The sequence below is a fragment of the Allobosea robiniae genome, from assembly GCF_900102525.1.
GTDB lineage: Bacteria > Pseudomonadota > Alphaproteobacteria > Rhizobiales > Beijerinckiaceae > Allobosea > Allobosea robiniae.
The window spans coordinates 1-55,674 of the sequence record NZ_FNBZ01000002.1; the positions used below are offsets into that span (position 1 = coordinate 1).

Here is a 55,674-nt window from a genome sequence, read left to right on the forward strand (position 1 = left end):
GGCTGCGCTATCCAGACCGGCTGAGCCGACCGCGTTGGCGCCGAGGCCAACCGCACACTAACATTCAACCTGGACCTCTCGGCGGGGGCGGATCAGCCAGCTTCTTTTGCTTCCCGTCGAACCGATAAGCCATGCGCCAGAGCTTCGCCCCGTTCGGCATGATCCACAGTTGAAGGCCGCCGCCGTCCGAAAGCTTGGTCACTTTCGGCTGGGCCTTCGCGTTCTTAATCGCTGTGTCGGTCAGCGGCATGTTGGCCTCGCGTCTGATGGCCTTGGGCTGTGGCCATCAGGAAGGCCAACAAATGGCGCGACTGTCAACGAACGCCCATGAACATCACTGACAAGGTAAGACGCAAAAACCGGCCTGTTAGGGCCGGTTTCGGTCGTCTGTGAATGTCGGTGAAGAGAAGTTTGGTAGCGGGAGAGGGACTTGAACCCCCGACACGCGGATTATGATTCCGCTGCTCTAACCAGCTGAGCTACCCCGCCACAGGGTCGGAACCGGCAGAGCCGGCTCGTCGTCGAGGCGCGATATAGGCGTCGTGAGCGGGGTGCGTCAAGCCTTGGATTGCGCGTTATCGGCAGAAGCCAGCTTGCGCAGCCGGACGACCTTGAAATAGCCGCGCCCGACATGGGCCGCCTCGTAGCGGCCCGTCGCCTGCGCCCAGTCGGTCAGCCGGCTGACCTTGAAGTCGGAGCTCCAGCCGATCGCCTTCGACAAGGGCGCGACCGCGCTCCAGAACGGCGCGAGCAGGCCGCCATCGTCGACGAGACGGCTCGATATGATGATCTCGCCGCCGGGCTTGAGGACGCGATCCATCTCGGCCAGCGCCTGCTCCGGATCGGGGACGAGCGTGATCACGAATTGCGCGGTGACCGCATCGAAGCATTCCTTCCCGAAACCGAGCCGGCAGGCATCCATCACCATCAGCCCGTGGACATGGTCAAGCTTCTGGCTCTCGACCTTGCGGTGGGCGACCTTGAGCATGTCGAGCGACAGGTCGGCGCCGAAGACGCGCGAGTCCGGCGTGAAATAGGGCAGGGTGAGGCCGGTGCCGACGCCGATCTCGAGGATGTCCGGGCCGCAGGCACAGGCCGCTTCGACCGCCTCGCGCTGCGGGCGCGCCAGCATGCGCTGATAGATCCGGTCGTAGAACTTGGCCCAGGTCGCATAGACGCGCTTCTGGCCGTCGAGGTCGTAGGTCACCGGCATGGTCTGGAGTCCGAACGGAAGAGCGGGGCCTGAGCGATCAGGACAGGGCGAGCGCGGCCGGTGAGGGCGCGGCCGGCAAGGCGAGTGGGCGGCGCAGGATGGTGCCGCCGCCCAGCACGCGGGAGCCGGGTCCGGCATCGGCGTAGATCACGCAGGCCTGACCGGGCGAAACGCCCTCCTCGTCGCTGGCGAGTTCGATGCGCAGGCCGTCCTCGTCGCGGAAGAGGCGGGCTTCGCGCGGGGCGCGGGTCGAGCGGACGCGCACGGCGACGTCGAGCCCTTCCTGCGGCAGGGCGTCGAGCGGCATCTCGCCAAGCCAGTTGAGATCGCGCAGGCGGATTTCGCCGACGCTCAGCGCCTCGCGCGGGCCGACGATGACACGGGCGTCATCGGCATCGAGACGCAGGACATAGAGCGGCTCGCTCGCGCTGATGCCGAGCCCCTTGCGCTGGCCGACGGTGTAGTGGAGCACGCCGTCATGATGGCCGAGGATGCGGCCGTCGAGATGAACGATGTCGCCGGGGCGGGCGGCGCCGGGCTTCAGCCGCTCGATGACGTCGGCATAGCGGCCGTTCGGCACGAAGCAGATATCCTGGCTGTCGGGCTTGTCGGCGATGGCGAGGCCGAGCTCGGCGGCGAGCGCACGGGTCTGCGCCTTGTCGATATGGCCGAGCGGGAAGCGCAACAGGTCGAGCTGCTCCTGCGTCGTGGCGTAGAGGAAATAGCTCTGGTCGCGGCTCGCATCCGCCGCGCGGAACAGGCCGCGATGGCCGTCGCCGAGGTCGCGGCTGAGCACGTAATGGCCGGTCGCCAGCGCATCTGCGCCGAGCTCCTTGGCGAGATCGAGCAAGTCGCGGAACTTCACGGTGCGATTGCACTCGACGCAGGGGATCGGCGTTTCGCCGGCGAGGTAGCTTTCGGCGAAGCGCTCGATCACCGCATCGCGGAAGCGGCTTTCGTAGTCGAGTACGTAATGCGGGATGCCGATGGTCTCGGCGACGCGGCGGGCGTCGTGGATGTCCTGGCCGGCGCAGCAGGCGCCGGCGCGATGCACCGCGGCGCCGTGATCGTAAAGCTGGAGCGTGACGCCGACGACGTCATAGCCCTCGCGCTTGAGCAGGGCCGCGACTACTGAGGAATCGACGCCGCCGGACATCGCCGCGACGACGCGTGTCGCCGCGGGCGGCTTGGCGATGTCGAGGGAATTGCGGAAAGCGGTCATTCTCGGCTGGGTCGTCGCTGGCTCGGGGGCTGGCGCGGGCATTCGGCGCATCTGCGGGCTCTATACCGGCTTTGGCCGGGCGCCGCCAGCAGGATCGGCAAATCCTGCCGGCCTGGGCCGGAAAACCGGGCTCATCTTGCCCGCTTGCTGCGGGGCATCGGCGCTAAGGCCTTGATTCAGAAAGGGCCGTTTCTGGCTTGCAACTTGCTGGGCTGGGTCGGGCGCGTTGTTGCCCGCGTCACGGGACCGTTCATGCCGATCCAGTCTGTGTTCACTCATCAGGCCTCTGCCGAAGCGCCGGCCACCCGGTCGCGCGCCGGTCAGGCGGAGCCGCAGGAGACTGGCGAGGTCTTCGTTCTGCCGGAGGCGGAGGCGACTGTCGCGGGGACGGTGAAGGCCGCGGCGGCCGCGAAGGTCGCTGCCACGGCGGAACCGGCTGCGACCAACGAGACCGGCGGCGCCGACCAGATCGTCGACCCCGCGAAGGTGAGCGCGCGACTCGATGGGCTCCAGCCGACTGCCGTGCCGGCGGCGCCTGCTCCGGCGGGCAAGCCTGCACCGCAAGCGGCGAAGGCCGATGCGAGCGGGATCGCGTTCCTGATCGCGATGGCGGCCGCCCAGGCGGGCGCCCGGACCGAAGCTGCCGGCGAGGAACCGGCGGCGGAGCCCGGGGAGGTTGCGGGCGAGGTCCGCGAGGGCGCGACCAAGAAAGACGGCAAGGCGGCCGTCGAGGACAAGGGCGAGATCGCGGCGGCGGCTGCCGCTCCGGTGGCCGAAAGTCCTGCCGCGGCGACGCCGGCGGTGGTCGTGATCGCACCTGCTCTGCTTCAGCAGGGGCCATCGATCGCCATCGATGCGGCTGCGGATGATGCTGCGGAAGCGGTGTCGAGCGAGGGCGCGACGAAGACGGGCGCAGCGAAGCCGGCGCTTGCCGCAGCAACCGCGGGACTGCCGCTGATTGCGGCCGCGGCGCCGGAACAGCCGCAGGCGGGGATCGCCGCGGCTGCCGAGGGCAAGGCTGCGGCAGGTGGCGTGCAGGCTCTCGGAACGGTCGGGCAGGGTGCGCAGGAATTTGCGGACGTCCTCGCCAAAGCCGACCAGCCGGCTGCCGCCAAGGGCGCGCAAGCTCCCGCCCAGGACAAGGCGCTCGACGCTCTTCAGCAGCAGCCGGCCGCCCCGTTCGATCTCTCGACCCTGCTGCAGCAGGCGCCCGGAAAATCCGGGCATGACCGGCTGCTTCAGCCCTTCGATCCGAGTGCTGCGCCGGGCGCGGCTCCCGGCACTCCGGGGCAGAGCGCGGCGAACGGCCAGCCGACGCCGATCCATGTCGTGCCGATCGAGATCGGCCTGCGCGCGATGTCGGGCTCGCGGCAATTCGATATCCGGCTCGATCCCGATGAGCTCGGCCGCGTCGACGTCAACCTGTCGATTTCCGACGCGGGCGAGGTCAGCGCCAGGCTGGTCGTCGACCGCGTCGAGACGCTTCACCTCCTGCAGCGCGATGCGCGCACGCTGGAACGCGCCTTCGAGCAGGCCGGGTTGAAACCGTCCGATGGCGGCGTCGACATCTCCCTGCGTGACCCGTCCGACCAATCGGCCTTCCGCCAGAACCGCCAGCAGGACGAGGCGCCGCAGCGCCCGCGCCAGCCGAACGGCAGCGAACTCGCCGAGGACGTCCCCCTTTCCATCGACCCCGCCCCGCAGCGCCGTCTCATCCGGCTCGGCGGCGTCGATCTCAGCATCTGAACGAGGACCAGCGCCATGGCGGTTTCCGGAACCAGCGGCACATCGGGCAGCAGCACCAGCGGCGTGACCGGCTCCACGAGCGGGATCGCCAATAATTTCGACCAGTTCCTGACGCTGCTGACGACGCAGCTCAAGAACCAGTCGCCGCTGGACCCGCTCGACACCAACCAGTTCACGGCCCAGCTCGTGCAATTCGCCGGCGTCGAGCAGCAGCTCCGGACCAACGAGACGCTCGGCTCCCTGCTCAGCCTCAGCGCTGCCGGGACGGCGACGAACGCGGTCGGCTTCATCGGCGCCACGGTCACCGCCGATGGCACGACGACCCGGCTGATCAACGGCAAGGCCGACTGGAAGGTGAACATGGCCTCGGCCGGCACCGCCACGATCACCATCAAGGATTCGAAGGGCAGCGTCGTCCAGACCCTGACCAAGACGCTGACCGCCGGCGACCAGACCTATAGCTGGGACGGCTCGACCTCAGTCGGAACCGCGGCGCCGGACGGCGAGTACAGCATTACGATCGATGCCAAGAACGTCGCCGGTGAGAGCGTCACGGCGAAGACGCAGATCAGCGGCGTGGTCGACGGCGTCGACTTCACCTCGTCGATCCCGATGCTCAAGATCGGCTCGATCAGCATCCCGATCGACAAGGTCAAGAGCGTGGTCCGCAGCGAGTGACCGGCTGCGAATCAGTCGTGGACATCCGGAGTGATCGTTTTAGCCAATTCTTAAAGCCGCCCGCCTATGATGCCCTCAGTAGCTCTGTTGAGTTGTGTGAGAGTACCATGACCGAGCCATTGCGACCGCGGGTGAAATACGTGATCGGACCGGACGGAAGTCCGCTGACGATCGCGGACTTGCCCCCGATGAATACCCGGCGCTGGGTCATCCGGCGAAAGGCAGAGGTGGTGGCAGCCGTGCGCGGCGGGCTGCTCAGCCTCGAAGAGGCGTGCCAGCGCTATACGCTGACCGTCGACGAGTTCCTGAGCTGGCAGATGTCGATCGACCAGCATGGCCTCGCCGGCCTGCGGACGACCCGGATTCAGCACTACCGCCAGTAAGAAACAGATATTCACGTTTCTTTTCAAAGGCGTCGGCCCGAACAGGGCCGGCGCCTTTGGCGTTTGCGCGAACCTCCGCCTGGAAAGTTTAACGATCCGCATCCAAAAATTAACCGGCCGCTAACCATGCACTGGGAAAAACTTGCCTAGTGGGTCGGAGCAGGTGCGCCGTCCCTGCGATTCTGTGGGACGGATGACGGCGTGAGCGGCCTGATCGAGCAGTTTGCCAAATTCGGCGCGGCGCGCCTGGCGGCCATGCTGGCCGTCACGCTGGTGCTCGTCGGCTTCTTCGGCTTCGTCATGCTCAAGATGTCCCAGCCGGCGATGAGCGTGCTGTTCGCGGACCTCGGGAGCCAGGACGTCAGCGCCATCCTCAAGGATCTCGACGCCCGCGGCATCAACTACGAATTGCGCGGCGACGGCCAGACCGTGCTGGTGCCGAAGGCCGACGTGCCGCGCCTGCGCCTCGACCTCGCCAGCAAGGGCATCCCGGCCGGCGGCGGCGTCGGCTACGAGATCTTCGACAAGGGCGATGCCTTCTCCTCGACCAGCTTCGTCCAGAACATCAACCACCTCCGGGCGCTGGAAGGCGAATTGTCGCGCACGATCCGTTCGATCGGGCGGGTGCAGGCCGCGCGCGTCCATCTCGTCATTCCCGAGCGGCGGCTGTTCGAGCGCGATCGCGAGGCACCACGCGCCTCGATCGCGCTCAAGCTTGCGGGCGATCTCGATGCAGCGCAGGTCCGGGCCGTGCGCCATCTCGTCGCCTCGGCCGTCGATGGGTTGAAGCCGGAGCGGGTGTCGATCGTCGACGAGCGCGGCAGGCTTCTGGCGGACGGTGCCCAGAGCGACCAGGGCCTGATCGGGCTCGGCATCGAGGAGCGCCAGACCGCGATCGAGAAGCGCCTCAAGGCGCAGGTCGAGGATATCGTCGCCAGCGTCGTCGGCTACGGCCGGGCGCGGGTGCAGGTCTCGGCCGCGCTCGACACCAACCGCGTCGAGAGCCGCTCCGAGAGCTTCGATCCGGAAAGCCGGGTCCTGCGTTCCAGCCAGAACCGGACCGAGGCCTCGACGACGAACGAGGGCGGCAACGGCACGGTGACCGTCGGCAACGAATTGCCGGGTGCGCAACAGGCGCAAGGCGCGCAGCAGAACCAGCGCGAGAATTCCTCCAAGAACGAGGAAGTCGCCAATTACGAGATCTCGCGCACGACCCGCACCGAGGTGCTGGAGGGCGGGCGGGTCAAGAAGCTCTCGGTCGCCGTCCTTGTCGACGGCAACTACAGCCGCAGCCCGGCCGGCGAATTGTCCTACCAGCCCCGCAACAACGAAGAGCTGGAGCGGATCGGCGAGCTGGTGCGCACCGCCGTCGGCTTCGACCAGGGACGCGGCGACAAGGTCGAGGTCGTCAACCTGCGCTTCGCCGAGGCGCCGCCGCCCCCGGCCGAACTCGCCGAGCAGTCGCTGATGCAGCAGCTCACCTCCTTCACCAGGGAGGACCTCGTCCGTTTCGCCGAGCTCGGCGTGATCTCGCTGCTGACCCTGATCGTGCTGATGACCGTGGTGCGCCCGCTGCTGAAGCAGGTGCTGGCCTCCGACAACGGCAATGTCCGCGCGATTCCCTCCTTCATGCGTAATGGCACGGTCCTCGCGGGCCCGCCCGGCGCGACGGGAGATCCGGCCGGCAGCGGGCGGGCGGTGGCCATGGCCGGTTCCGATGCCGAGGCGCTGGCCGTGGAAATGGACCCTGCGCCCTCCGAGCGGATGCTGGCGATCGCCCAGGTCAAGGGGCAGCTCAAGGCGCAGTCCGTGGAAAAGATCGGGGCTCTGGTCTCGCAGAACCCGTCCGATTCGGTGGCGGTGCTGCGGAGCTGGATCCACGAGAAGTCGGCAGCGTGACGGAGCGCTGAACCATGGCCGAGACCCGATCCATCGCAACGCGCAATACCGGTTTCCAGGACGCCATCGAGGGCGGCGGCTTCGGCGTGACCACCGTCGCCGAGATGAGCGGCCCGCAGCGCGCCGCCGTCATCCTGCTGGTGCTGGGCGAGGAGCACGGCCGCGCGATCTGGCAGGAGTTCGACGACGACGAAATCCGGATCATCACCCGCGCCATGGCCGAGCTCGGCACCGTCGATGCGGACGAGGTCGAACGGTTGATGCTCGACTTCGTCGGCAAGCTCTCCAGCGCCGGTGCCGTCACGGGCTCCTTCGACCGGACGATCTCGCTGCTCGAGAAAATCCTGCCGACCGATCAGGTGGCGCTGATCATGGAGGAAATCCGCGGGCCGGCCGGCCGCAACATGTGGCAGAAGCTCGGCAATATCGACGCGGTGGTGCTGGCGAACTTCCTCAAGAACGAATATCCGCAGACCATCGCGGTGATCCTCTCGAAAATCCGGCCCGAGCATGCCGCGAACGTGCTGCGCAACCTGCCGAACGATCTCTCGATCGAAGTCGTGGGGCGGATGCTGCGGCTGGAATCGATCCAGAAGGAAGCGCTCGACCATATCGAGAATACGCTGCGCACCGAATTCGTCTCGACGCTGACTCAGACGCGCCGTCGTGACCCGCACGAGATGATGGCGGAAATCTTCAACGGCTTCGACCGGCAGACCGAGATGCGCTTTCTCTCGGCGCTCGATGCCTCGAACCAGGAATCGGCGGAGCGCATCCGGGCCCTGATGTTCACCTTCGAGGACCTCGCCAAGCTCGACCCGGCCGGCCTGCAGACGCTGATGCGCCAGGTCGACAAGGACACGCTGGCACGTGCGCTCAAGGGCGCCAGCCAGTCGATGAGGGACTTCTTCTTCGGTGCGATGTCGCAACGCGCGTCGAAGAACATGCAGGACGACATGGAGGGCCTGGGTCCGCTGCGCCTCAAGGAGGTCGACGAGGCCCAGACCAAGCTCGTCCAGATGACCAAGGACCTGGCCGACAAGGGCGAGATCGTGCTGTCCAAGGGCAACGCCGACGACGAACTGGTTTATTGAGATGGCTGCTGCGACCAAGTTCATGTTCGGGACGGATTTCCGCGAAGGAGGCCGCAAGGCCGCCGGGGAGGCCGATCTCGCCGCCGCCCGCGCGGAAGGTTTCCATGCCGGGCAGGAGCACGCGCATCGCGAGGCGCAGAGCCAGCTCACCGGCCTGACGGGGCAGCTCGCACGTTCGGCCGAGCGGCTTTTCGCGCAGGAAGCGGCCCGTACCGCTGCGATCGAGGAACATGCGGCGCAGGTCGCGATCGTGACGGCGAAGGCGCTGGCCGGCGCCGCGCTTGCGGAAAAGCCGCTGGCGGCGCTGTCGGGGGCGATCCGGGAGTGCTTGAGCCATGCCCGCACCGCGCCTCATCTGGTCCTGCGCGTCCATGAGAGCGTGGTCGAGGCTGCCGAGGAGCTGGTCCGCAAGCTCGCGATGGAACACGGCTTCTCCGGCAAGCTGATGGTGCTCGGGCAATCCGACATCGCGCCGGGCGACGGGCGCATCGAATGGGCGGAGGGCGGTTTCGTCCTCGACAGCCAGCAACTCACGGCCCTGGTCGAACAGGCGGTCGCCCGCGTGTTCGGCCATGGTCATGCGGAACCATGAAGGTCTGAGCCATGAGCCAGCAGAACGATCTCAACCTGCCGCCGCTGAACCAGGCCGACCTGTCCTTCGACCAGGGCGATATGTCCGTCGCGCGCTCGGGGCCGGTGCCGGTGAAGACGGCCGAGGACCTGGAACAGGTCTTCGACGTGCCGGTCACGGTGTCCGCGGTGCTGGGCTCCTCGAAGGTTGCGGTCGGCGACCTGCTCCAGATCGTGCCGGGCGCGGTGCTGGAACTCGACCGGCGCGTGGGCGAGGCGATCGACATCTTCGTCAACGAGCGGCTGGTCGCGCGCGGGGAGGTCGTCGTCGTCGAGGACCGCCTGGGCGTGACCATGACGGAAATCATCAAGGCGGACCGGTGAGAGCCGATCGCGCCATACTGACAAAGAACAGAAGGACCTGAGCCATGCGCCTCATCATCGCCGGCGGTCTCAAGGGACAGATCATCGCGGCCGCCAAGATCGCCATGTCGCATGGCGCGGCCGTGACCCATACCGAAAGCCTCGACCAGACGCTCGCCGTGCTGCGCGCCAAGGGCGCCGATCTGCTGATGATCGACGTCGTGCAGCCGATCGCGGCCTATGTCGCGGCGCTGGAGGCCGAGCGCATCCGCACGCCGATCGTCGCCTGCGGCACCTCGACCGATACGCGCGCCGCCGTCGCGGCGATCCAGGCCGGCGCCCGGGAATATGTGCCGTTGCCGCCCGATCCGGAGCTGATCGCGGCGGTGCTGGAGGCGGTCGCCGCCGACCAGTCCCGCCTGATCTGGCGCGACCCGGCGATGGAACGTGTCGTGCAGCTCGCCTCGCAGATCGCCCGCTCGGAAGCGCCGGTGCTGGTCACCGGCGAGAGCGGCACGGGCAAGGAGGTGATCGCCCGCCACCTGCACCAGAAATCGGGGCGCAAGGACCGGCCCTTCGTGGCGGTGAACTGCGCGGCGATCCCTGACAACCTGCTCGAATCCGAACTGTTCGGCCATGAGAAGGGCGCCTTCACCGGCGCCATCGCGCGGCGCATCGGCAAATTCGAAGAGGCCAATGGCGGCACGCTGCTGCTCGACGAAATCTCGGAGATGGATGTCCGCCTGCAGGCCAAGCTCCTGCGGGCGCTGCAGGAGCGCATGATTGACCGGGTCGGCGGCACGCAGCCGGTCAAGGTCGATATCCGGATCATCGCGACCTCGAACCGCAACCTCGCGGACGCGGTGCGCGACGGCGCTTTCCGCGAGGATCTGCTCTATCGGCTCAATGTCGTGCACCTGCGCCTGCCGGCGCTGCGCGAGCGGCCTGGCGATATCCTTGTCCTGGCGGAGCATTTCGCCAGGAAATACGCTGATCTGAACGGCCTGCCGCCCCGGCCGATCGCAGCCGATGCGCGTAAGCTCCTGCTGGCCGGCGCCTGGCGCGGCAATGTGCGCGAGCTGGAGAACACGATGCACCGGGCGGTGCTGCTGGCGAGCGGGCCGGAGATCGCAGCCGCCGCCGTGCTCAGTCCGGAAGGGGAGGCGTTGGCGCCGGCTCCGTCGCGTGATCCCGCGGCGCGCGCGGCCCAGACCGCCGAGGCGATGACGCGTTCGCTGGTCGGGCACACCGTCGCCGATGTCGAGCGCGAGTTGATCCTCGACACGCTCGACCACTGCCTGGGCAACCGGACGCATGCGGCCAAGATCCTGGGAATCTCGATCCGCACGCTGCGCAACAAGCTCAGCGAATATACCTCGGCCGGAATCACCGTCGCCGAGCCGGGTCAGACGCGCATCAGCGCGGCCTGACCCGGAAAAGGCTTACCAGTAGCGCCTGCGGTAATAGCGCGGGCGGGCGTAATAACGCGGACGGTAGTAGCGCGGGCGGTAGTAGCGCGGCCGCACGTAATAACGGGGGCGTGCGTAGTAGCGCGGCCGGCGATAGTAGTAGTACTGGCTGAACTCGGCGTCGGTCTTGTCGAGCGCCTCCTTCATCTCGGCGGTAACGGCCTCGTCGCCCTGCTTGGGCTCGGCATCCGGCAGCGGTGCCAGCTTGGGCTGGGCTGCTTCGGCGGCGGCGATGCCGCCCATGCCGGCAGCGGCAAAGCCACCGACCAGTGTCATCAGGAATGAGCGTCTGTCCACGACGGCCTCCAGGCTGTTGTCACCACATCTCCCACGGCATTCTTAGACAGGGAATGCCAGTGTGGGATAATGCATTTAAATGATGCTTTGTTCCATCGGGCCGGCTTTCGCGCGCTATGGTTACGGGCGGGCCATGGTCAATCGACCGCATTGAGCGGCCGCGCCACGCTTTCGAGCGGCTGGCGTTCCGCACGGATCGCGAAACGCGCGGCAATGGCCGCCGCCGCCAGCATCAGCGCCGCCCCCAGCAGATAGCCGCCGAAGACGCTGCCGCGCGACCCGGTATCGATGAGGATGCCGAAGAGCCAGGGGCCGGCGATGCCGCCTGCGCCGGTGCCGACCGCATAGAACATCGCGATGGCGAGCGCCCGCATCTCGACCGGGAAGGTTTCGGAGACCGTGAGATAGGCCGAACTCGCCGCGGCCGAGGCGAAGAAGAAGACCACGCTCCAGCACAGGGTGAGCTGCGAGGCGGTGAGCCAGTCCCTCCAGAAGAGATAGCCGGTCCCGGTCAGCAACAGGCCCGACAGCGCGTAGGTCGCGGCGATCATCACGCGGCGGCCGAGCGTGTCGAAGAGCCGGCCGATCAGGAGCGGACCGAGGAAGTTGCCGGCGGCGAAGGGCAGGATGAACCAGCCGATATTCTGCGAGGGCACGGCGTAAAAATCGGTGAGGATCAGCGCGTAGGTGAAGAAGATCGCGTTGTAGAAGAACGCCTGTGACAGCATGAGCGCCAGCCCGACCAAAGCGCGCTCGCGATGCGCCACGAAAAGCACGTGGAAGACCTCGCCGAGCGGTGTCGCGGCGCGCGGGCGCAACCGGGTCAGGGGCAGGACCTCGCCGGCGGGCGGAACGAAGCCGGCGCGGCGCTCGATATCGGCGACGATCGCGGCAGCACGCTCGGGATGGCCGTGGCTGATCAGCCAGCGCGGGCTTTCCGGAATCCATTGCCTGAGGAACAGGATGACGAGGCCGAGTGCGGCGCCGATGAAGAAGGCCAGGCGCCAGCCGTATTCCGGGTCGATCCAGGCGGGGTCGAGCAGGATGATGGAGCCGAACGCGCCGAGCGCCGCGCCGATCCAGAACGAGCCGTTGATGACGAGATCGGTCCAGCCGCGCACGCGGGCCGGGACGAGCTCCTGGATGGTGGAGTTGATCGCGGTGTACTCGCCGCCGATGCCCATGCCGGTCAGGAAGCGGAAGAGGATGAAACTCGTGACATTCCAAGAGAAGGCGGTGGCGGCCGTCGCGGAGAGATAGACGAGCACGGTGATCGTGAAGAGCTTCTTGCGGCCGAGCCGGTCGGTGAGCCAGCCGAAGAAGACGGCGCCCAGCACCGCACCGGCGATATAGGCGGCACCGGCGAGGCCGATCTCGGTATTGGTGAATTTGAGGACCGGGCTTTCCTTGAGGGCGCCCGAGACCGAGCCGGCAAGCGTGACCTCGAGCCCGTCGAGAATCCAGGTGATGCCGAGCGCGGCGACGACAAGCGTATGGAAGCGCGACCAGGGCAGGCGGTCGAGCCGTGCGGGCACGTCGGTGGCGATCGTGCCTGTCTGAGCGTTGTCCGGCGCTGTCATGCCGGCTGTCCTCCTGATGATCGACGGTCAAAGGAAAGGCCGGCACCTCATGGTGCCGGCCCTGAACCGGTCAGTAGACCCAGTAAACCCGGCCGTTGCGGACCACGCGCCGCCGGCGGCGACGGTGGACCGGCGGCGGGGGCGGCCGACGGGGATGGCGCGGCCGGCGATAGTACTGGGTGAACTCGGCATCGCTCTCGTCGAGGCCGGCCTTCAGGGCCGGGTCGATGTCTCCGGCCTTGGGTTCGACAGGCGCGGGGGCCGCTTCGACCAGGTTCTTGGCCATGGCGGTGCCGCCGATGCCGGCAACCGCGAGGCCGCCGACAAGGCTCGTCAGGAAGGAACGTCGATTCAAGGTGACCTCCAATATCGTCGGGAATGGGCGAAGTCCCGCCCTCCCTGTGCCGAGTGGGGCCGGCGAATGCGGCCACAACGCGGCGTTTTGACAACCAGCCGTTCATCGGATGGTTCCGACAGGGTATTAATCCGTTTCTTAACAATTCGTTCACCATGAACCCGGCAAGAATTGCCGAGCTGCGCCCTGCTTCGGGGCGCGTGAGGCGTGGGGCGGGGCGGTCGATGACCGATGTGACGGCAGGGCAGGGCAGAGGGTTCGCCATCCCCGATCGCGGGGCGCTCGCAAAGCTGTTCAACCGTCCCGACCTGTTCCTCGCCATCGGCGTGATGGGCATCCTGGTGGTGCTCGTCTTCCCGATGCCGGCGGTCCTGCTCGACCTGATGCTGGCGTTGTCGATCATCGTGTCGGTGCTGGTGCTGATGACCGCGCTCTTCATCGAGGAGCCGCTGGAGTTCTCGGCCTTCCCGACCGTGCTGCTGATCGTCACCATGTTCCGGCTGGCGCTGAACCTCGCCTCGACGCGCCTCATCCTCGCCCATGGCCATGAGGGCACGGCGGCGGCGGGACATGTCATCGAGGCCTTCGCCGGCTTCGTCATGAGCGGCAATTTCGTGATCGGCGTGATCGTCTTCACGATCCTGATCATCGTGAACTTCGTGGTCATCACTAAAGGCTCGGGCCGCATCGCCGAAGTGGCTGCCCGCTTCACCCTCGATGCGATGCCGGGCAAGCAGATGGCGATCGACGCCGACCTCTCCGCCGGCCTGATCGACCAGGACAGTGCCAAGGTTCGCCGCAAGGCGCTGGAGGACGAATCCTCCTTCTTCGGCTCGATGGACGGCGCCTCGAAATTCGTCCGTGGCGACGCGATCGCGGCCCTGCTGATCACCTTCATCAACGTGCTCGGCGGTATCATCATCGGCGTCGCGCAGCAGGGGCTGAGCTTCGGCCAGGCGGCGACGAACTACACCATGCTCACCGTCGGCGACGGCCTCGTCAGCCAGGTCCCGGCGCTGATCGTCTCGACCGCAGCCGGCCTGCTCGTTTCGAAGGCGGGCGTGCGCGGTGCCGCCGACAAGGCGCTCGGCAAGCAGCTCTCGGGCTATCCCAAGGCGCTCGGCATGTCGGCGGCGGTGATGCTGCTGATCGCGCTGCTGCCTGGCATTCCCATGATGCCCTTCCTGTTGCTGGCCGGCGGCGCTGGCTTCCTCGCCTACCGCTTCGGGCGGGCGGCGAAGGAGCGCGAGGCGCAAGCAGGCATGACCGATGCGGCGCAGGCCGGCGGCGCGGTCGCGGCGGACGGCACGCCGCGCGAGGAGACGCTGAACGACCTCCTCAAGATGGACGAGCTCAAGATCGAGATCGGCTACGGGCTCCTCCCGCTGGTCAATGCGCCGAGCGGGCAGGACCGGCTGACCGACCAGGTCCGGGCGCTGCGCCGTCAGCTTGCGGCCGAGCTCGGCTTCGTCATGCCGGCGGTGCGCATCGTCGACAATGTCCAGCTCGAGGCGAACCACTACTTCATCAAGATCAAGGAGATCGATGCCGGCCAGGGCATCGTCTATGCCGGCCAGTACATGGCGATGGATCCGATGGGCGGGGCGGTGAACCTGCCGGGCCACAACGTGCTGGAGCCGACCTTCGGCCTGCCGGCGACCTGGATCGACGCCGCTTTGCAGGACGAGGCGCAGTTGCGCGGCTACACCGTGGTCGACGCCGCGACCGTGATCTCGACGCACCTGACCGAGGTGCTGAAGTCGAACATGCCGGAGCTGCTCTCCCATTCCGAGGTGCAGAAGCTCCTGCGCGAACTGCCGAAGGACCATGCCGACCTGGTCAAGGAGATCGTGCCGAGCCAGATCTCGACCACCGGCATCCAGCGCGTGCTGCAGCTCCTGCTCTCCGAGCGCATCTCGATCCGCGACCTGCCGACGATCATCGAAGGTGTCGCGGAGGTCGCGGCCAGCGTGCGCAACCCGCGCGAGATCGCCGAGCATGTCCGCGCGCGGCTCGCCCGCCAGATCTGCGCCCAGTTCTCCAACATGCAGGGCGTGCTGCCGATCATCACGCTGTCGCCGGCCTGGGAAGGCGTCTTCGCCGAGTCGATCATCGGCCAGGGCGAGGACCGCCACCTCGCGATGCAGCCCTCCCGCCTGCAGGAGTTCGTGCATCACGTCCGCGACAAGTTCGAGGATGCGGCGCGCATCGGCGAGATGCCGGCGCTTGTCACCTCGGCGATGGCGCGGCCCTTCGCCCGCCAGATCATCGAGCGCTTCCGCAGGGAGACGCCGGTGCTGTCGCAGGCCGAGATCCACCCGCGCGTGCGGCTCAAGACTGTCGGCAGCGTCTGACGCCTTCCCGCCTCCGGTTTCCACGGGGGCGCGATGCCCGCGGCGCAATGGTCAGCGCCCTGAGCTGCGGCTAATCGGACATCATGTCGCGCAACGCCGCCCTCTTCGCCGTCATGTGCCTCGTCTGGGGCCTGACCTGGCTACCGGTCAAGGTCGGCTCCATGCATGTCCCGCCGGTCTTCCTGGCCGCGGCGCGGTTCTCGATCGCCGGCCTGCTGATGCTGCTCTGGGCCGGTCGCGATGCTCCCAAGGTGCCTGTTGACGCCTGGCCACGGCTGATCGGCACGGCGCTGCTGCTCAACACCGCCAATTACACGCTATTGTTCTGGGGCACGAAGCATGCCCCGACCGGGCTCGCGGCCATCGTCAATTTCGCGACCATCCCGATCTACACGGTGCTGGCGAGCCGGGCGATCGAGGGTGTGCGGATCGACGGACGCAAGCTCGTGGCGATCGCGCTCGGAACCGTGGGCCTCGGCTTCCTGTTCGCGACGCGGGCGCTGGGAGGCCTTTCGGCCACGCAGGGCGATCCGATGGAGATGATCGGGCTCGCGGCGGTGGCGGCCGGTACGCTGTTCTACTGCGTCGGCGCGGTTCTCTCTCGGCCGATCGCCGGGACGATGCCGACGCTGACGCTTGCCGGCTGGCAGACGCTGATCGGCGGCATCGGCCTGACCGCGGTTACGCTCGCGCTGGAGCCGGTCGGCCTGGCCGATATCCGGGCGCTGGCGAGCTGGCCGGTGCTCCCGGCGGTGCTGTTCCTGATCGTCGGCGGCTCGCTGATGGGCTTCACCATCTATATGCGGCTGCTGCGCGACTGGGGCGCCTTTCGCGCCGGGCTCTACGCCTTCGTCAGTCCCGCCATCGCGGTTGCGGTCGGTGTCGTTGCGCTGAGCGAGCCCTTCGGCTGGTCGGAAGCTGTCGGCGCGCTCCTGATGTTCGGCGCGGCGGCAATCGCGCTCAAGCGCTGACAAGGCCTGTCAGCGCATCGGCTTGCCCCGAAAACCGGTTCCCACTTTTCGGGCCGATGCTATGGCGGCGGAGCGATGCGGGTGCTGCGCTTGAGTTGCGCCCGCTCGAAGGCGAGCACGATGGGCAGCGAGATCACCAGCGGCAGGATGAGATAGAACAGCCGCCAGATCAGCAGGGCGGCGAAGACGGCCGGCGCCGGCACGCCGGGCATCACCGCGAGGAAGACCGCCTCCATCACGCCGACGCCGCCCGGAACCTGGCTCAGGAGCCCGGCCGAGAACGAGAGCAGGAAGGCGCCGAGCACGATCAGGAAGCCCGGATTGCCCTGCTCGGGCAGCGCGAAATAGATGATGCCGGCAGCGCCCGCGAGCTCGATCGGGGCCGCGAGGTACTGCCTGGCGACGATCGGCAGGCGCGGATAGATGATCTCGAGCTTGCCGATCTTCAGCGGCTTGAACTGCAGCCAGGAGCCGATCGTGTAGAGCGCGGCGAAGGCGAGCATGCCGACGCCGATCCAGCGTGCGGTGCTGTCGGTGATCGCGAACCATTTCGACATCCGCTCGAGCGGATGCAGGATCTGCGGCTCGTAGAGCAGCACGAGACCCATCAGGAAGATCGTGCCGAAGGCAAAGGTGAAGGAGCAGAGCGCGACGAGGACCGCGACCTCGGCCGCCGTCAGGCCTTTCGCCGTGTAGGCCCGGTAGCGCACCATGCCGCCCGAGAAGACCGAGGCGCCGATATTATGCGAGAGCGCATAGGTCACGAAGGAGCAGAGCGAGATATAGGGCCAGGAGATGTTCTTCTCCTTGCCGAGATGGATCAGCGCGATGCGGTCGTACCAGGCGAGCGCAGCATAGGCGACGAGGGTCGCAAGCGCCGCGTGGAAGAAGGCGTCAGGCGGGATGACCGCGATCTTGTGGCCGATGCGGTGGGCGATGATCTTGACGCTCTGCCAGAGGCCGGCATTCTCCAGCAGCGCCTCGATCCTGGCGTCGGTTCCGGCCTCGAGCTTGAGCTTGCTCCAGAGCAATTCGACGGACCAGACGACCGCGACGAGCCCGATGATCGGCCAGAGATAGTCGAGATAACGCTTCATGGAGGCCGCGGGCTCAGGACAGGTTGGTGACGGGTAGCGGGTGGCCCACGTCGTCACCGCTGCGGCGCGAACCTTCCCCCTCTCTGCCAGCGGGGAAGGGCGAGGGCAAGCGCCCGAAGACGTTCGCCCTCGCCCAAGGTCAAGCGAGCGGAGAGACGGCTACTTGCCGTTCTTCTTCAGCCAGTCCTTCATCATCGCGACTTCCTTCTCCTGGTCGCGGATAACGTTCTCGGCGAGCTTGCGGATCTCGGGGTCCTTGCCATGGGCGAGGACGACCTTGGCCATGTCGATGGCGCCCTGGTGATGCGGGATCATGCCGCGGACGAAATCGGCATCGGCATCGCCGGAATAGGGGATGTCCATGTCCTTGTGCATCTTCATGTTGGCGTCCCGATAGGCCTTGGTCGAGGCGCTGTCGCCAGCCTTCGACGCGGCGGGCGCGCCGTGGCTGCCATGGCCGCCGTGAGGCTGCTGGGCCTGGGCCGTGCCGGCGAGCAGGCCGGCCGCCAGGAGAGCTGCCAGGGCAATGGCGGTGCGGTTCATCTGGTCTGGTCCTCAATTGGGCGTTGATGCGGAACGCACCGCAGTGGTGCTTCGATCCATCGTGATATTCGGCCGAGGAGGCGGGATGGCGCGCGATGCCGTGACGCCGGGCATGCATCGGCGTGCAGTGATCTTTCGACCTCGATCATGTCATGATCGCGGCAGATTCCTCGACGAGCCGTTGAACCCCTTCATGTCCCAGAGCCTGACCATCACCCTGACCGGAACGACCGACCTGCCGCCCGGCAAGATCGCGACGATCGTGACCTCGCTGGAAATGTTCGAACGGCCGCCGCAGCGTCCCGATCCGGCGGGCACCGAAGGTTTCTCGCTCGAACCGATCGCGCGCTCCGAGATCGCGCGCTATCTGAGCGTCTATCGGCTGCTCGGCGAGCGCTGGATGTGGTTCAGCCGCCTGACCAAGCCGCAGGCCGAGATCGAGGCTGTCTTCGCCGATCCCGCCATCACGGTTTACGCGGTTCGCTTCGAGGGGCGCGATGTCGGCCTGCTCGAACTGGATTTCCGGGTGCCGGGAGAGGGCGAGCTCGCCTTCTTCGGGCTCGACGAGCCGGTCGTGGGCAAGGGGGCGGGGCGCTGGCTGATGAACCGGGCGCTGGCGCTGGCCTGGGCCAGGCCGATCTCGCGCTTCTGGGTGCATACCTGCACGCTCGACCACCCCGCCGCGCTCGCCTTCTATCAACGCTCGGGCTTCACGGTGTTCAAGCGTGGGGTCGAGGTCGACGATGATCCGCGCCTGACCGGCAAGCTGCGGCGCGACTCCGTCACGCACCATCCCGTCATCGCATGAAAAAGGGCGGCGTCCGGAGGACACCGCCCTTTCTCTGAATTCTCCGAACCGGTCTCAGGCGCGCGAGCGCAACCCGATCGCGTCCATGGTGGCCTGGTCGCGGGCGGCTTCCGCCGCGCGCTCCGAGGCGCGCTCGCGGTCGTCGAGGATCTCGACCTTCTTCATGTCCTCGAAGGCCTCCTGCAATTCGGCCTTGGCCTCGTCGAGCTGGCCCTTCAGGTTGTCGGCCGACTGGCGCAGGTTGTCGCGGCGGCCGAGCGCGGCCTTGGCATAGGTCGGATAGGCGAAATGGGCGGGATCCGCGATGCCGGCGCGGGATTCCTCGGCCTGGATCTCGCGATCGAGATCTCCAGCCATCCGATGAAAATCGGCGATCATCATCTCGATCTGGCTTACCCGGCGACGCTTCTCGTCGACCTGGAAGCGCTTGAGGCGAAGAAGCGTCTCTCGCGACTTCATGTGGTTTTCAACTCCTGATTACGCCCTAGGCCCCCGCGCGCCCGTCAGGACACGGCAACGGCAGTCAATCCAGTTGTCATCACATCGGCTTTCGAAAGGTGGATTCCACTTTTCGGTCCGATGCTACGGGCGCCGCCGACCCCTCGACATGCGCCCGAACTCCATCCGCGAGACGAGAAGCAACATGGCGCAAGGAGGTTGACCTTTCCTTACCGAAACGGGCTGCCTTTTACGCATGATCCAGGCGCGTCGGGGCTGCTGCCACCGGTTGTCGGGATGGTCTAGTGAACGTGAGCTGCATTGGCCGTCCGGCCTCCTGCCTCCGCGGATATCCTGTCTTGGCTGCCTCTTCTCGTTTCGGCGGGCACGGTCCCCTGCTTCTCGGCCTCGCGCTGACCCGCATCATCGGCTGGGGCTCGACCTTCTATTCGCCCTCGGTGCTGGTCGGCGCACTCGATCGCGAGATCGGGCTCAACGCCGAGATCGTCTTCGGCGGCATCACCATCCTGCTCATCACCGGGGCGCTGGTCGCGCCGGCGATCGGGCGCGTGCTCGACCGCGAGGGTACGCGCCGTTCGATGTGCATCGGCGCGGTGATCTGCGCGCTCGGGCTCGCCGTGCTGTCGCAGGCCCAGGGGCCGGTGAGTTATCTCGCGAGCTGGTTCGTGATCGGGCTCGGCCATGCGATGTCGCTGGCCAATACCGGCAATGTCACCATCGCCCAGCTCATGGGCGAGCGGACGCGGCGCGTGATCGGCCTGATGATGCTGGTCACCGGCCTTGCCTCCAGCGTGTTCTGGCCTTTGACCGCCGTGCTGATGAATGCCTTCGGCTGGCGGATGACGCTCATCGTCTTCGCCGCGATGCAGCTCGTCATCGTCCTGCCGATCTACGCCGCGATCCCGCGCTACCGGCATGTGCCGGGGCCTACGGCTGCGCCGACCGCCGTTCCGGGGGCGAGCCTGGCAGGGGAGCACGGCAGCGTGGCAGCGCATTCGCGCCGGGCGGCGTTCTGGCTGGTGGCGCTCGCCTTCTCCGCGAGCGGGCTCGTCTCCTGGGGGCTGCCGCTGCACCTGATCACCCTGTTCCAGGAGGCGGGGCTGACGCAGGGCGAGGCCGTCTGGGTCGCGACGCTGAGCGGCCCTGCGACGCTTGCCGCGCGGGCCATCGACGCGACGTTGGGTGAGCGGCTGCGGGCGGAGAAGGTCGCGCTGTTCGGCCTGCTGCTGGGGCCGGCGCTGTGCCTCCTGCTGCCTTTCGTGCCGATGACGATCATGACTGCAGCGGCCTTCGTCGTGCTGTTCAGCGCGGCGCTCGGCGTGATCTCAGTTGCGCGTGCGACATTGCCGCTCGCCCTGTTCGGCCGCAACGGCTTCGCCGCGATGCTCGGCAAGCTCACCGTGCCGCAGAACATGGCGTTCTCAGCCGCGCCGCTGCTTTTCGCGGTGATGGTCGAACGGCTCGGCGCGAGCTCGACACTGATGATCTCCGCCGCGATCCAGGCGATCGGCTTCGTCGCTATGTTCGCGCTGGTGCGGATGGTGGCGCGGGGCTGAGACCCGCTCAGATCCCGGCCAGCAGCGCTGCGATGGCGAGCGCGGCGGGCAGGGCCTGGATATAGAGGATCTTGCGGCTGGCGGTCGCCGCCCCGAAGAGCCCGGCGACGAGGACGCAGGCCAGGAAGAACAGCTTGATCGCGAAGCCTTCCGCTCCAAGCCAGAGCCCCCAGGCCAGGCCGGCGACGAGGAAGCCGTTATAGAGCCCTTGATTGGCGGCCAGTACCTTCGAGCGCGCGGCGAAGTCGGGCGTGAGCCCGAAAGCCTTGTGTCCGCGCGGGGTGTCCCACCAGAGCATCTCCAGAATGACGATATAGACATGGATGAGGGCGACGAGGCCGGTCAGAAGCGCTGCGATCATCGGGCGGGCATCCTGCGGCGGGAGGCGAGCATCAGACGCTGCCGCTCATGATGGCGGCGAGGCGGGTATAGCATTCCCCCAGCGGGGTGGCGTCGTCCTTGGCCTGCTTGAGGAAGGCTTCGAGCGCGGGATGCAGGCGTATCGCCTCGTCGACCTCGGCCGAGGCCCCCTGGCGATAGGCGCCGAGCCGGATCAGCTCCTCCATGTCGGCATAGGTCGCAAGCGTGGAGCGCGCCTTCTGCACGACGGGGTAATAGGCCGGGTCGCAGGAGCGCGGCATCGTACGCGAGACCGATTTCAGGATGTTGACCGCCGGGTAGCGCCCGCGCTCGGCGATGGAGCGCTCCATCACGATATGGCCGTCGAGGATGCCGCGCACCGCGTCGGCGACGGGCTCGTCATGATCGCCGCCATCGACCAGCACGGTGAAGAGGCCGGTGATCGCGCCGTCGCCGACACCGGGGCCGGCGCGTTCGAGCAGGCGCGGCAGTTCGGCGAAGACGGTCGGCGTATAGCCCTTGGTCGTCGGCGGCTCGCCGGCCGCCAGGCCGATCTCGCGCATCGCCATGGCAAAGCGCGTCACCGAATCCATCAGGCACATCACCTGCAGGCCGCGGTCGCGGAAATATTCGGCGAGCGTCAATGTCGTCAGCGCCGCCTGCTTGCGCATCAGGGCTGGCTCGTCCGAGGTCGCGACGACGACGATCGAGCGGGCGAGACCCTGCGGGCCGAGGTCCTCCTGGAGGAACTCCTGCACCTCGCGGCCGCGTTCGCCGACGAGGCCGATGATATTGACATCGGCCTGCGCATAGCGGGCGAGCATCGAGAGCAGCACGGACTTGCCGACGCCGGAGCCGGCGAAGATGCCCATGCGCTGGCCGACGCAGCAGGTCAGGAAGGTGTTGAGGGCGCGTACGCCGAGATCGAGCGGATGGCCGACGCGGCGCCGCGCATGGGCGGGCGGGGGATCGTTGCGGAAGGCGAAGAGCGTGTCGCCCTGCGGCAGAGGCGGGCCGCCATCGACCGGGCGGCCGAGCGCATCGACGACACGGCCGAGCCAGGCGGATGTCGGTTTCAGGCCGGGCTGGGCGCGGTCGACATGGACGGGGCAGCCGCGGCGGACGCCGTCGAGCCCGCCGAAGGGCATGACCAGGGCCTTGTCGCCGGAGAAGCCGATGACCTCGCAGGGAACGCGCGTGCCCGGCGCGATCTCGATGCCGACGCGCCCGCCCAGGCTCATCGCGCCGATCGGGCCGGCAACCTCGACGAGCAGGCCGCGCACGCCGATGACGCGGCCATAGACGGTCACGCCTTCGAGATGCTCGATGGCGGACGCCAGGGCGGAGAGGCGATCGTGGCCGTGGGACGGGGAATTCATCGGGATGATTCAACTTCGCCGGCGGCGTGAGGGCAACCGAATTCGCGGCCAGCCGGTCCTGTGGATGATTTGGTAAGGGTTCCTAACAAATTGCGCTCATTTACCAGCTGTTAAGCTCTGTGATTAACACTGTGGATCGAGGCTGCCACGTGTCGCAGAGCCATTATGGCGCTGTTTCCCGCGGCAACCCTCCGCGAAAGGCGCTTTCGCGGCCGAGAAGTTCAGCGATCCGTGTCAAATTCGACTCACCTCGACAAGGATCGTTCACTTTCTCCGAGGAAGCGCTTGCGCTCGGGAATCACGGTTTGTTAACCAGTTTCCTCGTAGCGTGTCGCGTGGCGTTTCATTGGGCAAGTGCGTCGTCGTCCAGGGCCGAACGGGTCCGGGCGGAAACAACGGTCAAACCTGCCCTGCGGGCGAAATTGGGGACGTGGACATGCGGGTTCTGCTGATCGAGGACGATAGCGCGACCGCTCAAAGCATCGAGCTCATGCTCAAATCGGAGAGCTTCAACGTCTATACGACGGATCTCGGTGAAGAGGGCGTCGATCTCGGCAAGCTCTACGATTACGACATCATCCTGCTCGACCTGAACCTCCCCGACATGTCGGGTTACGAGGTGCTGCGCTCGCTTCGCGTCGCCAAGGTCAAGACGCCGATCCTGATCCTCTCCGGCCTCGCCGGCATCGAGGACAAGGTGAAGGGCCTCGGCTTCGGCGCCGACGACTATCTCACCAAGCCGTTCCACAAGGACGAGCTCGTCGCCCGCATCCATGCGATCGTGCGCCGCTCGAAGGGCCACGCCCAGTCGGTCATCACCACCGGCGACCTGGTCGTCAATCTCGACACCAAGACGGTCGAGGTCGATGCCGCCCGCGTGCACCTGACCGGCAAGGAATACCAGATGCTGGAGCTGCTCTCGCTCCGCAAGGGCACGACGCTGACCAAGGAGATGTTCCTCAACCATCTCTATGGCGGCATGGACGAGCCCGAGCTCAAGATCATCGACGTCTTCATCTGCAAGCTCCGCAAGAAGCTCGCCAACGCGTCGGACGGCAAAAACTACATCGAGACCGTCTGGGGCCGCGGCTATGTGCTGCGCGAGCCGTCCGAGGCCGAGGAGCGCATCCCGGCTTGACGCATCCCGGTGGCCGGTCCGTCATCGGGCGGTCATGAAGCGACGTCATACCAGTTCTTGACCTGATCGTCGGATGTACACGACAGGTCGACGGGGACCCCGCCGAGAGGCGGGGTTTTTGTTTGTGGAGCAAGCGTAACGACGTGACTCTCGATCGATTCCTGCCGTCATGCTCGCCCTTGTGGCGAGCATCCGCGTCTTGAACACGGCCTTCAATCAGCGAAGACGTGGATGGTCGGGACAAGCCTGACCATGACGGAGCGGCCCGCATTCAAGAGCGTCTCGACAGGCGAAGTCTCTTGGACGGCAGACGACTCAGCTCAGCCCCGTAGAGCGGTGGCCACGGCGGCAGGGCGCGGACGAAAGTCCGGCGCCGGGGAGGCGGCGAGCGGAGGAGCCATCGCAGCGTGCCGGTAGAGGCCACGGTGCTGCGGGTCGCAGACGAGCTTCGTCGCCAACCCGAGCACGGTCTCGGCGGCGCCGAGCAGGAAGGCTCCGTCCGGCACCAGACGCGGGGCGAGCTGCTCCAGGACCTTCACCTTGGTGGGTACGTCGAAATAGATCAGGACGTTGCGGCAGAAGATCACATCGAACCGGCCGAACGGGTCGTTGCGCTCCAGCAGGTTGTGCTGCCTGAACTCGACCATCGCGCGGATGCGCTGAGAGACCTGCCACTTGTCTCCGACCTGCTGGAAATGTTTCAGCAGCATCTGGATCGGCAGGCCGCGCTGGATCTCGAACTGACTGTAGATGCCCGCCCGGGCCTTCTCCAGGATCTCTGCAGAGATGTCCGTTCCCAGGATCTCGATCTTCCAGCCGGCAAGCCGCTCACTGAGCTCGTCGATCAGCATGGCCAGGGAATAGGCTTCCTGGCCGCTGGAGACGGCCGCGCACCAGATCCGCAGCGAACGGCTGGCGGCGTTGGCGGCCAGCCGTTCGGGCAGGATGATGTCGCGGAACAGGTTGAATGGCGTCTGGTCGCGGAAGAACAGGGTCTCGTTGGTGGTCATGGCATCGACCACGGCGCTCTCCAGAGCCAGGTCGCGGGCCATCCGGAGCTGGCGGACGAGCGCCTCGATATCGGCGATGCCGCGCCGGCGGCAGAGGATGCCGAGGCGGCTTTCGGCAAGGTAGCGCTTGTCCGCGGTCAGCGACAGGCCGGAGCGCTGCTGGAGCAGCAGGCAGAGGAAGGAGAAATCGGCTTCGGTCATGCCGGCTGCACCCCGCGTACGAGGCAGCGGATCGAGGCACCGATCTCGTCGAGCGCGATGATGCTGCTGGCATGGCGGGCGCGCACGACCGAGCCCGGCATGCCCCAGATCGTGCTGCTCGGCTCGTTCTGGGCGATGACGGCGGCTCCCGCCTTGCGCAGCGCGCCGGCGCCGTCGGTGCCGTCGCTGCCCATGCCGGTGAGGACGAGGCCGAGCGCGGCGGGGCCGAGATGGCGGGCGGCATCGCCGAACAGCACGTCGACGGCAGGTCGGCAGAAATTGACGGGGGGTTCGTCGCCGATGCGCGCGACGATATGGCCGAGCCGGCGGTCGATGCCGAGATGGCGGCCGCCGGGCGCGATATAGACGGTGCCGCGCATCAATCGCTCGCCGTCGAACGGCTCACGGGCGGGGACGCCGATATGGTTAGCGACCTGCTCGGCGAAGGAAGCAGTGAAAAGCGGCGGCATGTGCTGGACGACGACCGTCGTCAGGTCGTTGAGGCCCTCGCCGATGTCGAACAGCACCTTGGCGACGGCGCGGGGGCCGCCGGTCGAGGCGCCGATCACGAGATAGCGCGGCATCACCGAGACGAGCGGGCGCAGATTGACCGGCCCGGTATGCGGCAGGTCGGTGTCGATCTCCGGTGGCAGCGAGCCGGGTTTGACCGGCGTGTGGACGATATTGCCGAGCTTGAGCAGGAATTCGCTGCGGAAATCGAGCGACAGCGTCATGCCGCTGCGGCTGTCCGGCTTGGAGACCACGTCCATCGCGCCCCGGGTCATGCATTCCAGCGCGAGGCGGGTATTGCGCTCGTTCAGCGTCGCGGCGAGCAGGACGCCCGTATTCGGGCTTTCCTTGAGGATCTGCGGCAGGGCGGCCACCCCGTCCACGCCCGGCATGTCGAGGTCGAGCACCATGACGTCGGGCTTGAAGCGGGTGGCGTGCGCGACCGCGGTCTCTCCGTCACCGGCGACGGCGACGACGTGGAAATTGCCGGCCTCTCCCAGCCAGCGCGCGAAGAGCCCGCGCACGACGACGGAATCGTCGGCGATCACCACGGTCTTGTGCCGCGATGCGGGGCTTGCAGGGATCGCGAGAGGAGACAACATTGGTATGTTTCTCACTGAGCCGGCTGCAGGGGCGAAGGCATTTCACGCGAGGAAAGCCCGATGCGCAGCCGCACCGGCGCGCCTTCGCTCAGAGCAACCCGACCTGATGGAATTTCGAAGCCACGATCTCCTTGTCGAAGGGCTTCATGATGTATTCGTCGGCACCGGCATGCATGGCGCGCGCGATATGGGCGATGTCGTTCTCGGTGGTGCAGAAGACCACTTTGGGTCGCTTTCCGCCCGGCATCTGGCGCAGCGTGCGCAGGAACTCGTAGCCGTCCATGATCGGCATGTTCCAGTCGAGCAGGACGGCATCCGGCATCTCGCCCTTGCAGGCGTCGATGGCGCGCGCGCCATCCTCGGCTTCGGCGATGCGGAACTGCAGCCCTTCGAGGATGCGGCGAGCCACTTTGCGGATCACCGCTGAGTCGTCGACGACGAGGCAGTATTTCATGGCTGGGTCTCCAGAACTGTGGCGCCGCCGTCAGGCCGCGCTGCGAAGGTCGAGATCGAGGACGGCGTCGAGGTCGAGAACGACAAGAAGCTCGTCGGCCAGGCGATGGATGCCTGTCGCCAGCGCCGCCCAGACGCGATCGAGATGAACCGGGAGCGGCTCGAAGGTGGAACGGTCGAGCCGGATGACCTCGCCGACGGCGTCGACGATGAGCGCGTAGGCCTCGCCGTCATGGTCGATGCCGATCGCCGTCAGCTCGGGGCGGCCTTGCCCGTCGAGCTTGAGGGTGACGGGCCGTCCGAGCCGCTTGCGCAGGCAGATCGCGGTGACGATCCGTCCGCGCAGGTTGAGCAGGCCGACGATTTCGTCAGGTGCGCGCGGGACGATCGTGATGCGGTTTGCGATGAAGACGTCCTGGACCCGGCCGATCGGCAGGCCGAGGAGCTGCTCGCCGACGCGGATCGTCACGTAGTCGAGCGAGTCGCCGAAGCCGGGCGCGGTCGGCACGGGAGGAGGGGATGCGCTCGAGCTCATGCCGCATGCCTCAGGTCGGTGCCGGCCGCATTGAGCTCGCTCAGCAGGGCCCGGCGGTCGAATTTCGCGAGGATGTCGTCGAAACCGGCCTGGGCCGCCCGCATATGCAGGTCGGGCGTGGCGCAGGTGGTCAGGCCGAGGATGCGCAGGCGCTCGCCCTTGGCGCGTTCGCGCAGGGCTGTCGCAAAGGCAAAGGCGGCGTCGCTGTCGCGATCGAGATCGAGCAGCGCGGACATGATCGGCTCGCCGGCGGCGGCGAGGCTCGCCGCGCTGAAATCCGCCAGCGCGGCGATGATCCGGCCCGAGGCCTTCAGCACGGGGGTCAGCATGTCCCGCAGGAAATCGGACGGCTCGACCAGCAGGATGCGGCCGGAAGGCTCCGCGCTCCGCCCGGCTGCGAACCAGCCGGGCTCGTTCAGCGGCAGGTAATGGGCGAGGTCGAGGATATCGGTGGCGCGGCCGCGGATCATGGCCGAGCCGATGATGCCGCGCTCTCCCGCCGCCGCCATCTCGAGCTCGAAGCTGTCCTCGACGATATCGACGATCGCCTCGACGGCGAGCGCGACGGTGAGGTCGCCATTCGAGACGATGACCAGCGGCTGGATGCCCTCGCTGCGCAATCGGGTGTCCGCGACAGGCGTCACCGGGACGAGGCGATCACGATAATGCAGCAGCGTCCGGCTGCCGCTGCGCTGGAATTCGCCAGCCTCGATCTCCTCAAGCCGCGTCACGAGCGACAAGGGCAGGGCCTGGAGGTTGCCGGCGCCGGCGCGGAAGACCAGCATCGTCGTGCGCTCGCCGCGATGCACCTCGGCTGCCGTCTCGCGCGGTTCGTTTTCCGTGTTCTCGGAGGCGGCCGCCCCGACCAGGCGCGCGACGCCGTTGGGATCGACGATGAGGACGACGGTGCCGTCGCCGAGGATGGTGTTGCCGGAAAACAGGTGGATGTGGCGCAGCTTGCTCGACATCGGCTTCACCACGATTTCCTCGGTGTGGAAGACGCTGTCGACGAGGATGCCGAATTGCCGTTCGCCGATCTGGGTGACGACGATGAAGCCTTCGCCATCGGCCCGCCTGGCCTGTTCCCCACCGGGGCAGGCCATCAGCCCGGGCAAGGAGACGATCGGGAGCAGGCGCCCGCGCAGCCGCAGCACCGGGGCTCCGTTGATCTCCTCGATGCGGTTCTCGTCGCCGGCCTTGGCCCGGACCAGTTCGCGCACCGCGATCTGGGGGATCGCATAGCGGTCCTCGCCGGCGACCACGATCAGCGCCGAGATGATCGCTAGCGTGAGCGGGATCTTGATGATGATGGTCGTGCCGAGACCGGGGCGGCTGGCGACATCGACCGTGCCGCCGATCGAATCGACATTCGCCTTGACGACGTCCATGCCGACGCCGCGGCCCGAGACCGCGGTCACGTTATCGGCCGTGGAGAAGCCGGGATGGAAGATGAAGCGGCTGATCTGCGCGTCGCTGAGCTTTTCCAGCTCGGCCTCGGTCGCGAGACCTTTGGCGACGGCCTTGCGACGGATGCGGTCGATATCGAGGCCGCGGCCGTCATCGGCGATCGAGATGGTGACCGAGCCGCCCTCGTGATAGGCGGCGAGCCGGATGGTGCCGTGATCGGGCTTGCCGGCCTCGCGCCGGTCTGCCGGCAGTTCGATCGCGTGGTCGGCGCAGTTGCGGACCATGTGGATCAGCGGATCCTTGATCAGGTCGAGGATCTGGCGGTCGAGTTCGGTCTCGGCGCCGTCCGTCAGCAATTCGATGCGCTTGCCCAGTTCGGCGCTGAGGTCGCGCACGATGCGCGGCAGCTTCGACCAGGCATTGCCGATCGGCTGCATCCGCGTCTTCATCACGCCGTCCTGCAGTTCGGCGGTGATCAGCGACAGGCGCTGGAGCGGGGCCTTGAGCCCGGCATCCTCCTGCCGCCGTGCGACTTCGAGTAGCTGGTTGCGTGTCAGCACGAGCTCCGAGACCATCGTCATCAGGTGCTCGATCGTGTCGACATTGACGCGCAACGTGGCCGGGCCGCCGCTGCGGGACGGACTTTGGGCCTCCTCGGTGGCGGCGCCGGTCTCGTTGCCCTCGATCCGGCCATCGCGCCCGCGCTGCGGGCCGGGCGCACTGCGAAAGACGACGTCCTCGACGCTCGCCGGGCTGGCGGCGACCTGGCCGTGACGGGCGAGATAGGCTGCGACCGGATCCAGCACGCTGTCAGGTGCCGATGGCTGCTGCTTCAGCTCGCCCTTGGCGTATTCGGCGAGGGCGAACAATTCCCCGATCAGCGTCTCGTCGTTGCCCTCGGGCTCCTGCCCCTTCTCGGCGAGCTCGGCCAGGATGTCCTTGATCCGGTCGATGGTCTCCAGGATCGCCGTGACGGCGATGGAATTGACGGTGGCGCCGTCGCGGAACTGCCCGATCACCGACTCGGCGGCATGGGTCAGGGCTTCCAGCCGCGGAAGGCCGATGAAGCCGCAGGTGCCCTTGACCGTGTGGACCAGCCGGAAAATGTTCCGCAGGATATCGCGGTCGTTGGGGTCCTGCTCGAAGCGAACGAGTTCCCGATCGACCGTATCGAGATTCTCGCCGGTCTCCGTCAGGAACTCTTGCAGCAACTCGTCCATGCAGGAACTTCACTCAACGCGGAACGCTGCAGGAACTAAAGCAGGAGAACGGTTTATGATCGGTTGAGATCGTGTCTCGACCGGTAACGACCGCTCAATCCGTCTTCTTTCAGTCTGCCTTGGCGGCCTTGATCGTCACCGTGTCGCCTTCGATGGCGAAGGTGATGCCCATCCCGGCAGCCCGGGCGACCATGCCGGCATAGAGCGGCTGGACGGCATGGGCGTCGATCGTGCCTGTTTCCGAACGCCCGGCCAGAAGCTCCTCGACATGGGCGGGAATCCGGGCATGCGAGCCGGTCGCGGTGATCTCGAACGCGCCCTGCTCGCCCTCGACCGTGGCGCGGGAGACGAGCTTGCCGCCGCGCGGCACGGCCTGCGTCGCGATGACCAGGAGGTTGAGCAGGAGCTTGACCTGATTCTTCGGCAGCAATGCGCGCGGCGCTTCCCAGTCGAGCGAGAGCTTCTCGTCGTTGAGGAAGCCGTTGGCGACGTTGCCGGCGTCGCCGAGGTCGATCATCGCGCCGGCGGAACCGGCCGCACCGAAGGCGAGGCGGGCGAATTGCAGACGGGCCGAGGCGGCGCGCGCGCTCTTCTTGATCAGCTCCAGCGCGAAATCGCGCATCGACGGATCGTCTTCCTCCAGAACCTCGAGAGCGTTGACAATCGCACCGACCGGGCTGATCACGTCATGGCAGACGCGGCTGCAGAGAAGCGCGGCCAGATCGAGCGGCTCGAGCGAGATGGCGGTCATGGGGGCGAGGTCCTGGAAACGGGGTTGCGCCGGATTGAGGCGTCGTTGTCGTTCGATATGCTGCTATCTTGGTTTTCATGTGGTTAATCGCCATATCGGGACCGTTATGAGAAGGATGGGCCGCGATGATCGGCCGTGACGATCCCCGCCTGCGCGACCGCGACGGGCTGGGGCGTAAATTGGCGGAAGCCGCCGGGTTGAGCGCCGCCGTCCTGCTGGCGAAGCGGACGGCGCGCGACGTCACGCTCAAGAGCGACGGCTCGCCGGTCTGCTCCGCCGACCTTGCGGCCGATCATGCCGCCAAGGAGGCCTTGGCGCGCCTGTTGCCCGACTTTCCGATCGTCAGCGAGGAGACGGCGCAGAACCCGGCGCCCGGCGACATCTTCATCCTGCTCGACCCGCTCGACGGCACGCGCGAGTTCCTCGCGGGCGGCGACAGCTATTGCGTTGCCATCGCGGTGGTCCGCGATGGCCGGCCGATCGCGGGTGCGATCGCGGCCCCGGCGACCGGGCGGCTCTGGTTCTCCGGCACATCTGCCTATGTCCAGGATTTCGGCCCCGACGGCGCCCTTCTGGGCGTGGCCCGGCCGACGAGCGTGCGCGCCGTCCCGGGCGAGGGGCCGGTCGCGCTGGTCAGCCGCTTCCATGGCGACGGCCGCAGCGACGGCATCGCGGCATCCATGTGCTGCAGCAAGGGCATCCCGGTTTCGTCGGCCGTGAAGTTCGGGATGATCGCCTCGGGCGAGGCGGACCTGCATGTCCGCTGCGGCCAGACGATGGAATGGGACATCGCTGCCGGGGACGCCATCCTTTCGGCAGCGGGCGGGATCGTGCTGACGCTGGACGGCGCCTTACCCGATTACGGCCGCAGCGAGCGGCAGTTCCGCAACCCGCCCTTCGTGGCGGCATCGAGCGAGGCCCTGGCGCGCCAGGCCATCGCCGGGGATTGCGGCGGCTAAGCTTTCTAGCGCGCCACGAAACGCAGGACCGCGTTCCAGCGGCTCTCGGCCTGCGCCAGCAAGCCGGCATTCTGCAGGAAACGCTGGCGGTTGGCGGCGGAGCGGAACAGGAACAGGCGCGATCCGATGACCGCAAACTGGCTGGGGTCGCTGTCGACGGCGACGCCGTTGGCGACGCCGGTCGGGTCGAAGCCGCCGAAGGCGGGCATGTAGACCTCCGGTGCATCGCGGAAGGCTTCGAGATTGGCCTGCGAGGCGAAGCGCCAGACGAAGCGATCCTGGATGAGCTCGTATTCGGCGCGCCCCGCCGCGGGCTTGGCTCCAAGCCGATAGGAGACGGGATCGAAGCCGTTGATGGCGAGGCCGGTGCGCAGGTCCCGCTGCATCACTTCGCCGAGCGAGGGCAGGTCGGGCAAGCCGGAGGGCAGAGCCGGGAAGGGGTTGGACGCTGTGGTTTCCGGCGCGGCCGAGGGCGCGCTGGCAAGGGCTGTCTGTCCGATCAAGGCGAGCGAGACGGCAGCGGCGGCGAGCGAGATCCAGCGCTGCCTTGTTGCGGCCTTCATCGCATCAAATCCTCAGGTAAGTCCCATCCCGGGCCGATCGGCTCTCCGGAATCTTCACGCCTTGGATAGATTTGCGGCGTATCAAATCCGTTACCGAATTGATTCGCATTCGCCGGACGTCATGCTTCGACGCCCGGCCGGGCGGCGGACAGCCCAGGATCGGCCCGCCCCCCGGCCCGTATCGCATCCATTCCGAGCCGGCTGCCGCGCAGCCGCCGCCGGTGCCGAGCGGACGGACGATCGAACCGCCCCGGCGCTCTGCCTCGTCTGGCGCCCTGCCTGGAGATGTCGCTGATGACCCAGACCCGCCGTAACCTGATCAAGGCCGGTCTCGCCATGGCCGGCGCGAGCGTGAGCGGATTGCCGCTGGGCGCGCGCGCCCAGAACTACCAGAACCAGCAGTCGTTCAGCCAGAACGAGCTCGTCGGCTCCGGCCACAAGTTCTTCGGAAACGTTTCGCGCGGCCTCGCGCTGGCGATCGAGGAAGCGGTACGACGCTGGGGCGAGCCGAACGGCTATGTCCTCGGTCAGGAGGCCTCCGGCGCCTTCGTCGGTGGGCTGCGCTATGGCGAGGGCCAGCTCTATACGCGCAATGCCGGCGACCGCCGGGTGTTCTGGCAGGGTCCGTCGATCGGCTTCGATTTCGGCGGCGAGGGCGCGCGCACGATGATGCTGGTCTACAACCTGCCGGCGGTCGACGCGCTCTACCAGCGTTTCGCCGGGGTGGACGGATCGGCCTATTTCATCGGCGGCTTCGGCTTCACCGCGCTGACGGCGGAGGGCATTACGGTCGTGCCGATCCGCACCGGCGTCGGCTGGCGGCTCGGCGTCAATCTCGGCTATCTCAAGTTCACGCCGCAGGCGACCTGGAACCCGTTCTAGCCGCGGGGCACATGGTGCCTAAAGATGGTTGCCCTCACGTTCGGGCGACTATCTCTGGCCATGACATGGCTGGCATGGCAGATTCGGCCTGAGCCCATGCTGCATCGCCGGGAGCCTTGAGACTTGATCGAAGCCGCCATGCTATTCGCGCTCGGCTTCCTCTGCGCGGCTTTGCTGGCTCTCGCAGCCGTGCCGGCGCTGGCGCGGCGGGCCGACCGGCTGGCGCGCAAGCGAGCCGAAGCAGCGTTCCCCTTGTCGCTCGCCGAAATCGCCGCTGACCGCGACCATTTACGCGCCGAGCTTGCCCTGCGCATGCGCTCAGTCGAGCAGGATGCCGAACGCGGCTTTGCCGCCAAGGCCAGTGCGATGCAGGAACTCGGCCGGCGCGACATGATGATCGGGCGGCTGGAGCGCGAGCTCGGTGAGCGCGATACCCGGATCGGCGGCCTCGAGGCCGATCTCGCAACGACACGCAGCGCGCTTTCCGATACGCAGGCCGCGCTCGCGAGCGAGCGGACCGGCCATGGCGAAACCGCAGCGACACTGGAGAAGCGGGTCGCCGATCTCGCCAGCCTCGAACGCAATCTGGAAGAGACGCGTGCGGCGCTCACCGGTACCGGCGCCGACCTGGTCGCGCGCAGCGGCGAACTGGAGCGGGAGCGCGAGACCCTCGGGCGGATCGAGACCCTGCTGGCGGAGCGCGAGCGGGAGCTGGCCGAGAGCCGCAGCCAAGCCGAGAAGCTGCGCGTCGCGCAGGTCGAGGACGGGACGCGGATCATGGTATTGCAAGGCAAGGGTGACGAGCTTGTCGACAAGCTCGCCCTGATCGAGGAGCGCCTCGCCGGCAGCGAGGCGGCTTTGCGCGCGATGACCGGCGAGCGCGATGGCGAGCGGGTGCGGGCCGACGCGTTCAGCGCGCGGGCCACGCAGGCCGAGGCCGGGCTCGCCGCCGCCGATGCCCGTGCCAGCGCGGCAGACGTGGCGGCGCGGCAGCTCGAAACGCAGCTCCGGCAGGAGCAGGCCGAGCATGCCGCGACAAAGGACATGCGCGGAGCGCTGGACCTGGCGCTGGCCGCCGCCAGGAGCGACCATGAGGCGGCCAAGCGGCGGAATGGGGAGGAGATCGCGACCTTGCAGGACGCTCAGAACGAACGCGAGAGCCAGATCGAGATGCTGCGGGCCGAGCTTCAGACGCTGCAGGGCGCTCTGACCCAGGCGAGGGCCGACCGGACCCAGCTCATGGATGACATCTCGGCCTTGCGCCGGGCCGGGAGTGCGGGAGCCAATGACGCGGCGCTTCGCCAGGAGATCGTCAAGCTGGCAGACCGGCTGATGAGCGCGGCGCCGAAGCGGGAAGCGGCCGAATAGGTGGCTGGCGCCGGGCACCTCCGGCGATCGAATTCTTCCCTCGCCCTGGATTTCACTTTGCCATTCGATGCTCTAGGAAGACCGTGTTCCCGGCGTTCCCGCGCCATCTGAATGGTTTGAAACGTGACCGACAGCCGCTTCGATCTCCTTTGCCTCGGCGAACCGCTTGGCGAGTTCAATGCGACCCGTGCCGAAAGCGGCGCCTTCCAGTTCGGCCATGGCGGCGATACCTCGAATTGCGCCGTCGCAGCGGCGCGGCAAGGCATGTCGGTCGGCTATCTCGGCGCGCTCGGCGACGATAGCGCCGGCCATTCGATCCGGGGCCTGTGGAAGCGCGAGGGCGTCGACGACACGCATGTCTCGACCCATCCGACTGCTCCGACAGGCCTGTATTTCGTCGATCACGGCCCGTCGGGCCATGTCTTCTCCTATCTGCGCGCCGGCTCCGCCGCGAGCCTCTACGGCCCGCGCGACCTGCCGCGCGACCTGATCCGCTCCGCCCGCATCATCCAGGCCTCCGGCATCAGCCAGGCGATCTCGGCCGACGCCTGCGATGCCGTGTTCGAGGCGTTCGAGACCGCGCGCAAGGCGGGCGTGCTGACCGCCTACGACACCAACCTGCGCCTGAAGCTCTGGCCGCTGACCCGCGCGAAGGCGATCATCCATGCCGCCTGCGCCATGGCCGACATCATCCTGCCCGGCCTCGACGACGCGACGCAGCTCACAGGGCTCAACAATCCCGATGCCATCGTCGATTTCTATCTCGGTCTCGGCGCGCGGGTCGTGGCGCTGACGCTTGGCCATGAGGGCTCGCTGGTGGCGACGCCGGTCCGGCGCGAACGCTTCCGGCCGATCAAGGTCGATGCGATCGACGCGACCGGCGCCGGCGATTGCTATGACGGCGCCTTCCTCGCCGAGTACCTGCGCACGGGCGATGCCTTCACTGCGGGCGCCTACGCCAATGTCGCGGCGGCCCTGTCGACGCAGGGCTATGGTGCGGTCGCGCCGTTGCCGCGCCGCGCCGATGTCGAGGCGCGTATCTCCGCGGAGGCGCGTTCCTGATGAGTGTTCCGGTTCTGAAGCAGGCGGGCGATCTCCTCGCCCGCTACGATGTGCTGATCAGCGATGTCTGGGGCGTCGTGCATGACGGGCTCTGGGCTCTGGAGCCTGCCTGCGATGCGCTGATGGCCTATCGCGAGCGCGGCGGCACGGTGGTGCTGCTCTCGAATGCGCCGGGGCCATCGAAGCAGGTCGCCGGTTTGCTCGATGCCAAGCGCGTGCCGCGCGAGGCCTGGGACCGGCTCGTCACCTCCGGCGACGTCACGCGCGCCCTGATCGCGCAGAGCCATCACAAGCGCGCCTATCACATCGGCTGGCAGAGTGACCGGGCCGTGTTCGACGGGCTCGACGTCGCGCTTGTCGGTGAAGAGCCGGCCGATATCGTCGTCGCGACCGAGCTCAACGACTACCGCACCGAGACGCCGGAGCAATACCGGCCGCTGCTGGAGCGCTTCGCCCGGCGCGGCCTGCCTTTCATCTGCGGCAATCCCGATCTCGTCGTGCATGTCGGCGAGGACCTGCTGCCCTGCGCCGGGGCGCTCGCGACGATCTACGAGGAACTGGGCGGCTCCGTCGCCTGGGCCGGCAAGCCCTATCGCCCGGCCTATGAGCTCGCGCTCGCGGCAGCGGCCGATGCGCGCGGTGGGCGGCCGGTCGAGCCCGGCAAGGTTCTGGTGATCGGGGATGCCGTGCGCACCGATCTCGCCGGGGCGCGCCTGATGGGCTTCGACAGCCTGTTCATCGCCGGCGGCATCCACCGCGACGAAACGATGCGGGGCGGGGAGGTCGATTCCGCGGGCCTCGCCAAGGTGCTGGATGGGTTGCCCGTCCAGCCGATCGCGGCGATGGGCGCTCTGGCCTGAGATGAAGCTCAGTGCGCGTCGCCGGCACGGGCGTCGCGCAAGGTCGTCAGGGTGACGGCGATGCAGAACAGCATGCCGATGATCGAGAGCACGGCGGCCGCCCGGAAGCCGACCATGAAGGCGTCACTGGCGCGCGCCAGCATCGGCCCAGCCTGATCGGGCGAGAGCCCTGAGGCCAGTGCGAGCGCGCCGCCCAAAGTCGAGCGTGCGGGAGCGAGCGCTTCCGTGCTGACGCCGGATACCGCGACATCCGCCATGCGGCTGCGATAGAGCGCGGCGCCGAGGCTGCCGAGCACGGCGATGCCGAGCGCGCCTCCGAGTTCGGCGGAGGTTTCCGACATGGCGGAGGCCGCGCCGGTGCGCTCGGGCGGGGCCGAGCCGACGACGATGCCGGTCGTCAGCGTGATCACCGGCGTGAAGCCGATCGAGAACACGACCGAAGCCGAGACGATCTGGATCAGGCTCGGTGCGAAGACGAGCCAGACGAAGCCCAGTGCCGAGACCGCCATACCGCCGGCCATCAGCGCTGCCGGCTTGTAACGCCCGACAAGGGCGGGCGTCACGAAAGAGGCGAGCGTGAAGGCGACCGCCGAGGGCAGCGACCAGAGCCCGGCCTGCAGCGGCGTCAACCCGGCAACGAGCTGAAAATACTGCGCCAGGAAGATGAAGCTGCCGAACATGAAGAGGATGCTGGCGAGGTTGATCGTCAGCGCCGCGCGGAAGGCCGGTATGCGGAACATGGCGAGATCGACCATCGGGTCGGCGAGCCGCTTCTGCCGCCGGATAAAGATCAGCACGAAGGCGAAGCCGACGAGGATCGCCACGGCGGCCAGCCAGTCGAAGCCATCGGCCGCCCAGTGCTTGATGCCGTAGACGAGCGCCAGCACGGCCGCGAGCGAGAGCAGCGCGCTCGGGATATCGAGGCGCCCCGCGCGCGGCGCGCGATATTCTGGCAGCAGGATGGGGCCGATCGCGAGCAGGAGCAGCATCGGCGGCACGGCGATCAGGAAGACCGAGCCCCACCAGAAATATTCGATCAGGAAGCCGCCCACGACGGGCCCGATGATGGCGCCGGCCGAGAAGCTGGCGATCCACATCGAGATCGCGAAGGTGCGCTCCTTCTCGTTCGTGAACATCACGGTGATCAGCGAGAGCGTTGAGGGCGCCAGCGTCGCGCCGGCGATGCCGAGCACGGCGCGCATCGCGATCAGCATCTCCGCGCTGTCCGAGAAGGCGGCGACCGTCGAGGCGACGCCGAAGAAGGCGGCGCCGATCATCAGCAGGCGGCGACGGCCGATGCGGTCTCCCAGCGTGCCCATGGTCATCAGGAAGCCCGCGACCATGAAGCCGTAGATGTCGATGATCCAGAGGAGCTGGCTGGCGCTCGGCTTCAACTCGCGCGTCAGCGTCGGCACGGCGAGGTTCAGCACCGTCAGATCCATCGAATAGATCATGCAAGGCAGGGCGATCGCGATCAGGCCGAGCCATTCGCGCCGCGTCGCCTTCGTCTCGCCTTGGGTCGAAGCGGGCGCGGCCGTCATGGTTGTCTCGCAGGTTCGCTGTCAGGCCGGGCTCTCTGACACGACAGCGCGGCGGAAATTGGCAGGAGAGGCGATTTTTGCCTGTCGGCCGCGGCCGGCCTCTATCCCGGCTGGTTTGCCGGAGGCTTGCGCAGATGCGCGACGATATCCTGCCAGAGGCCGTCCAGAGGGCGGAAGACGAAGCGCACCGTCGACTTGCCGGGCGGCACGACGACGGCCCGGAACAGCACATTGGCCCGGAGCAATTCGGCCGGCTTTCCGTCGATCTCGACCTGCCACCAATGGTGCCAGACATCGTTGAGCACGAGATAGCCGCCGCGCGCCGTCTCGGCCGCCAGCGTCACGGTCGTGGTGCCGTAGTCGCGGATCGCGACGCTGTCCGGGCCGAGGGGGCCGGTCGGGAGCGGCGGCGGATCGCGATCGAGCAGGACGGTGCGGCGCGGGTCGAAACCCTCAGGCCATGCGCCGGTCTTGAGGATCGCGTCGAAATCGGCTTTCCGGGCATCGGTGACCAGCAGCACGCGCGGCAGGGCGTGCGGATTCTCGTAGACGAAGGCGTCCTTGGTGCGGGCGATCTGCTTGAGATCGCCGGGTTTCAGGCGCTTGTCGATCTGCTCGACGGGGACGCCGGTCGCGATGAAGCGCAGGCCGAGCATGTCGGCGAGCAACGAGCGGTAGCCCGGCATCAGCGGGGAGAAGGTGCGCTGGTCGGGGAGGGCGACGTGATCTCCGGCCCCGGTTGCCTTGGTGTAGAGGCCGAGGCGCAGCGGGTTGTAGCCCAGCGTGTTGTCGAGGTCGTGGACGAGGCTGGCATTCGGCCAATGGAAATCGATGCCCGCGAGCTCGATCCGGTCGCGCCGGTCGGGGGCGGCGGTGCGGGCCGTCTCGCGTTTCAGCAGGGCGATGGTGTCGTTGCTGCTGTCCTTGCGCAGCACGTCATACATCTTTGCGGGCAGGGCGGTGGATTCGCTCGGGCCGTTGTTGACCGCGAGGTCGATGGTCAGCGTCGCGGCGAGAACCAGGGTTGCGGCGAGGGCCGAGCCCCGTTTGGCAAGGCCATGCGCGGCAATAAGGCCGCCGAGCGAGAGCATGCCGCACAGCGCCGCGATCACGAGCGAGATGGTCGCTACCGGAATGCGCCCGACCGTCCAGGCGAGCCAGAGTGCGAGCGCGAGCGCGCCGGTGAAGATCAGGGCCTCAAAGGCGATCTGCCAGGGCCGTGCCTTCGGGGCGGTGCCGGTCATGACGAGATGGGTCAGGTAGCCGCCGAGCAGGGCGAGCAAGGCACCGAGGATGAAGAGCGCGTCGGCCGGTCGGCGGTAGAAGCTGATGCCGGGCAGTTCGAACAGCACGCGGAAGGCCGGCGTGTAACGGCCGAGCGCGAAGAGCAGGACGATCAGCGTCGCGACGGTGAGCGGAACGATCTCGCGCCGCCAGAGCGCACCGCGGACGAGGCCAACGGTGAGGATCAGCCCCATCGGCAGCAAGCCGAGATAGAGTTGGCTCATGTTGCGGGCGAGGAAGAGGCTGAGCGGCCCGAAGCGCGCCTCCCAGGCCGGGCTCGGCGCGCCCCAGAAGTCGGCGAGCGGCCCGGCTGCGCCGTAGAGATTGGCGAAGAGCCCCGTCAGCAGGGCGGCCGGGTGCAGGGAGCCCTTGCCGGCCTCGACGAAATCGATGACGGGGCGGTTCGATTCCTGCGCGATGAAGGCGGTCAGCAGGATCGGGATCGTCGCGACCAGGACGGCGCCGAGCGTGCCGGCGATGAGCGGCGGCAGGCTCGCACGGAAGGCGCGCCACGGGCTCTGCGCCATCAGGATCGCGGCAATGACGAGGCCGGCGAGCACATAGACCGCAAGCAGCGCGACCTGGTCGCGCCCCAGAACCATGAAGCCCGAGACGATGCCGGCAGCGAAGCCATAGCCGATCGAGCCACGCTCCAGCGCCCGCGAGAGCAGGACAAGCGTGACCGCGAAATAGCCGAGGCTGAGCACCTGCCCGACATGCTGGATGCGCCAGGCTGCCGCCGCGCCGAAGGCGAAGGCAAGCGCCGCGACGACAGCGCCGGCCGGATGCCAGCCGCGATCCCGGAAGATCAGGACGATCGACAAGGCGCCGAGCAGCAGCGTGCCGAGGACGGCGCCGTCGCTCCAGCGGAAATCCGGAGCCGGGTTCAGCAAGGCTATCAACGCGAAGGATGGCGAGAAGATCAGGGATTGCGGATCGGCGACCTGCGGCGAGCCCGAAAAGACATAGGGCGTCCAGAACGGCGAGAGGCCCTTGTGCCAGGCATCGGCGAGAAACTGGAGCTGCGGGTGGAAATGCGCCTTGGCATCCCAGGGAATGGTGAGCGTCCCCGACAGCCAGGGCCAGGACAGGGCGAGCCAGGCGACGAACACGATCGCGCAGACGCTGGCGAGCGGCCAGCGCACGGGGCTCTCGGGCAAGGCGTGTTCGGGCTTGGGCATCAGCCAGGCCTGATCGCAAACGGGAGCGCGGTCAATCCGTCGGGGCGGCGCGCGCCATCAGCGCGTCCATGTCGATGAAATGTCCGGCCCGGTCGCGCTTGGAGGCGAGGTAGCGGACGTTATGGGCATTCGGCCGCCCGAGCACGCGCTGGGTCGCGGCGACTTCAAGCCCTGCCGCCTCGATCGCGCCGATCTTCTGCGGGTTGTTGGTCAGCGCCACCACGCTGGAAACGCCGAGCTGCTTCAGCATCGTCGCGGCGAAATCGAAATGGCGCTGGTCGAGATCGAAGCCGAGGACCTCGTCGGCGTCGTAGGTGTCCCAGCCCTGGCTCTGCAGCTTGTAGGCGCGCATCTTGTTGGAGATGCCGTTGCCGCGGCCTTCCTGGTCAAGATAGAGCAGGATGCCGCCGCCGTTCTCGGCCATCCACTGCACGGTCTCGCGCAGCTGGTCGCCGCAATCGCATTTCAGCGAGCCGAACAGGTCCCCGGTCAGGCAGGCCGAGTGCAGGCGGACCGGCACGGCGGCCGCAAGATCGGGCTTGCCGACGATGATCGCGACCTGGTCGCGCAGGCCCTCGCCGCCGCGGAAGACGACGAATTCGGTATCGGGAGCGCCTTCCAATGGCACCGGGGCGCGGCCGACGACCTTCAGCGTCGCCGCCTGCTCGGCGCGGTAGCCGTTCACGGCCGCGACCTCGACCTCGACGAGCGGTTCGCCGGCGACCGCTTCGACGCTCACGGGCACGAGAATCACCGCCGGCAGCACCAGCGAAAGACGCGAAAGCTCGAGCGAGGCCTCGTCTAGGGCGGAGGCTGGCGCGACAGGCGCATCCATGCGGCCGTCGATCTTGAGCGCAAGCGTCTCGATGCGGTCGGTGTCGATCGTCGGCAGCGCGAAAATGCCGGTCTCGAGCCGCCCTTTAGCACCGAGACGGCGCAGGCGTGCGGCGCTCAGCACGAGATGGCCGCGACCCTGCGCCAACGTGTCGAAGCTGTGGGCGAGGTCGGCGTCGGCGAGCTCGGCGGAAAGGGCCAGCGCGAGCCGCTCGCCATCGCGGAGCAGGACCGGCCGGCCGGCACGAAACTCGGCAATCGCCCGTTCGACCTTCACGAGATCCGTCTGGAGGGAGGGGCCGAAGAGCGTACGCGACTCAGGCATCGAAAAGTCCGTCAGATTGGGCCGGCGACCGGCCGAGGGGCATCCAGGGCACCATCGGTATCGATATAGGGCTTCGCAGTGCACTCTGCCAGCAACGTGGCCGGCATGGTGCGGGTTCCACGATCAAAACCACGTCAGGCCGCGCCCGTCGGCAAGCGAAAGTGGGAACCTCCGGAGCGCATCGTCGTCCTATGGGCGCAACCGCTTGAATATGGGATGAATGCCGTTCCGGCAGCAGGTCAGGGGCTTTCCGATGCAAGACGAGATGCCGATAACCCGCACCTATAGTCCGATTGCCCGGACGCTGCACTGGATCACGGTGGCGGCCGTCTTCCTGATGATCCCCGTCGGCCTGACCATGACCTATCGTGGCAACGTGCTGAACATCTGGGACGGGCTGACGAACGGCCTCTACAGCGCGCATAAGCTCACCGGCTTCCTGCTGCTGTGGCTGATGGCCGGACGGCTCGCCTACCGCCTGCTGCATGGCGCGCCGCCGGACGAGCCGACGCTGGCCTGGTGGCAGAAGGCGGCCTCGCATCTGGTGCATTGGCTGCTCTACGGCCTGCTGCTCGTCGTGCCGCTGCTCGGCTGGATCGGGGTTTCGCTGTTTCCGGCGCTGACGATCTTCGACCTGTTCGACCTGCCGGCGCTGGCGAGACCGAACGAAGAGGCAGCCAAGCGCGTGCTCGACATTCATGGCAAGCTCGCGCTGGCGACCGGGGCGCTTGCTCTGATGCATATCGGCGCTGCGCTGCATCACCGCCTGATCCTCAAGGACGGCGTGATGCGGCGCATGCTGCCTTGGGTGAGGTAAGGCGGCTCTAGATCGGCCGGGCCCAGAAATCCTGATGGCCGATCATCGCCGACTGCGCCTCGCGGCGCGCCGCGAGCCAGTCCGCTACCGTCTTCGGATCGAGGCGGCCGGTTTCGCCGGCCGCTGCGGCGATGCCTTCCGCCAGCGCTTCCCGCAACGGCCGATGTTTCGCATCGAGTTGCCAGTTGCTGTCGCCGCTCGAGATCGCGAAGCCCGATTTGCGGAAAGCTTCCGCCATGATCTCGCAGGCATCCGGGCCGGCCGCAGGGCCAAAGCCCTTATCGCCGTGCTGATGGTCGGTGAAAGCGGCATGGATGCCGGAATCGGCCGGATGCTCCGGCTGCCAGGTTTCGCGGCCGTCATGGGTGAGCACGGCGTAAAGCGGCAGGTGCTGGCTGGCCAGCGCCGCGACGAAGCGTTCGATCCAGCGCTTCGAGGCGAGGTCGAAGAGAGCGGCGGCGGTGACCAGATCGGGCTGCCAGCCCAGCACCCATTCGAGGTCCTTGTTGAGGTCGACCTTGCGGGTGTCGACCGTGATCGCCTTGCCGTCCTTGGCGAGCACGAGTTCCTCACCCTGCTCGCGCGCCTCGTCGGCCCAGTCGGTGAGGCGCTCGCGGGCGAAGGCGAGAAGCGCGGGGTCGTGGTCGACGAGCGTCCAGTGCTGGCGATCGGGCAAGGCGGCATAGGTCGCGCGCAGGTTCGAGCCGGCGCCGCAGCCGAGATCGAGCACTGAGAGCGAGGCCTTCTCAGCGAAATAGCCACCGACCGCGGCGAGAACCTGCGGATTGCGCGCCGCATGATCGACCGGCTCGCGCAATGCGAGCCATTCCGGAGAGAAACCAGCCATTACCCCACCTTTCGGCCGCCCTCGCGCAGGCAAGCCTGCGCGACGATGCGCGCGGTTTCGTCCCACCGCGGCAGATCGCCGGCAGCGGCCCACGCGGCATCGGCACGCTGCCGACGCTCTGCCGGCGCATCAATCAGCCTTGCGAGCGCCTTGGCAAGTGCCACAGCGTCACCGGGCGGCACCTTGAGGGCGGCGGCATCGGACAGGGCTTCGGCGCCGGCCCCGCTCAGCGTGGTGACGATCGGCAGGCCGCGGGCGAGTGCCTCGGTCAGCACCATGCCGTAGCCTTCGTAGAGCGATGGCATCACGAAAAGATCGGCTTCGTCATAGAGTTGGGCGAGCCTTTCGGCTCCGACGCTACCGGTCAGCAGGATGCGTTCCGTCAATCCGGCGCGGGCGAGATCGTCGCGCAGTGCCGTTGCGGCTGCGGGGGCATGATCGGGCGAGCCGGCGATGGTCAGGGTCCAGGGCCGATCCGCGATCGCTGCCAGCGCATCGACGAGGATGCCGTAGCCCTTTCGCGGAATGAGCGAGCCGACGGCGAGCATGTGGAGCGTTTCGCCGCGTTCGGAGCCCTTGGCTCGTGGTGCCGGATCGGCGCCGGGGATCGCGACCGCGATGGTATCGGCGGGGACGCCGAATTCCGCCGTCAGAGTAAGTTTCGTCGCTGGACCGGTGACCACGACGGCGCGTGCATGGCGCAGGGCCAGCATTTCGCTTCGTCGCAGCCTCTCCGCCGTCTCCGGGCTGAGTCCGGCTTCCAGCGCCAGCGGGTGGTGCACCAGTGCGACAAGCCGATCCGCGAAGCGGGCTGCGAGTGCTTCGGGGAACGCACCGAAGGCGAGGCCGTCGATCAGCAGGATGTCGCCGGGGGCGACAGCGGCGAGGAGCTGTTCTGTCGCTCCAAGGTCTTCGGCCGTCGGGAAGGGAAAGGAACCGGGCAGGGCGAGATGGCGGGACTCGACGCCGGCTTCGCGCCATTCGCGCAGCAAGCGCCGATCATAGCCGTAGCCGCCTGTCGGCGCATCGATATCGCCGGGGATGGCGAAGATGATGGTGCTCACGCGAGCGCGCCCTCGTAGCTGGCGCGGGCGAGATCGGTCTCGTGCAGGGTCACGCGAATCTTGCTCAGCCCTGCGCCATCCGCGCCGAGCGCGCCAGCCTTCGCCGCCGCGGCCATGGCGTCGAAGATGTGCTTGCAGAGGAATTCGGTGGTGGTCAGCACGCCCGCGAATTGCGGGAGCGCGTCGAGGTTCTGATACTTCAGTGGCTTCAGCGTCTCGGCGAGGGTGTCGAGCGCCGCGCCAATATCGACGACGACGTTCTGCCTGTTAAGAGATTCCCTGAAGAAGGCGACATCGACCACGAAGGTGGCGCCGTGCATGTTCTGCGCCGGACCGAAGAAGGGATCGGGCAGGGAATGGCCGATCATGATGCGGTCGCGGACTTCGACGGAAAACATGCGATCTCCCGGGGATTGCGTTTCAGGCGGCGCGGTCAGGCGCGCGTTTCATAGCAAATCGCGGCTGTCAGGCCAGCGGCGCCGGGCGCGAGCAGGCCGGGCAGGCGCTCGGCTAGGTCGCGGAAGGCGATCTCGTCGGTGATCAATGCATCGAGCCGGTCGTCGGCGAGCAATGCCATCGCGGCCTGCGACCGGCGGGCATAGTCCCAACGTGGGCGCCGCGAGGCCGAGACCAGGCCGACCTGCGAGGAGACGAGCTGGAGCCGGCGGGCATGGAAGGCTCCGCCGAGCGCGGCGGGGACGGCGCCTTCGCCATACCAGCTCAGTTCGACGACCCGTGCCTCTGTGCCGGCGGACGCGATGGCGGTCGCGAGCCCTGCCGCCGTGGCGCTGGCATGGAAGACGATATCGGCATCGACAGGCGCAGCGTCCGGCAATGCGAAGTCGAAGCCGAGAGCGCCGGCGAGCGCGGCGCGGCGCGGCTCGACATCGACGAGCGTGACCTCGGCTCCCGGCAGCCGGGCGGCCAGCCAGGCGACGAGCAGGCCCAGCACGCCGCCGCCCACGATCACGATCCTGTCAGCGGGACCGGAGCCGGCATCCCAATGGGCATTCAGTGCCGTTTCCATGTTGGCGGCGAGGATGGCGCGCCGGGCCGGAACCGTGTCCGGCACCGGGACCAGGCTGCCGCGCGGGGCGACGAAGCGGTCCTGATGGGGATGAAGGCAGAAGACGATGCGGCCCAGCATGTCGGGCGGGCCGGCATCGACGCGGCCGACGGCGCAATAGCCGTATTTGACGGGAAACGGGAAGTCGCCCTGCTGGAACGGGGCCCGCATGCGTTCATGCTCGGAGCGGGGGACGCGGCCTTCGGAAACCAGCCGTTCGGTGCCGCGGCTGACGCCGCTCCACAGCGTCGTGACGAGGCAGTCCTCCGCCCCGGGGGCGGGCAAGGCGATCTCATTCAGGTTGCATTCACGGGGTGCCGTATACCAAAGCGCAAGAGCCTTTGCCCTTGCGTCAATCGAGGTTGCAGGCTTTAGCTCCCGCGCCATTCGCGTCCGATCCCGTCCGTCCGAGCCTGTCTGCCTACCATGACAGAGACCGCCATGAACCAGCGTCCCGCTCCGACCACGTTCCGGCGGGCGATGCAAGAGGCCGGGCCCAGCGGCCTGAACCCGGCCGGGCTGCAAGCGGAAACCGCGCTGCGCCGCCGGCGGTTCCTCGTCCTCGCCTTGAATCTCGTGACGCTTGCCCTGCTGGCCACCGGGCTTGCGCGGGTGCTCGGGGCCGGAGGCTGGACCCCGGCCGACGTGGCGATCTTCGTCGCCTTCCTGTTCGGCGCGCCCTGGACCGTGCTCGGCTTCTGGAATGCCGCGATCGGGCTCTGGCTCCTGCACCGCAAGGCGGATGGGCTTGCCGACGTCGCGCCCTTTTTCGCAGCCGGAGGGCAGGCGACGCCGCTGACCTTGCGGACCGCCGTTCTGATGACGTTGCGCAATGAAGACCCGGCGCGCGCCTTCCGCCGGCTCAAGGCCGTCAAGGACAGCCTGGATGCGACAGGCGAGGGCGTCTGGTTCGACTATTTCGTGCTGTCGGATACCAACGACCCGGCTGTCGCCGCCGCCGAGGAAAGGCTGGCTGAAGCCTGGGCGCGCGAGATCGGCGAGCCGGCGCGCCTGACCTATCGCCGCCGCAGCGACAATGCCGGATTCAAGGCCGGCAACCTCCGTGATTTCTGCGAGCGCTGGGGCGAGCGCTACGAATTGATGCTGCCGCTCGACGCCGACAGCGTGATGGCGGGCGAGGCGATCCTGCGCATGGCCCGGATGATGCAAGCGCATCCGAAGCTCGGAATCCTGCAAAGCCTCGTGGTCGGCATGCCCAGTCGCTCCGCCTTCGCCCGTATCTTCCAGTTCGGCATGCGCCACGGCATGCGGCCCTACACGATGGGCTCGGCCTGGTGGGCCGGCGATTGCGGGCCGTTCTGGGGGCACAACGCCCTGGTACGGATCGCACCGTTCCGCCATCACTGTCATCTCCCGGTGCTGCCGGGCGGGCCGCCGCTGGGTGGGGCGGTGATGAGCCATGACCAGGTCGAGGCGGTGCTGATGCGCCGGGCCGGTTACGAGGTGCGCGTGCTCCCGGTCGAAGGCGGAAGCTGGGAGGAGAACCCGCCGACCATGCTCGACTTCGCCAAGCGCGACCTGCGCTGGTGCCTCGGCAATCTGCAATATCTCAAGTTGCTCGACCTGGCCGGCCTCAAGCCGATGAGCCGGTTCCAGCTGATCTGGGCGATCCTGATGTTCCTCGGCCTGCCGGCCTGGACATTGATGATCGCGCTCCTGCCGCTGAAGGTTCTTGAGGACCGGGCGATCGCCGATTATCCGGCCGTGCTTGCCGGCGGGCTCTATCTCCTGTTCCTGGCGATGTACCTCTCGCCGAAGCTGGCGGGCTTCGCCGACATCCTGCTCACGCCGGGCGGCGCGGCGCGTTACGGCGGCCGGACGCGCTTCCTGGCCTCGGCTGCGATCGAACTCGTCTTCGCCTTCCTGCAGGGCGCGGTGTCGAGCTTCCGGACGACGCTGTTCATGGCCGGGCTTGCCTTCGGTCGGGCGAGGATCGGCTGGAACGGGCAGGCCCGCGACGTCCATGCCCTGTCCTTCGCGACGGCCTTCGCCGGCCTGTGGCCGCATCTGCTGTTCGGGGCCTATCTGTTCGCCACGCTCGGCGTGATGGCGCCGGCGGTTCTGGTCTGGTCGCTGCCGCTGACGGCTGGCTACGTGCTGGCGATTCCTTTCGCCATGTTGACCGCGTCGCCCGGCTGCGGCGCCTGGCTGGCGCGACGCGGGCTCTGCGGCATCCCGGAGGATTTCGACCTGCCGCCGGTTCTGGCCGCGATCCGCGACGGGGAGGCGGCATGAACGCCGTCACCTATCCGAAGGGGACGGTGAAGGCGCTCTCGCGCTCCTTGCGCATCTATCACGGCGACAAGCAACGCCATGCGGCGATGGACCGGCTCTACGGGGCATTCCTGGGGCCCGGCGATCTCGCCTTCGACGTCGGCGCTCATGTCGGCGACCGGGTCTCGTCCTTCCGTCGTCTGGGCGCGCGCGTCGTCGCACTCGAGCCGCAACCGGGCGCGGCCCGCGTCATCCGCCTGATCCATCGGCGCGATCCGCTGGTGACGCTGGTCGAGGCGGCCTGCGGCGATCACGAGGGCTCGATCGTGCTCCGGATCAACAGCCGGAACCCGGCTGTCTCGACGGCCTCGGCCGCCTTCATCGGCGCGCCTGCCAGCGTGCGCGGCCCGGAAGAGCAGGCGCCTTCGGAAGAGCAGGCCTGGGATCACGAGATCGCGGTGCCCTGCACCACGCTCGACCGATTGATCTTGCGCTACGGCCTGCCGAAGCTGCTCAAGATCGATGTCGAGGGCTTCGAGGCGCATGTGCTGGCGGGGCTGACCAAGGCGGTGCCGGTGATCTCCTTCGAATTCACGACGATGCGGCGCGAGGTTGCAGAGGCCTGCCTCGTCCTGCTGGAAACACTCGGCCCCTATCGCTTCAATGTCGCGATCGGCGAGAGCCAGGTGCTGGAACTCGGTGAGCCCGCGAGCGCCGAGGCGATGGGCGATTTCCTGCGCGGCCTGCCGGGCGCGGCCAGTTCGGGCGATGTCTACGCCATCCTGACGGCCTGAAGGCGCTTCGAAAGGCACCCGGACGGGCGTTCGAGCCGTCATCGCTCGCTGTCGTCGAGCGGAACGATGCTGCTTCCCGGCCGTTGCCGGAGAACCCGAAGCACGCCGGGTCGCAGCCAACCATGGCCCGGTTCCTGTCCAGCCCGGTCAGCCCAGGTTCATCCGGCCGCGATCAGGCTGTTTCGGAAACCGTCACCAGGGATTGCCATGACTCGTTTTCTTCGCCCGCTCGCCGTTTCGGTCGCTCTTCTCGCCTCGCTGACGGTTGCGCGGGCAGCGGGCGATATCGCCGTCGAGGTGAAGAACGAATCCGAGCCGGTGCTCTGCGCCGAGAAGGACAACGTCACGATCAAGGCGATCTCGCCCGAGGTCCGGCGCTTCCAGATCGTAGCGGCGCATCCGGCTTATGTCGCCGGGCTGGTGCGCGACAACTGGGATGCCGACTGGACGAATTGCGACATGAAGGGCGATCCGTCTTTCGCGTCGCCGACGCCGCCACGCCGCGTCACGTTCTGGGAATCGATCGATTACTGGCTGGTCGGCTACACCTTCCCGAGCTTCTGGCGCCCGGCGGAGACGACCTTCCGCGTCGGCGACCGTGTTGAGAAGGGCCTGCATCTTGTCCAGCTCTGGAAGCTCGGCAAGGACAAGTCCCACGAGGTGCTCGTCGTCTATCCGCAGGACGGCAACTGGCGCGCGCGGCCTCTGCCGCCGGAGCATCTCGGCTTCTCCTCCTACGGCTCCTCCTTCCTGTTCGGGCCGATCGAGCAGGACGGGCGCCCGGTGGTGAACATCAAGGAGATCGAATTCGACCCGAAGACGCTGACCTTCAAGCTGAATTTCAAGGACGGCTCGTCCGGCAGCCTCAAGCTCGACAGCGTCGACGAGAACCGGATGGTGCTCGATGCTGTGCTCGACCAGCCGGTGACCGGCGGCAAGGGCTTCGTCGCGCTGCGCTCGATGTATGTCACCGAGTTCAACAACGACGTCGCCCGCATCGCGTTGCGCGAGCCGGGCGCCAAGGGCTGGCGCGAGGAGGCACTGATGTCCTATCCCGGCGGCAAGGCGACCGATATCTGGATGGGGCGCACGACGCATTCGCGCCACAACACCTCTTCGCCCGACATGGTGTTCCGGCGTTTTTCCAGCGATCCGAACCCGCCGCCGAAGCCTTAAGCGCCGTCACTCTCGGGCTTGCTCCGAGAATCTCATGACGAGTGAGGACTGGTTTTCGAGATGCTCGGGTCAAGCCCGAGCATGACGCGGAATGCGGCCGCAGCGGAACGCATTCCCTCCCTGCCGCGTTTGGCCATGACGCGGCTGGCGCATCGGTCTAACCTGCGCCGACCGATCCGTGCCCAGCCTGCAGAGAGCCTCATGCCGCGTTTTGCCGCCAACCTGTCGATGATGTTCACCGAATGGGAGTTCCTCGATCGCTTCAAGGCGGCTGCCGAGGCAGGGTTCGAGGCGGTGGAATTCCTGTTCCCCTATGAGCATACGCCCGAGCAGGTCGGACTGGCATTGGCCGGCGGGGAGCTGACGCAGGCGCTCTACAACCTGCCGCCCGGCGATTTCGGCAAGGGCGAGCGTGGCATCGCGGCACTGGCCGGGCGCGAGGACGAGTTCCGGGCTTCGGTCGATACGGCGCTGTCCTATGTCCACGAGACCGGGGTCAAGCGCCTGCACATGATGGCAGGGCTCGCCGATCCCAACGATCCCGTCGCGCAGAAGACCTATCTGGCCTCGCTCGCCTATGCCGCCGACAAGCTCGGCGAGCAGGGCATCGATCTCCTGCTGGAGCCGATCAACGGCAAGGACATGCCGGGTTATTTCCTCAACGATTTCGACCAGGCGGCGGCTTACGTCCGCGAATCCGGCCGGCCGAATGTCCGATTGCAATTCGACATGTATCATTGCGAACTGATCCACGGCGACGTCTCGGCGAAGCTGAACGCGCTCTATCCGCTCGTCGGCCATGTCCAGATCGCCCGCGCCAATGGCCGCCACGAGCCAGATGCCTCGGGGCCGGATTACCCGACGCTCTTCAATGAACTCGACGGCCTCGGCTATGACGGCTTCGTCGGCTGCGAGTACCGGCCGGAGGCCGGCACGCTCGAAGGGCTCGGCTGGTTCGCGCCCTGGCGGAAGCCGCTCTGATGCGCCCGCCGTCGATCTCCTATCCGGTGCTGGTCGCCGATATCGGCGGCACGAACTGCCGGCTGTCGCTGGTGACCGATGCGGACTGCGCGCACCGGCCGCTGGCCAGGATCGGTACGGGCAGCTATCCGACGGCGGAAGCTGCCTTCGCCGCCGTGCTCGCCGACGTGCCGGAGAAGCCGCGTTCGGCGGTGATCGCCGTCGCCGGGCCGCTCGATGGCCGGCAGGCGCAATTGACCAATGCCGTCTGGCATCTCGATGGGCCGCGGATCGCGGGCGCTCTTGGCCTGAGCCAGGGCCTAATGGTCAATGATTTCGAGGCGCTCTCGGCCTCGCTCGCGGTGCTGCGGCCCAGTGATCTCACCACTCTGGTCGAGGGCGATCCCGAGCCTGAAGGCGTGAAACTGGTGCTCGGGCCGGGCACCGGTTTCGGCGCGGCGGCGCTTCTGATGCGGGGCGAGCGCGGCGTGCTGATCCCGACTGAATCCGGCCATATCGGTATCGGCCCGGAGGACCAGACCGAGCAGAAGATCTGGCCGGCGCTGAGCGAAGGCATCCCGCGCCTGACGGTCGAGCATCTCCTCAGCGGCGACGGGTTGGTACGCCTGCACAAGGCGGTGGCCCGGACCTCCGGCATGCTGGAGGCGGAGGTCAGTGCGGCGGATGTTTCCCGCCTCGCGCATGACGGCGATCCGGCGGCGCTGATGGCCGTCGTCTGCTTCTGGCGCCTGCTGGGGCGCGTCGCCGGCGATCTCGCTCTGGTCTTCAAGGCGACCGGCGGCGTCTTCATCGCCGGCGGCATCGCACCGCATCTCTTGCCGCTCGCGGACAAGACGGCGATTCGCGCAGCCTTCGCCGGCAAGCCGCCGATGGAGGATCTGGCGGAACGTTTTGCCCTGCATGTCATCACCGCGACCGATGCGGCCGAGCAGGGACTGGCGGCGATCGCCGCCAATCTCCATCGCTTCGGGCTCGACGATCCCAAGCGGCTGTGGTTTGGCTGAGCGGCCTTTTCACGACGTCGCATAGGTTCGCGTGCAGCCCATCCATTCGATCCAGGTCCTGCGCGCGCTCGCGGCCTTCATGGTCGCGATCCACCATGTCCAGCCGGATGCCGCCGTGGTGGCCGCGCGCGGGGGCCTGAGTTTCACGCGCAGCGATCTCCTGCCCTGGATGGCGGGCGTCGACATCTTCTTCGTCGTCTCCGGCTTCATCATGGTCCATGCCTCGCAGGACCTGTTCGGTCGCGACGGCGCCTCGCGCCTGTTCCTGAAGCGCCGGCTGGCGCGCATCGTGCCGCTCTACTGGGCGGTGACGACGCTGTTCCTGCTGGTCGGGTTCGCGGTTCCCGCTGTGCTCAATTCCGGCGTGCCGAGCCTCCAGCAGATCGTAGGCTCCTACCTGTTCTGGCCGGTGGTCTCGACGCAAGGCTTCGTACAGCCGGTCTATTCACTGGGCTGGACGCTGAACTACGAGATGCTGTTCTACGTGCTGTTCGCGGCCGGCCTGATGCTGCCGCGGCGCTGGACCTTGCCTGCGATCACGCTCGTCCTGGCGTTGCTGGTCGCGGCCGAGAGCCTGAGCGGGCCGCTGGCGCTGCCTCTCGGCTTCTGGGGGCAGCCGATCGTGCTCGAATTCGCGGCGGGGATGGGGATTGCAGTCCTCTGGCAAAAAGGCTTGCGATTGCACGGGGCGTTGCGCATCGCCGTTGCGATAGCCGGTGCCGCATTATTGGTCGCGGCTGCCCATATTCCCGGCGCGGACGGTCCTTGGAGCAGCGTCCTCTGGCGGGGTGGGGCCGCCGTCCTCCTGATGCTGGCTGCCGGCTGTGGTCGCGAGGGCATCGTGCCCCTGAAGCCGGTGAAGGCTTTGGCCGCTGTGGGCGATGCCTCCTATGCGCTTTATCTCGTCCATCCCTTCGTAATCCGGGGGATGCGCGAGGTCGTGCTGCGGCTCGGTTTGCATTCACCGATGCTCTATATCGCGCTGGCGCTCGCCGGCTCCGTGATCGCGGCGCTGCTGCTCTACCGCTTCTTCGAGAAGCCGGCGACGCGACTGGCCCGGCGCTGGCTTGGAAGTTGAGGCGGCTGAGCCTCAGCTCAGCTTCATGCCCTTCAAGGACTGGCCGACCACCCCGCCATCCCTGCGGCGCTGGGCTCGCTTCGACTTGATCGTCGCGACATGCTCGGGCTGCGGGAAATAGCCGCGCTCCATGACCTCCAGCGAATATTCCTCATAGGTGAGGCCGAGCGCCGAGGCCTTCTCCTCGCGCCTGAGCGCGATCTCGCGCGGCTTCTTCCAGGCCTTGCGATGGGCGAAGCGCCAATCGAAATAGCGGCCGATAGTGCCGGAGCCGGTGGCAGCGCGGCGCTTGCGCTCCTTCAGCGGCGGGCCGCCATTATGGCCGATCCCGATCGGGCGTTCGCTGGGCATCGCTCTTGGACTCATCAGGTCTCAATCCCGATCACGATAAGGGGCGGAACAGGGCTGGCAAGGGCCGTGCCAGACTTGCGGGCGTGACAGGGCGGCGGTGGCGGTCTATCCCGCAGGCCGAACACAGGACGGATCATGGCCCCCTTGCTGCATCTGCGCGACGTCGCGCTCACCTTCGGCGGACAGCCGCTGCTCGAAGCCGCCGAGATCGCGGTTTCGGCGGGCGAACGCGTCTGCCTGGTCGGCCGCAACGGCTCGGGCAAGTCGACGCTGCTGAAGATCGCGGCGGGTATCGTCGACCCCGATCATGCCGAGCGCTTCGTGCAGCCGGGCTCGACCATCCGCTATCTGCCGCAGGAGCCAGATTTCACCGGCTACAGGACCTCGCTCGCCTATGTCGAGGCGGGGCTCGGGCCGGGCGACGACGCCTATCGCGCGCAATACCTCATCACGGAACTCGGCCTGACCGGCGAGGAGGACCCCGCCACCATGTCCGGGGGCGAATCGCGCCGGACGGCGCTGGCACGGGTGCTGGCGCCGGAGCCCGATATCCTGCTGCTGGACGAGCCGACCAACCATCTCGACCTGCCGGTGATCGAATGGCTGGAGCAGGAGTTGAAATCGCTGCGCTCGGCCATGGTGCTGATCAGCCATGACCGACGCTTCCTGACCTCGCTCTCGCGCGCGACGATCTGGCTCGACCGCGGCGTGACGCGGCGGATGGATAAGGGATTTGGGGATTTCGAGGCCTGGCGCGACGAGGTGCTGGCGCAGGAGGAACTCGACCGCCACAAGCTCGACCGCAAGATCGCCCGAGAGGAGGACTGGCTGCGCTACGGCGTCAGTGCAAGGCGCACGCGCAACCAGCGCCGTCTCGGCGAGCTCCATTCGCTGCGTGACCAGCGCCGCACGGCGCGGGCCGCGCAGGGCAATGTCCGGCTGGAGGCGAGCGAGGCGCAGACCTCCGGCAAGCTCGTGATCGAGGCGATCGACGTCGCCAAGGCCTATGGCGATAATGTCGTGATCAAGAACCTGTCCCTGCGCGTCGCGCGCGGCGACCGGATCGGCATCGTCGGGCCGAACGGCGCCGGCAAGACTACATTGATCAACCTGCTGACCGGGGCGCTGGCGCCCGATAGCGGCACGGTGAAGCTCGGCACGGCGCTGGAGATGGTGACGCTCGACCAGCGCCGCGAGAGCCTCGACCCGGCGACGCCGCTCGGCGATGCGCTGACCGGGGGCGGCTCGGATCAGGTCATGGTTGGCGGCCAGCCGCGCCATGTGATCGCCTATATGAAGGACTTCCTATTCCAGCCGATCCAGCGCGGCACGCCCGTCGGCGCGCTCTCCGGCGGCGAGCGAGGGCGATTGATGCTGGCGCGGGCGCTGGCGAAGCCCTCGAACCTGCTCGTGCTGGACGAGCCGACCAACGACCTCGACCTCGAGACGCTCGACCTGCTGCAGGAATTGCTCGCCGAGTATCAGGGCACGGTGCTGCTGGTCAGCCACGACCGCGACTTCATCGACCGGGTCGTCTCGGCGGTGCTGATCTCGGATGGCGACGGGGTCTGGACCGAATTCGCCGGCGGCTATTCCGACATGCTGGCGCAGCGCGGGCGTGGCGTCGGAGCCAAAGTACGGCCGGTCGAGAAGGCGGCGCCTGCCGCTGCCAAGGCTGCGTCATCACCGGCCACGTCCGCCTCCAAGCGCAAGCTCTCCTTCAATGAGAAGCATGCGCTGGAGACGCTGCCGAAGAAGGTCGAGGCGCTGCAGGCGGAGGCCGCGAAGCTCAATGCCGCCGTGGCCGGCGATCTCTATACGCGCGATCCGAAGCTCTTCGCCAAGGCGACGGCGCGTCTCGAAGAGGTCGCGCGCGAGATCGGTGACGCCGAGGAGCGCTGGCTGGAGCTGGAGATGCTGCGCGAGGAGATCGGGGCGTAAAACCCTGCCATCCGATTTTCGCACTCGCCCGCGCGCAAAAGCGCATTTACGGCCGCGCTCAATCGTTTCAAACATCGTGGCATCAAGACCACGAGGAATGACCATGAGACTGAAGGGCAAGACGGCGCTGGTGACCGGCGCGGCGCAGGGGTTCGGCTTCGGCATCGCCGAGACCTTCGTGCGTGAAGGCGCGCGCGTCGCGGTGCTGGACATCAACGGCGACAAGGCCAAGGAGGCCGCCAAGGCGATCGGTCGCAAGGCCTTCGCGGTGACCTGCGACGTCGGCAAGGCGAAGAGCGTCGACAAGGCGGTCGAGAAGATCCTGGCCAAGGTCGGGCGGCTCGACATCGTCGTGAACAATGCCGGCACCACTCATCGCAACAAGCCGATGACCGAGGTGACCGAGGAGGAGTTCGACCGCATCTTCGCCGTGAACGTGAAGTCGATCTATCTGATGGCGCGGGCGACCGTGCCGCATTTCCGGCAGCATGGCGGTGGCGTGATCCTGAACATCGGCTCGACGGCGGGCCTGCGTCCGCGCCCGGGCCTGACCTGGTACAACGGCTCGAAGGGTGCGGCGAACCTGATCTCGCAGTCGATGGCGGTCGAACTCGCGCCGGACAAGATCCGCGTCAACGCGATCGCGCCGGTCGCCGGCGAGACGCCGCTGCTCGCCACCTTCATGGGCGAGGACACGCCGGAGCGCCGCGCGCAGTTCACCGCCTCGATCCCGTGGGGCCGGTTCTCGACGCCGCAGGACATCGCCAATGCCGCGCTGTTCCTGTGCTCGGACGAGGCCGACATGGTGACGGGCTCGGTGCTGGCGGTCGACGGCGGCCGCTGCGTCTGAGAGCCCTGTCTTCCCGTGCGCGCTGCGGCGCGCAGTGCCGCTGCGCAGACACGGGACCGTTCTCAGAAATGGGCACCCTGTCGAGCGCGCGACGATGGGAGTTTTCATCGTCGCGCGGTCCCGTGTCTGCGCCGCAGCGTTGCACGCTGCAGCGCGCACGGGATGACGCCTGTCAGGCGCCTTTCGTCAGAGCGATTTCCTGACGGAGAATCACCGTACCGTCCGGTTCGAAGCCGCGCTGTTCCAGCGTGATCCGCGGCTCCCTGGCGTCGCCCTCGATGCGGAAGAGATGCCAGGTGCCGAGTTCGCCATGACCGCGCGGGCCGATCGAGGCCGAGGGCACGCCGATGATCGGCACGTCGCGATCGGTGCCCGGCCGCCAGGCCAG

54 protein-coding genes and 1 tRNA gene (1 of these 55 only partly in view) are annotated in these 55,674 nt (G+C 67.6%); 27 read left to right on the top strand and 28 right to left on the bottom strand.

Annotated features, from left to right (window positions below):
* Positions 1-64: 64 nt before the first annotated feature.
* The 4 genes from BLQ70_RS05585 to mnmA form a co-directional block, all read right to left on the bottom strand.
* Positions 65-250, bottom strand: a complete 186-nt coding sequence (locus tag BLQ70_RS05585; protein WP_091856194.1) for an Arm DNA-binding domain-containing protein — start codon at positions 248-250, stop codon at positions 65-67.
* A gap of 162 nt (positions 251-412) precedes the next feature.
* Positions 413-489, bottom strand: a tRNA-Met gene (locus tag BLQ70_RS05590).
* A 67-nt stretch (positions 490-556) separates the two neighbouring features.
* The gene (locus BLQ70_RS05595; RefSeq protein WP_091856195.1) at positions 557-1,213 is read right to left on the bottom strand and encodes a class I SAM-dependent methyltransferase; all 657 of its coding nucleotides are present in this window, start codon (positions 1,211-1,213) and stop codon (positions 557-559) included.
* A 37-nt stretch (positions 1,214-1,250) separates the two neighbouring features.
* Positions 1,251-2,435 (bottom strand): tRNA 2-thiouridine(34) synthase MnmA, encoded by a 1,185-nt coding sequence (gene mnmA, locus BLQ70_RS05600; RefSeq protein WP_091856196.1) that lies wholly within the window; start codon positions 2,433-2,435, stop codon positions 1,251-1,253.
* A gap of 252 nt (positions 2,436-2,687) precedes the next feature.
* Here mnmA and BLQ70_RS05605 point away from each other — a divergent pair, with 252 nt between their 5' ends.
* The 8 genes from BLQ70_RS05605 to flbD all read left to right on the top strand — a co-directional run bounded on the left by BLQ70_RS05605 (position 2,688) and on the right by flbD (position 10,598).
* Positions 2,688-4,181 carry a flagellar hook-length control protein FliK gene (locus BLQ70_RS05605; RefSeq protein WP_139163493.1) on the top strand — a complete coding sequence of 498 codons (1,494 nt, stop codon included), beginning with the start codon at positions 2,688-2,690 and terminating at the stop codon, positions 4,179-4,181.
* 15 nt (positions 4,182-4,196) lie between these two features.
* Positions 4,197-4,859, top strand: a complete 663-nt coding sequence (locus tag BLQ70_RS05610; protein ID WP_091856198.1) for a flagellar hook assembly protein FlgD — start codon at positions 4,197-4,199, stop codon at positions 4,857-4,859.
* Between the two features lie 107 nt (positions 4,860-4,966).
* The gene (gene sciP, locus BLQ70_RS05615) at positions 4,967-5,242 is read left to right on the top strand and encodes a CtrA inhibitor SciP (protein ID WP_038359348.1); all 276 of its coding nucleotides are present in this window, start codon (positions 4,967-4,969) and stop codon (positions 5,240-5,242) included.
* Between the two features lie 201 nt (positions 5,243-5,443).
* Complete coding sequence (fliF, locus tag BLQ70_RS05620) at positions 5,444-7,141, top strand: flagellar basal-body MS-ring/collar protein FliF (protein WP_091856199.1); 1,698 nt, start codon at positions 5,444-5,446, stop codon at positions 7,139-7,141.
* Positions 7,142-7,155: 14 nt separating this feature from the next.
* Positions 7,156-8,235: a flagellar motor switch protein FliG gene (fliG, locus tag BLQ70_RS05625; protein ID WP_061969603.1), complete on the top strand. Its 1,080-nt coding sequence runs from the start codon at positions 7,156-7,158 to the stop codon at positions 8,233-8,235.
* Position 8,236: 1 nt separating this feature from the next.
* Positions 8,237-8,827 (top strand): FliH/SctL family protein, encoded by a 591-nt coding sequence (locus tag BLQ70_RS05630; RefSeq protein ID WP_091856200.1) that lies wholly within the window; start codon positions 8,237-8,239, stop codon positions 8,825-8,827.
* Positions 8,828-8,838: 11 nt separating this feature from the next.
* Positions 8,839-9,189, top strand: a complete 351-nt coding sequence (gene fliN / locus BLQ70_RS05635; protein WP_061969600.1) for a flagellar motor switch protein FliN — start codon at positions 8,839-8,841, stop codon at positions 9,187-9,189.
* A gap of 44 nt (positions 9,190-9,233) precedes the next feature.
* Positions 9,234-10,598: a sigma-54-dependent transcriptional regulator FlbD gene (gene flbD, locus BLQ70_RS05640; protein WP_091856201.1), complete on the top strand. Its 1,365-nt coding sequence runs from the start codon at positions 9,234-9,236 to the stop codon at positions 10,596-10,598.
* Positions 10,599-10,610: 12 nt separating this feature from the next.
* Here the strand turns inward: flbD and BLQ70_RS05645 are convergent, their stop codons facing one another.
* The 3 genes from BLQ70_RS05645 to BLQ70_RS05655 form a co-directional block, all read right to left on the bottom strand.
* Positions 10,611-10,934: a hypothetical protein gene (locus BLQ70_RS05645; protein ID WP_210184246.1), complete on the bottom strand. Its 324-nt coding sequence runs from the start codon at positions 10,932-10,934 to the stop codon at positions 10,611-10,613.
* Between the two features lie 137 nt (positions 10,935-11,071).
* A complete protein-coding gene (locus BLQ70_RS05650) occupies positions 11,072-12,514 on the bottom strand; it encodes an MFS transporter (protein WP_091856203.1) in 1,443 nt (480 codons plus the stop codon).
* Between the two features lie 70 nt (positions 12,515-12,584).
* The gene (locus BLQ70_RS05655; protein ID WP_139163494.1) at positions 12,585-12,869 is read right to left on the bottom strand and encodes a hypothetical protein; all 285 of its coding nucleotides are present in this window, start codon (positions 12,867-12,869) and stop codon (positions 12,585-12,587) included.
* Positions 12,870-13,093: 224 nt separating this feature from the next.
* Between BLQ70_RS05655 and flhA the strand changes: the two genes are divergently transcribed.
* Positions 13,094-15,223 carry a flagellar biosynthesis protein FlhA gene (gene flhA, locus BLQ70_RS05660; protein WP_091856204.1) on the top strand — a complete coding sequence of 710 codons (2,130 nt, stop codon included), beginning with the start codon at positions 13,094-13,096 and terminating at the stop codon, positions 15,221-15,223.
* Positions 15,224-15,306: 83 nt separating this feature from the next.
* Entirely contained in the window at positions 15,307-16,194 is an 888-nt protein-coding gene (locus BLQ70_RS05665) for a DMT family transporter (RefSeq protein ID WP_091856205.1), read from the top strand.
* A gap of 59 nt (positions 16,195-16,253) precedes the next feature.
* On the opposite strand, the gene BLQ70_RS05670 is transcribed toward BLQ70_RS05665, so the two are convergent.
* On the bottom strand, positions 16,254-17,291 hold the full coding sequence (locus BLQ70_RS05670) for a lysylphosphatidylglycerol synthase transmembrane domain-containing protein (protein WP_061969590.1): 1,038 nt from the start codon (positions 17,289-17,291) through the stop codon (positions 16,254-16,256).
* Between the two features lie 159 nt (positions 17,292-17,450).
* A complete protein-coding gene (gene copM / locus BLQ70_RS05675) occupies positions 17,451-17,834 on the bottom strand; it encodes a CopM family metallochaperone (RefSeq protein WP_091856206.1) in 384 nt (127 codons plus the stop codon).
* Positions 17,835-18,027: 193 nt separating this feature from the next.
* Between copM and BLQ70_RS05680 the strand changes: the two genes are divergently transcribed.
* Positions 18,028-18,642 (top strand): GNAT family N-acetyltransferase, encoded by a 615-nt coding sequence (locus BLQ70_RS05680; protein ID WP_091856207.1) that lies wholly within the window; start codon positions 18,028-18,030, stop codon positions 18,640-18,642.
* Positions 18,643-18,696: 54 nt separating this feature from the next.
* Here BLQ70_RS05680 and fliJ read toward each other — a convergent pair whose 3' ends face one another.
* Positions 18,697-19,101 (bottom strand): flagellar export protein FliJ, encoded by a 405-nt coding sequence (gene fliJ, locus BLQ70_RS05685; RefSeq protein WP_061969585.1) that lies wholly within the window; start codon positions 19,099-19,101, stop codon positions 18,697-18,699.
* Positions 19,102-19,439: 338 nt separating this feature from the next.
* Here fliJ and BLQ70_RS05690 point away from each other — a divergent pair, with 338 nt between their 5' ends.
* Positions 19,440-20,657: an MFS transporter gene (locus BLQ70_RS05690; RefSeq protein ID WP_170843331.1), complete on the top strand. Its 1,218-nt coding sequence runs from the start codon at positions 19,440-19,442 to the stop codon at positions 20,655-20,657.
* Positions 20,658-20,664: 7 nt separating this feature from the next.
* Here BLQ70_RS05690 and BLQ70_RS05695 read toward each other — a convergent pair whose 3' ends face one another.
* Positions 20,665-21,018, bottom strand: a complete 354-nt coding sequence (locus BLQ70_RS05695) for a DUF1304 domain-containing protein (protein WP_091856209.1) — start codon at positions 21,016-21,018, stop codon at positions 20,665-20,667.
* A 31-nt stretch (positions 21,019-21,049) separates the two neighbouring features.
* The gene (gene fliI / locus BLQ70_RS05700; RefSeq protein WP_061969580.1) at positions 21,050-22,396 is read right to left on the bottom strand and encodes a flagellar protein export ATPase FliI; all 1,347 of its coding nucleotides are present in this window, start codon (positions 22,394-22,396) and stop codon (positions 21,050-21,052) included.
* Between the two features lie 436 nt (positions 22,397-22,832).
* On the opposite strand from fliI, the gene ctrA reads away from it, so the two are divergent.
* A complete protein-coding gene (gene ctrA / locus BLQ70_RS05705) occupies positions 22,833-23,534 on the top strand; it encodes a response regulator transcription factor CtrA (protein ID WP_047580924.1) in 702 nt (233 codons plus the stop codon).
* A 320-nt stretch (positions 23,535-23,854) separates the two neighbouring features.
* On the opposite strand, the gene BLQ70_RS05710 is transcribed toward ctrA, so the two are convergent.
* The 6 genes from BLQ70_RS05710 to chpT form a co-directional block, all read right to left on the bottom strand.
* Complete coding sequence (locus BLQ70_RS05710) at positions 23,855-24,745, bottom strand: CheR family methyltransferase (protein ID WP_091856210.1); 891 nt, start codon at positions 24,743-24,745, stop codon at positions 23,855-23,857.
* Positions 24,742-25,857 carry a chemotaxis-specific protein-glutamate methyltransferase CheB gene (gene cheB, locus BLQ70_RS05715; protein ID WP_061969577.1) on the bottom strand — a complete coding sequence of 372 codons (1,116 nt, stop codon included), beginning with the start codon at positions 25,855-25,857 and terminating at the stop codon, positions 24,742-24,744. The genes BLQ70_RS05710 and cheB overlap by 4 nt, the downstream gene beginning before the upstream one ends.
* 88 nt (positions 25,858-25,945) lie before the next feature.
* Positions 25,946-26,311, bottom strand: a complete 366-nt coding sequence (locus tag BLQ70_RS05720) for a response regulator (RefSeq protein ID WP_038359309.1) — start codon at positions 26,309-26,311, stop codon at positions 25,946-25,948.
* A 30-nt stretch (positions 26,312-26,341) separates the two neighbouring features.
* Entirely contained in the window at positions 26,342-26,845 is a 504-nt protein-coding gene (locus BLQ70_RS05725; RefSeq protein WP_091856211.1) for a chemotaxis protein CheW, read from the bottom strand.
* On the bottom strand, positions 26,842-29,472 hold the full coding sequence (locus tag BLQ70_RS05730) for a hybrid sensor histidine kinase/response regulator (RefSeq protein WP_091856212.1): 2,631 nt from the start codon (positions 29,470-29,472) through the stop codon (positions 26,842-26,844). Before BLQ70_RS05730 ends, BLQ70_RS05725 begins: the two co-directional genes overlap by 4 nt.
* Positions 29,473-29,581: 109 nt before the next feature.
* Entirely contained in the window at positions 29,582-30,223 is a 642-nt protein-coding gene (gene chpT, locus BLQ70_RS05735; RefSeq protein ID WP_091856213.1) for a histidine phosphotransferase ChpT, read from the bottom strand.
* Between the two features lie 125 nt (positions 30,224-30,348).
* Between chpT and BLQ70_RS05740 the strand changes: the two genes are divergently transcribed.
* A complete protein-coding gene (locus BLQ70_RS05740) occupies positions 30,349-31,182 on the top strand; it encodes a 3'(2'),5'-bisphosphate nucleotidase CysQ family protein (protein ID WP_091856214.1) in 834 nt (277 codons plus the stop codon).
* A 5-nt stretch (positions 31,183-31,187) separates the two neighbouring features.
* On the opposite strand, the gene BLQ70_RS05745 is transcribed toward BLQ70_RS05740, so the two are convergent.
* Entirely contained in the window at positions 31,188-31,745 is a 558-nt protein-coding gene (locus BLQ70_RS05745) for a YHS domain-containing (seleno)protein (protein WP_091856215.1), read from the bottom strand.
* Positions 31,746-32,039: 294 nt separating this feature from the next.
* On the opposite strand from BLQ70_RS05745, the gene BLQ70_RS05750 reads away from it, so the two are divergent.
* From BLQ70_RS05750 to BLQ70_RS05765, 4 genes are all read left to right on the top strand, one after another.
* Positions 32,040-32,627 carry a DUF1134 domain-containing protein gene (locus BLQ70_RS05750; RefSeq protein WP_082617556.1) on the top strand — a complete coding sequence of 196 codons (588 nt, stop codon included), beginning with the start codon at positions 32,040-32,042 and terminating at the stop codon, positions 32,625-32,627.
* 123 nt (positions 32,628-32,750) lie between these two features.
* Positions 32,751-33,995 (top strand): coiled-coil domain-containing protein, encoded by a 1,245-nt coding sequence (locus BLQ70_RS05755; protein ID WP_091856217.1) that lies wholly within the window; start codon positions 32,751-32,753, stop codon positions 33,993-33,995.
* Between the two features lie 123 nt (positions 33,996-34,118).
* Complete coding sequence (locus tag BLQ70_RS05760) at positions 34,119-35,057, top strand: sugar kinase (protein ID WP_091856218.1); 939 nt, start codon at positions 34,119-34,121, stop codon at positions 35,055-35,057.
* Positions 35,057-35,917: a TIGR01459 family HAD-type hydrolase gene (locus tag BLQ70_RS05765; RefSeq protein ID WP_091856219.1), complete on the top strand. Its 861-nt coding sequence runs from the start codon at positions 35,057-35,059 to the stop codon at positions 35,915-35,917. Before BLQ70_RS05760 ends, BLQ70_RS05765 begins: the two co-directional genes overlap by 1 nt.
* A gap of 8 nt (positions 35,918-35,925) precedes the next feature.
* Here the strand turns inward: BLQ70_RS05765 and BLQ70_RS05770 are convergent, their stop codons facing one another.
* The 3 genes from BLQ70_RS05770 to ribA form a co-directional block, all read right to left on the bottom strand.
* A complete protein-coding gene (locus BLQ70_RS05770) occupies positions 35,926-37,458 on the bottom strand; it encodes an MFS transporter (RefSeq protein ID WP_091856220.1) in 1,533 nt (510 codons plus the stop codon).
* A 101-nt stretch (positions 37,459-37,559) separates the two neighbouring features.
* The gene (locus BLQ70_RS05775; RefSeq protein WP_244511922.1) at positions 37,560-39,923 is read right to left on the bottom strand and encodes a glycosyltransferase family protein; all 2,364 of its coding nucleotides are present in this window, start codon (positions 39,921-39,923) and stop codon (positions 37,560-37,562) included.
* A 31-nt stretch (positions 39,924-39,954) separates the two neighbouring features.
* On the bottom strand, positions 39,955-41,082 hold the full coding sequence (gene ribA / locus BLQ70_RS05780) for a GTP cyclohydrolase II RibA (RefSeq protein WP_091856221.1): 1,128 nt from the start codon (positions 41,080-41,082) through the stop codon (positions 39,955-39,957).
* A gap of 253 nt (positions 41,083-41,335) precedes the next feature.
* Between ribA and BLQ70_RS05785 the strand changes: the two genes are divergently transcribed.
* Positions 41,336-41,899 carry a cytochrome b gene (locus BLQ70_RS05785; RefSeq protein WP_061970264.1) on the top strand — a complete coding sequence of 188 codons (564 nt, stop codon included), beginning with the start codon at positions 41,336-41,338 and terminating at the stop codon, positions 41,897-41,899.
* Between the two features lie 7 nt (positions 41,900-41,906).
* Here the strand turns inward: BLQ70_RS05785 and BLQ70_RS05790 are convergent, their stop codons facing one another.
* The 4 genes from BLQ70_RS05790 to BLQ70_RS05805 are packed head-to-tail and all read right to left on the bottom strand — an operon-like array spanning position 41,907 to position 45,263.
* Positions 41,907-42,746, bottom strand: a complete 840-nt coding sequence (locus BLQ70_RS05790; RefSeq protein WP_091856222.1) for a class I SAM-dependent methyltransferase — start codon at positions 42,744-42,746, stop codon at positions 41,907-41,909.
* Positions 42,746-43,810, bottom strand: coding sequence for a glycosyltransferase family 4 protein (locus BLQ70_RS05795; protein ID WP_091856223.1), 1,065 nt, complete (start codon positions 43,808-43,810; stop codon positions 42,746-42,748). Before BLQ70_RS05795 ends, BLQ70_RS05790 begins: the two co-directional genes overlap by 1 nt.
* Positions 43,807-44,208: a 6-pyruvoyl trahydropterin synthase family protein gene (locus BLQ70_RS05800; protein WP_061969554.1), complete on the bottom strand. Its 402-nt coding sequence runs from the start codon at positions 44,206-44,208 to the stop codon at positions 43,807-43,809. Before BLQ70_RS05800 ends, BLQ70_RS05795 begins: the two co-directional genes overlap by 4 nt.
* Before the next feature lie 35 nt (positions 44,209-44,243).
* Entirely contained in the window at positions 44,244-45,263 is a 1,020-nt protein-coding gene (locus BLQ70_RS05805) for a zinc-dependent alcohol dehydrogenase (protein ID WP_091856224.1), read from the bottom strand.
* Between the two features lie 54 nt (positions 45,264-45,317).
* Between BLQ70_RS05805 and mdoH the strand changes: the two genes are divergently transcribed.
* From mdoH to BLQ70_RS05835, 6 genes are all read left to right on the top strand, one after another.
* Entirely contained in the window at positions 45,318-47,132 is a 1,815-nt protein-coding gene (mdoH, locus tag BLQ70_RS05810) for a glucans biosynthesis glucosyltransferase MdoH (RefSeq protein ID WP_244511924.1), read from the top strand.
* Complete coding sequence (locus BLQ70_RS05815) at positions 47,129-47,905, top strand: FkbM family methyltransferase (protein WP_091856226.1); 777 nt, start codon at positions 47,129-47,131, stop codon at positions 47,903-47,905. The genes mdoH and BLQ70_RS05815 overlap by 4 nt, the downstream gene beginning before the upstream one ends.
* A 207-nt stretch (positions 47,906-48,112) precedes the next feature.
* Positions 48,113-49,081 carry a hypothetical protein gene (locus BLQ70_RS05820; protein WP_091856227.1) on the top strand — a complete coding sequence of 323 codons (969 nt, stop codon included), beginning with the start codon at positions 48,113-48,115 and terminating at the stop codon, positions 49,079-49,081.
* Positions 49,082-49,282: 201 nt separating this feature from the next.
* On the top strand, positions 49,283-50,062 hold the full coding sequence (gene otnI / locus BLQ70_RS05825; RefSeq protein WP_091856228.1) for a 2-oxo-tetronate isomerase: 780 nt from the start codon (positions 49,283-49,285) through the stop codon (positions 50,060-50,062).
* Positions 50,062-51,066 carry a glucokinase gene (locus tag BLQ70_RS05830; RefSeq protein ID WP_091856229.1) on the top strand — a complete coding sequence of 335 codons (1,005 nt, stop codon included), beginning with the start codon at positions 50,062-50,064 and terminating at the stop codon, positions 51,064-51,066. Before otnI ends, BLQ70_RS05830 begins: the two co-directional genes overlap by 1 nt.
* Before the next feature lie 31 nt (positions 51,067-51,097).
* Positions 51,098-52,144 carry an acyltransferase family protein gene (locus tag BLQ70_RS05835; RefSeq protein ID WP_244511925.1) on the top strand — a complete coding sequence of 349 codons (1,047 nt, stop codon included), beginning with the start codon at positions 51,098-51,100 and terminating at the stop codon, positions 52,142-52,144.
* Between the two features lie 12 nt (positions 52,145-52,156).
* Here BLQ70_RS05835 and BLQ70_RS05840 read toward each other — a convergent pair whose 3' ends face one another.
* Complete coding sequence (locus BLQ70_RS05840) at positions 52,157-52,495, bottom strand: hypothetical protein (protein ID WP_210184247.1); 339 nt, start codon at positions 52,493-52,495, stop codon at positions 52,157-52,159.
* A 135-nt stretch (positions 52,496-52,630) separates the two neighbouring features.
* Here BLQ70_RS05840 and BLQ70_RS05845 point away from each other — a divergent pair, with 135 nt between their 5' ends.
* A complete protein-coding gene (locus BLQ70_RS05845) occupies positions 52,631-54,436 on the top strand; it encodes an ABC-F family ATP-binding cassette domain-containing protein (protein WP_425284559.1) in 1,806 nt (601 codons plus the stop codon).
* Between the two features lie 103 nt (positions 54,437-54,539).
* Complete coding sequence (locus BLQ70_RS05850) at positions 54,540-55,286, top strand: SDR family oxidoreductase (RefSeq protein WP_091856644.1); 747 nt, start codon at positions 54,540-54,542, stop codon at positions 55,284-55,286.
* A gap of 172 nt (positions 55,287-55,458) precedes the next feature.
* Here BLQ70_RS05850 and BLQ70_RS05855 read toward each other — a convergent pair whose 3' ends face one another.
* Positions 55,459-55,674: the 3' end of a metallophosphoesterase family protein gene (locus BLQ70_RS05855; protein ID WP_244511949.1), read on the bottom strand. The gene runs 675 nt beyond the window's last position; the window shows 216 of its 891 coding nt (coding positions 676-891); its start codon lies off the right edge, out of view — the gene reads right to left on this strand; the stop codon is at positions 55,459-55,461.

Bases quoted from the DNA above. Each gene is read 5' to 3' on its own strand.
- BLQ70_RS05585 (WP_091856194.1), bottom strand. From the start codon at position 250: ATGCCGCTGACCGACACAGCGATTAAGAACGCGAAGGCCCAGCCGAAA.
- BLQ70_RS05595 (WP_091856195.1), bottom strand. From the start codon at position 1,213: ATGCCGGTGACCTACGACCTCGACGGCCAGAAGCGCGTCTATGCGACC.
- mnmA (WP_091856196.1), bottom strand. From the start codon at position 2,435: ATGACCGCTTTCCGCAATTCCCTCGACATCGCCAAGCCGCCCGCGGCG.
- BLQ70_RS05605 (WP_139163493.1), top strand. From the start codon at position 2,688: ATGCCGATCCAGTCTGTGTTCACTCATCAGGCCTCTGCCGAAGCGCCG.
- BLQ70_RS05610 (WP_091856198.1), top strand. From the start codon at position 4,197: ATGGCGGTTTCCGGAACCAGCGGCACATCGGGCAGCAGCACCAGCGGC.
- sciP (WP_038359348.1), top strand. From the start codon at position 4,967: ATGACCGAGCCATTGCGACCGCGGGTGAAATACGTGATCGGACCGGAC.
- fliG (WP_061969603.1), top strand. From the start codon at position 7,156: ATGGCCGAGACCCGATCCATCGCAACGCGCAATACCGGTTTCCAGGAC.
- BLQ70_RS05630 (WP_091856200.1), top strand. From the start codon at position 8,237: ATGGCTGCTGCGACCAAGTTCATGTTCGGGACGGATTTCCGCGAAGGA.
- fliN (WP_061969600.1), top strand. From the start codon at position 8,839: ATGAGCCAGCAGAACGATCTCAACCTGCCGCCGCTGAACCAGGCCGAC.
- flbD (WP_091856201.1), top strand. From the start codon at position 9,234: ATGCGCCTCATCATCGCCGGCGGTCTCAAGGGACAGATCATCGCGGCC.
- BLQ70_RS05650 (WP_091856203.1), bottom strand. From the start codon at position 12,514: ATGACAGCGCCGGACAACGCTCAGACAGGCACGATCGCCACCGACGTG.
- flhA (WP_091856204.1), top strand. From the start codon at position 13,094: ATGACCGATGTGACGGCAGGGCAGGGCAGAGGGTTCGCCATCCCCGAT.
- BLQ70_RS05665 (WP_091856205.1), top strand. From the start codon at position 15,307: ATGTCGCGCAACGCCGCCCTCTTCGCCGTCATGTGCCTCGTCTGGGGC.
- BLQ70_RS05670 (WP_061969590.1), bottom strand. From the start codon at position 17,291: ATGAAGCGTTATCTCGACTATCTCTGGCCGATCATCGGGCTCGTCGCG.
- copM (WP_091856206.1), bottom strand. From the start codon at position 17,834: ATGAACCGCACCGCCATTGCCCTGGCAGCTCTCCTGGCGGCCGGCCTG.
- BLQ70_RS05680 (WP_091856207.1), top strand. From the start codon at position 18,028: ATGTCCCAGAGCCTGACCATCACCCTGACCGGAACGACCGACCTGCCG.
- fliJ (WP_061969585.1), bottom strand. From the start codon at position 19,101: ATGAAGTCGCGAGAGACGCTTCTTCGCCTCAAGCGCTTCCAGGTCGAC.
- BLQ70_RS05695 (WP_091856209.1), bottom strand. From the start codon at position 21,018: ATGATCGCAGCGCTTCTGACCGGCCTCGTCGCCCTCATCCATGTCTAT.
- fliI (WP_061969580.1), bottom strand. From the start codon at position 22,396: ATGAATTCCCCGTCCCACGGCCACGATCGCCTCTCCGCCCTGGCGTCC.
- ctrA (WP_047580924.1), top strand. From the start codon at position 22,833: ATGCGGGTTCTGCTGATCGAGGACGATAGCGCGACCGCTCAAAGCATC.
- BLQ70_RS05710 (WP_091856210.1), bottom strand. From the start codon at position 24,745: ATGACCGAAGCCGATTTCTCCTTCCTCTGCCTGCTGCTCCAGCAGCGC.
- cheB (WP_061969577.1), bottom strand. From the start codon at position 25,857: ATGTTGTCTCCTCTCGCGATCCCTGCAAGCCCCGCATCGCGGCACAAG.
- BLQ70_RS05720 (WP_038359309.1), bottom strand. From the start codon at position 26,311: ATGAAATACTGCCTCGTCGTCGACGACTCAGCGGTGATCCGCAAAGTG.
- BLQ70_RS05725 (WP_091856211.1), bottom strand. From the start codon at position 26,845: ATGAGCTCGAGCGCATCCCCTCCTCCCGTGCCGACCGCGCCCGGCTTC.
- BLQ70_RS05730 (WP_091856212.1), bottom strand. From the start codon at position 29,472: ATGGACGAGTTGCTGCAAGAGTTCCTGACGGAGACCGGCGAGAATCTC.
- chpT (WP_091856213.1), bottom strand. From the start codon at position 30,223: ATGACCGCCATCTCGCTCGAGCCGCTCGATCTGGCCGCGCTTCTCTGC.
- BLQ70_RS05740 (WP_091856214.1), top strand. From the start codon at position 30,349: ATGATCGGCCGTGACGATCCCCGCCTGCGCGACCGCGACGGGCTGGGG.
- BLQ70_RS05745 (WP_091856215.1), bottom strand. From the start codon at position 31,745: ATGAAGGCCGCAACAAGGCAGCGCTGGATCTCGCTCGCCGCCGCTGCC.
- BLQ70_RS05750 (WP_082617556.1), top strand. From the start codon at position 32,040: ATGACCCAGACCCGCCGTAACCTGATCAAGGCCGGTCTCGCCATGGCC.
- BLQ70_RS05765 (WP_091856219.1), top strand. From the start codon at position 35,057: ATGAGTGTTCCGGTTCTGAAGCAGGCGGGCGATCTCCTCGCCCGCTAC.
- BLQ70_RS05770 (WP_091856220.1), bottom strand. From the start codon at position 37,458: ATGACGGCCGCGCCCGCTTCGACCCAAGGCGAGACGAAGGCGACGCGG.
- BLQ70_RS05775 (WP_244511922.1), bottom strand. From the start codon at position 39,923: ATGCCCAAGCCCGAACACGCCTTGCCCGAGAGCCCCGTGCGCTGGCCG.
- ribA (WP_091856221.1), bottom strand. From the start codon at position 41,082: ATGCCTGAGTCGCGTACGCTCTTCGGCCCCTCCCTCCAGACGGATCTC.
- BLQ70_RS05785 (WP_061970264.1), top strand. From the start codon at position 41,336: ATGCAAGACGAGATGCCGATAACCCGCACCTATAGTCCGATTGCCCGG.
- BLQ70_RS05790 (WP_091856222.1), bottom strand. From the start codon at position 42,746: ATGGCTGGTTTCTCTCCGGAATGGCTCGCATTGCGCGAGCCGGTCGAT.
- BLQ70_RS05800 (WP_061969554.1), bottom strand. From the start codon at position 44,208: ATGTTTTCCGTCGAAGTCCGCGACCGCATCATGATCGGCCATTCCCTG.
- BLQ70_RS05805 (WP_091856224.1), bottom strand. From the start codon at position 45,263: ATGGCGCGGGAGCTAAAGCCTGCAACCTCGATTGACGCAAGGGCAAAG.
- mdoH (WP_244511924.1), top strand. From the start codon at position 45,318: ATGAACCAGCGTCCCGCTCCGACCACGTTCCGGCGGGCGATGCAAGAG.
- BLQ70_RS05815 (WP_091856226.1), top strand. From the start codon at position 47,129: ATGAACGCCGTCACCTATCCGAAGGGGACGGTGAAGGCGCTCTCGCGC.
- BLQ70_RS05820 (WP_091856227.1), top strand. From the start codon at position 48,113: ATGACTCGTTTTCTTCGCCCGCTCGCCGTTTCGGTCGCTCTTCTCGCC.
- otnI (WP_091856228.1), top strand. From the start codon at position 49,283: ATGCCGCGTTTTGCCGCCAACCTGTCGATGATGTTCACCGAATGGGAG.
- BLQ70_RS05830 (WP_091856229.1), top strand. From the start codon at position 50,062: ATGCGCCCGCCGTCGATCTCCTATCCGGTGCTGGTCGCCGATATCGGC.
- BLQ70_RS05840 (WP_210184247.1), bottom strand. From the start codon at position 52,495: ATGCCCAGCGAACGCCCGATCGGGATCGGCCATAATGGCGGCCCGCCG.
- BLQ70_RS05845 (WP_425284559.1), top strand. From the start codon at position 52,631: ATGGCCCCCTTGCTGCATCTGCGCGACGTCGCGCTCACCTTCGGCGGA.
- BLQ70_RS05850 (WP_091856644.1), top strand. From the start codon at position 54,540: ATGAGACTGAAGGGCAAGACGGCGCTGGTGACCGGCGCGGCGCAGGGG.